Source organism: Acidovorax sp. GW835-FHT14G06, from assembly GCF_058793595.1.
Genome location: NZ_JBXAGA010000019.1, coordinates 1 through 45,539, shown reverse-complemented (window position 1 = coordinate 45,539; position 45,539 = coordinate 1). Strand labels below are relative to the sequence as shown.

Annotated in this window: 51 protein-coding genes and 7 pseudogenes; 20 read left to right on the top strand and 38 right to left on the bottom strand. The window is 64.6% G+C overall.

Annotated elements, in window-relative coordinates:
• Nucleotides 1-371 precede the first annotated feature (371 nt).
• The 16 genes from AC1Q64_RS23450 to AC1Q64_RS23375 form a co-directional block, all read right to left on the bottom strand.
• Nucleotides 372-656, bottom strand: coding sequence for a hypothetical protein (locus AC1Q64_RS23450; RefSeq protein ID WP_492252967.1), 285 nt, complete (start codon nucleotides 654-656; stop codon nucleotides 372-374).
• A gap of 57 nt (nucleotides 657-713) precedes the next feature.
• The gene (locus AC1Q64_RS23445) at nucleotides 714-1,163 is read right to left on the bottom strand and encodes a 2-keto-4-pentenoate hydratase (RefSeq protein ID WP_492252966.1); all 450 of its coding nucleotides are present in this window, start codon (nucleotides 1,161-1,163) and stop codon (nucleotides 714-716) included.
• An 11-nt stretch (nucleotides 1,164-1,174) separates the two neighbouring features.
• Nucleotides 1,175-1,960 carry a 1,6-dihydroxycyclohexa-2,4-diene-1-carboxylate dehydrogenase gene (locus AC1Q64_RS23440; RefSeq protein WP_492252968.1) on the bottom strand — a complete coding sequence of 262 codons (786 nt, stop codon included), beginning with the start codon at nucleotides 1,958-1,960 and terminating at the stop codon, nucleotides 1,175-1,177.
• Nucleotides 1,961-1,971: 11 nt separating this feature from the next.
• Nucleotides 1,972-2,163 carry a 2-hydroxymuconate tautomerase gene (gene thmT / locus AC1Q64_RS23435; protein ID WP_008328882.1) on the bottom strand — a complete coding sequence of 64 codons (192 nt, stop codon included), beginning with the start codon at nucleotides 2,161-2,163 and terminating at the stop codon, nucleotides 1,972-1,974.
• Nucleotides 2,164-2,181: 18 nt separating this feature from the next.
• Nucleotides 2,182-3,159, bottom strand: coding sequence for a Bug family tripartite tricarboxylate transporter substrate binding protein (locus AC1Q64_RS23430; protein ID WP_492252965.1), 978 nt, complete (start codon nucleotides 3,157-3,159; stop codon nucleotides 2,182-2,184).
• Nucleotides 3,160-3,171: 12 nt separating this feature from the next.
• Entirely contained in the window at nucleotides 3,172-4,212 is a 1,041-nt protein-coding gene (gene dmpG, locus AC1Q64_RS23425; protein WP_060984465.1) for a 4-hydroxy-2-oxovalerate aldolase, read from the bottom strand.
• Nucleotides 4,213-4,225: 13 nt separating this feature from the next.
• Complete coding sequence (locus tag AC1Q64_RS23420) at nucleotides 4,226-5,140, bottom strand: acetaldehyde dehydrogenase (acetylating) (protein ID WP_108499296.1); 915 nt, start codon at nucleotides 5,138-5,140, stop codon at nucleotides 4,226-4,228.
• A gap of 32 nt (nucleotides 5,141-5,172) precedes the next feature.
• The gene (locus AC1Q64_RS23415; protein WP_060984467.1) at nucleotides 5,173-5,976 is read right to left on the bottom strand and encodes an SDR family NAD(P)-dependent oxidoreductase; all 804 of its coding nucleotides are present in this window, start codon (nucleotides 5,974-5,976) and stop codon (nucleotides 5,173-5,175) included.
• Nucleotides 5,973-6,566 carry an antibiotic biosynthesis monooxygenase gene (locus AC1Q64_RS23410; protein ID WP_060984468.1) on the bottom strand — a complete coding sequence of 198 codons (594 nt, stop codon included), beginning with the start codon at nucleotides 6,564-6,566 and terminating at the stop codon, nucleotides 5,973-5,975. The genes AC1Q64_RS23415 and AC1Q64_RS23410 overlap by 4 nt, the downstream gene beginning before the upstream one ends.
• 25 nt (nucleotides 6,567-6,591) lie before the next feature.
• Nucleotides 6,592-7,380 carry a 2-oxo-3-hexenedioate decarboxylase gene (gene dmpH / locus AC1Q64_RS23405; protein WP_492252964.1) on the bottom strand — a complete coding sequence of 263 codons (789 nt, stop codon included), beginning with the start codon at nucleotides 7,378-7,380 and terminating at the stop codon, nucleotides 6,592-6,594.
• Nucleotides 7,381-7,399: 19 nt separating this feature from the next.
• A complete protein-coding gene (gene dmpE, locus AC1Q64_RS23400) occupies nucleotides 7,400-8,185 on the bottom strand; it encodes a 2-oxopent-4-enoate hydratase (RefSeq protein WP_108499293.1) in 786 nt (261 codons plus the stop codon).
• A gap of 23 nt (nucleotides 8,186-8,208) precedes the next feature.
• Nucleotides 8,209-9,075 carry an alpha/beta fold hydrolase gene (locus AC1Q64_RS23395; protein ID WP_108499292.1) on the bottom strand — a complete coding sequence of 289 codons (867 nt, stop codon included), beginning with the start codon at nucleotides 9,073-9,075 and terminating at the stop codon, nucleotides 8,209-8,211.
• Nucleotides 9,076-9,183: 108 nt separating this feature from the next.
• Nucleotides 9,184-10,638, bottom strand: coding sequence for a 2-hydroxymuconic semialdehyde dehydrogenase (locus AC1Q64_RS23390; protein ID WP_404303416.1), 1,455 nt, complete (start codon nucleotides 10,636-10,638; stop codon nucleotides 9,184-9,186).
• 22 nt (nucleotides 10,639-10,660) lie between these two features.
• Entirely contained in the window at nucleotides 10,661-11,092 is a 432-nt protein-coding gene (locus AC1Q64_RS23385) for a GlcG/HbpS family heme-binding protein (protein ID WP_066786844.1), read from the bottom strand.
• A 144-nt stretch (nucleotides 11,093-11,236) separates the two neighbouring features.
• Nucleotides 11,237-12,181 (bottom strand): catechol 2,3-dioxygenase, encoded by a 945-nt coding sequence (locus AC1Q64_RS23380; RefSeq protein ID WP_492252963.1) that lies wholly within the window; start codon nucleotides 12,179-12,181, stop codon nucleotides 11,237-11,239.
• A gap of 21 nt (nucleotides 12,182-12,202) precedes the next feature.
• Nucleotides 12,203-12,574: a 2Fe-2S iron-sulfur cluster binding domain-containing protein gene (locus tag AC1Q64_RS23375; protein WP_404303419.1), complete on the bottom strand. Its 372-nt coding sequence runs from the start codon at nucleotides 12,572-12,574 to the stop codon at nucleotides 12,203-12,205.
• Nucleotides 12,575-12,700: 126 nt separating this feature from the next.
• Between AC1Q64_RS23375 and AC1Q64_RS23370 the strand changes: the two genes are divergently transcribed.
• Nucleotides 12,701-13,621, top strand: coding sequence for a LysR family transcriptional regulator (locus AC1Q64_RS23370; protein ID WP_066786854.1), 921 nt, complete (start codon nucleotides 12,701-12,703; stop codon nucleotides 13,619-13,621).
• Here AC1Q64_RS23370 and AC1Q64_RS23365 read toward each other — a convergent pair.
• The 6 genes from AC1Q64_RS23365 to AC1Q64_RS23340 are packed head-to-tail and all read right to left on the bottom strand — an operon-like array spanning nucleotide 13,608 to nucleotide 18,136.
• On the bottom strand, nucleotides 13,608-14,669 hold the full coding sequence (locus AC1Q64_RS23365) for an NADH:ubiquinone reductase (Na(+)-transporting) subunit F (protein ID WP_108499289.1): 1,062 nt from the start codon (nucleotides 14,667-14,669) through the stop codon (nucleotides 13,608-13,610). The genes AC1Q64_RS23370 and AC1Q64_RS23365 overlap by 14 nt on opposite strands.
• A gap of 7 nt (nucleotides 14,670-14,676) precedes the next feature.
• Nucleotides 14,677-15,033, bottom strand: coding sequence for a phenol hydroxylase subunit P4 (locus tag AC1Q64_RS23360; protein WP_108499288.1), 357 nt, complete (start codon nucleotides 15,031-15,033; stop codon nucleotides 14,677-14,679).
• Nucleotides 15,030-16,574 carry an aromatic/alkene/methane monooxygenase hydroxylase/oxygenase subunit alpha gene (locus AC1Q64_RS23355; protein WP_108499287.1) on the bottom strand — a complete coding sequence of 515 codons (1,545 nt, stop codon included), beginning with the start codon at nucleotides 16,572-16,574 and terminating at the stop codon, nucleotides 15,030-15,032. The genes AC1Q64_RS23360 and AC1Q64_RS23355 overlap by 4 nt, the downstream gene beginning before the upstream one ends.
• 24 nt (nucleotides 16,575-16,598) lie before the next feature.
• Entirely contained in the window at nucleotides 16,599-16,868 is a 270-nt protein-coding gene (locus AC1Q64_RS23350) for an MmoB/DmpM family protein (RefSeq protein WP_008344278.1), read from the bottom strand.
• 25 nt (nucleotides 16,869-16,893) lie between these two features.
• Nucleotides 16,894-17,889, bottom strand: coding sequence for an aromatic/alkene monooxygenase hydroxylase subunit beta (locus AC1Q64_RS23345; protein WP_492252962.1), 996 nt, complete (start codon nucleotides 17,887-17,889; stop codon nucleotides 16,894-16,896).
• 46 nt (nucleotides 17,890-17,935) lie between these two features.
• A complete protein-coding gene (locus tag AC1Q64_RS23340) occupies nucleotides 17,936-18,136 on the bottom strand; it encodes a phenol hydroxylase subunit (RefSeq protein WP_108499285.1) in 201 nt (66 codons plus the stop codon).
• A gap of 342 nt (nucleotides 18,137-18,478) precedes the next feature.
• Between AC1Q64_RS23340 and AC1Q64_RS23335 the strand changes: the two genes are divergently transcribed.
• The 3 genes from AC1Q64_RS23335 (at nucleotide 18,479) to AC1Q64_RS23325 (ending at nucleotide 21,683) form a co-directional block, all read left to right on the top strand.
• Nucleotides 18,479-20,158, top strand: a complete 1,680-nt coding sequence (locus tag AC1Q64_RS23335) for a sigma 54-interacting transcriptional regulator (RefSeq protein WP_492252961.1) — start codon at nucleotides 18,479-18,481, stop codon at nucleotides 20,156-20,158.
• A gap of 8 nt (nucleotides 20,159-20,166) precedes the next feature.
• A complete protein-coding gene (locus AC1Q64_RS23330) occupies nucleotides 20,167-20,913 on the top strand; it encodes a GntR family transcriptional regulator (protein ID WP_108498391.1) in 747 nt (248 codons plus the stop codon).
• Between the two features lie 77 nt (nucleotides 20,914-20,990).
• On the top strand, nucleotides 20,991-21,683 hold the full coding sequence (locus AC1Q64_RS23325; protein ID WP_146191314.1) for a hypothetical protein: 693 nt from the start codon (nucleotides 20,991-20,993) through the stop codon (nucleotides 21,681-21,683).
• 14 nt (nucleotides 21,684-21,697) lie between these two features.
• Here AC1Q64_RS23325 and AC1Q64_RS23320 read toward each other — a convergent pair whose 3' ends face one another.
• From AC1Q64_RS23320 to AC1Q64_RS23310, 3 genes are read right to left on the bottom strand one after another with little or no spacing between them, the layout of a single operon-like run.
• Entirely contained in the window at nucleotides 21,698-22,318 is a 621-nt protein-coding gene (locus tag AC1Q64_RS23320) for a MarC family protein (RefSeq protein ID WP_108498389.1), read from the bottom strand.
• 4 nt (nucleotides 22,319-22,322) lie between these two features.
• Nucleotides 22,323-22,808, bottom strand: coding sequence for a MaoC family dehydratase (locus AC1Q64_RS23315; protein WP_108498388.1), 486 nt, complete (start codon nucleotides 22,806-22,808; stop codon nucleotides 22,323-22,325).
• A gap of 4 nt (nucleotides 22,809-22,812) precedes the next feature.
• Entirely contained in the window at nucleotides 22,813-23,559 is a 747-nt protein-coding gene (locus tag AC1Q64_RS23310) for an SDR family oxidoreductase (RefSeq protein ID WP_404303422.1), read from the bottom strand.
• A gap of 123 nt (nucleotides 23,560-23,682) precedes the next feature.
• Here AC1Q64_RS23310 and AC1Q64_RS23305 point away from each other — a divergent pair, with 123 nt between their 5' ends.
• The 4 genes and pseudogenes from AC1Q64_RS23305 to AC1Q64_RS23290 all read left to right on the top strand — a co-directional run bounded on the left by AC1Q64_RS23305 (nucleotide 23,683) and on the right by AC1Q64_RS23290 (nucleotide 26,429).
• A complete protein-coding gene (locus tag AC1Q64_RS23305; RefSeq protein ID WP_108498386.1) occupies nucleotides 23,683-24,366 on the top strand; it encodes a dienelactone hydrolase family protein in 684 nt (227 codons plus the stop codon).
• A 5-nt stretch (nucleotides 24,367-24,371) separates the two neighbouring features.
• Nucleotides 24,372-25,282, top strand: a pseudogene (locus AC1Q64_RS23300) (amidohydrolase family protein).
• Nucleotides 25,279-25,608 (top strand): annotated as a pseudogene (locus tag AC1Q64_RS23295) (glutathione S-transferase family protein); the annotation flags it as partial. The pseudogenes AC1Q64_RS23300 and AC1Q64_RS23295, both read left to right, overlap by 4 nt.
• Nucleotides 25,609-25,662: 54 nt before the next feature.
• Nucleotides 25,663-26,429: pseudogene (locus tag AC1Q64_RS23290) on the top strand (IS5 family transposase).
• Nucleotides 26,430-26,937: 508 nt separating this feature from the next.
• Here AC1Q64_RS23290 and AC1Q64_RS23285 read toward each other — a convergent pair.
• The 5 genes from AC1Q64_RS23285 to AC1Q64_RS23265 form a co-directional block, all read right to left on the bottom strand.
• On the bottom strand, nucleotides 26,938-27,186 hold the full coding sequence (locus AC1Q64_RS23285; RefSeq protein ID WP_108499587.1) for an ADP-ribosylglycohydrolase family protein: 249 nt from the start codon (nucleotides 27,184-27,186) through the stop codon (nucleotides 26,938-26,940).
• Nucleotides 27,187-27,452: 266 nt separating this feature from the next.
• Nucleotides 27,453-27,764 (bottom strand): hypothetical protein, encoded by a 312-nt coding sequence (locus AC1Q64_RS23280; RefSeq protein ID WP_492252960.1) that lies wholly within the window; start codon nucleotides 27,762-27,764, stop codon nucleotides 27,453-27,455.
• A gap of 94 nt (nucleotides 27,765-27,858) precedes the next feature.
• Complete coding sequence (locus AC1Q64_RS23275; RefSeq protein ID WP_492252959.1) at nucleotides 27,859-27,993, bottom strand: hypothetical protein; 135 nt, start codon at nucleotides 27,991-27,993, stop codon at nucleotides 27,859-27,861.
• Between the two features lie 22 nt (nucleotides 27,994-28,015).
• Nucleotides 28,016-28,237, bottom strand: coding sequence for a hypothetical protein (locus AC1Q64_RS23270; RefSeq protein ID WP_492252958.1), 222 nt, complete (start codon nucleotides 28,235-28,237; stop codon nucleotides 28,016-28,018).
• A gap of 127 nt (nucleotides 28,238-28,364) precedes the next feature.
• A complete protein-coding gene (locus tag AC1Q64_RS23265) occupies nucleotides 28,365-29,429 on the bottom strand; it encodes a hypothetical protein (RefSeq protein ID WP_492252957.1) in 1,065 nt (354 codons plus the stop codon).
• Between the two features lie 82 nt (nucleotides 29,430-29,511).
• Between AC1Q64_RS23265 and AC1Q64_RS23260 the strand changes: the two genes are divergently transcribed.
• Nucleotides 29,512-29,817 (top strand): helix-turn-helix domain-containing protein, encoded by a 306-nt coding sequence (locus tag AC1Q64_RS23260; protein ID WP_492252956.1) that lies wholly within the window; start codon nucleotides 29,512-29,514, stop codon nucleotides 29,815-29,817.
• A gap of 32 nt (nucleotides 29,818-29,849) precedes the next feature.
• On the opposite strand, the gene AC1Q64_RS23255 is transcribed toward AC1Q64_RS23260, so the two are convergent.
• Nucleotides 29,850-30,662 (bottom strand): hypothetical protein, encoded by an 813-nt coding sequence (locus tag AC1Q64_RS23255; protein WP_492252955.1) that lies wholly within the window; start codon nucleotides 30,660-30,662, stop codon nucleotides 29,850-29,852.
• A gap of 680 nt (nucleotides 30,663-31,342) precedes the next feature.
• On the opposite strand from AC1Q64_RS23255, the gene AC1Q64_RS23250 reads away from it, so the two are divergent.
• Nucleotides 31,343-31,618: an H-NS histone family protein gene (locus tag AC1Q64_RS23250; RefSeq protein WP_492252954.1), complete on the top strand. Its 276-nt coding sequence runs from the start codon at nucleotides 31,343-31,345 to the stop codon at nucleotides 31,616-31,618.
• Between the two features lie 755 nt (nucleotides 31,619-32,373).
• Here AC1Q64_RS23250 and AC1Q64_RS23245 read toward each other — a convergent pair.
• Nucleotides 32,374-32,898 carry a recombination directionality factor gene (locus tag AC1Q64_RS23245; RefSeq protein ID WP_492252953.1) on the bottom strand — a complete coding sequence of 175 codons (525 nt, stop codon included), beginning with the start codon at nucleotides 32,896-32,898 and terminating at the stop codon, nucleotides 32,374-32,376.
• A gap of 16 nt (nucleotides 32,899-32,914) precedes the next feature.
• A pseudogene (locus AC1Q64_RS23240) lies at nucleotides 32,915-33,061 on the bottom strand (XdhC family protein); the annotation flags it as partial.
• Between the two features lie 22 nt (nucleotides 33,062-33,083).
• Between AC1Q64_RS23240 and AC1Q64_RS23235 the strand changes: the two are divergent.
• The 10 genes and pseudogenes from AC1Q64_RS23235 to AC1Q64_RS23190 all read left to right on the top strand — a co-directional run.
• Nucleotides 33,084-33,296: pseudogene (locus tag AC1Q64_RS23235) on the top strand (zinc-binding dehydrogenase); the annotation flags it as partial.
• Between the two features lie 321 nt (nucleotides 33,297-33,617).
• Nucleotides 33,618-35,567, top strand: coding sequence for a sigma-54-dependent Fis family transcriptional regulator (locus tag AC1Q64_RS23230; RefSeq protein ID WP_050813863.1), 1,950 nt, complete (start codon nucleotides 33,618-33,620; stop codon nucleotides 35,565-35,567).
• 417 nt (nucleotides 35,568-35,984) lie between these two features.
• The gene (locus AC1Q64_RS23225; protein WP_034397995.1) at nucleotides 35,985-36,971 is read left to right on the top strand and encodes a thiamine pyrophosphate-dependent dehydrogenase E1 component subunit alpha; all 987 of its coding nucleotides are present in this window, start codon (nucleotides 35,985-35,987) and stop codon (nucleotides 36,969-36,971) included.
• 11 nt (nucleotides 36,972-36,982) lie between these two features.
• Nucleotides 36,983-38,002, top strand: a complete 1,020-nt coding sequence (locus AC1Q64_RS23220) for an alpha-ketoacid dehydrogenase subunit beta (RefSeq protein WP_008905565.1) — start codon at nucleotides 36,983-36,985, stop codon at nucleotides 38,000-38,002.
• A 55-nt stretch (nucleotides 38,003-38,057) separates the two neighbouring features.
• The gene (locus AC1Q64_RS23215) at nucleotides 38,058-38,288 is read left to right on the top strand and encodes a biotin/lipoyl-containing protein (protein WP_008905564.1); all 231 of its coding nucleotides are present in this window, start codon (nucleotides 38,058-38,060) and stop codon (nucleotides 38,286-38,288) included.
• Complete coding sequence (locus AC1Q64_RS23210; RefSeq protein ID WP_008905563.1) at nucleotides 38,285-38,965, top strand: 2-oxo acid dehydrogenase subunit E2; 681 nt, start codon at nucleotides 38,285-38,287, stop codon at nucleotides 38,963-38,965. The genes AC1Q64_RS23215 and AC1Q64_RS23210 overlap by 4 nt, the downstream gene beginning before the upstream one ends.
• Nucleotides 38,962-39,690 (top strand): lipoyl protein ligase domain-containing protein, encoded by a 729-nt coding sequence (locus AC1Q64_RS23205; RefSeq protein ID WP_146191316.1) that lies wholly within the window; start codon nucleotides 38,962-38,964, stop codon nucleotides 39,688-39,690. Before AC1Q64_RS23210 ends, AC1Q64_RS23205 begins: the two co-directional genes overlap by 4 nt.
• Before the next feature lie 106 nt (nucleotides 39,691-39,796).
• The gene (locus tag AC1Q64_RS23200) at nucleotides 39,797-40,021 is read left to right on the top strand and encodes a hypothetical protein (protein WP_008905561.1); all 225 of its coding nucleotides are present in this window, start codon (nucleotides 39,797-39,799) and stop codon (nucleotides 40,019-40,021) included.
• A 134-nt stretch (nucleotides 40,022-40,155) separates the two neighbouring features.
• Nucleotides 40,156-40,893 (top strand): alpha/beta fold hydrolase, encoded by a 738-nt coding sequence (locus AC1Q64_RS23195; RefSeq protein ID WP_008905560.1) that lies wholly within the window; start codon nucleotides 40,156-40,158, stop codon nucleotides 40,891-40,893.
• 49 nt (nucleotides 40,894-40,942) lie between these two features.
• Nucleotides 40,943-41,074: pseudogene (locus tag AC1Q64_RS23190) on the top strand (hypothetical protein); the annotation flags it as partial.
• A gap of 177 nt (nucleotides 41,075-41,251) precedes the next feature.
• Here AC1Q64_RS23190 and AC1Q64_RS23185 read toward each other — a convergent pair.
• From AC1Q64_RS23185 to AC1Q64_RS23165, 5 genes and pseudogenes are all read right to left on the bottom strand, one after another.
• A pseudogene (locus AC1Q64_RS23185) lies at nucleotides 41,252-41,574 on the bottom strand (carboxymuconolactone decarboxylase family protein); the annotation flags it as partial.
• Between the two features lie 18 nt (nucleotides 41,575-41,592).
• Nucleotides 41,593-42,150: a peroxidase-related enzyme gene (locus AC1Q64_RS23180; protein WP_492252952.1), complete on the bottom strand. Its 558-nt coding sequence runs from the start codon at nucleotides 42,148-42,150 to the stop codon at nucleotides 41,593-41,595.
• A 72-nt stretch (nucleotides 42,151-42,222) separates the two neighbouring features.
• Nucleotides 42,223-43,206: an acrylyl-CoA reductase (NADPH) gene (acuI, locus tag AC1Q64_RS23175; protein ID WP_008905557.1), complete on the bottom strand. Its 984-nt coding sequence runs from the start codon at nucleotides 43,204-43,206 to the stop codon at nucleotides 42,223-42,225.
• Nucleotides 43,207-43,255: 49 nt separating this feature from the next.
• Nucleotides 43,256-43,891 (bottom strand): acrylate utilization transcriptional regulator AcuR, encoded by a 636-nt coding sequence (gene acuR, locus AC1Q64_RS23170; RefSeq protein ID WP_034397988.1) that lies wholly within the window; start codon nucleotides 43,889-43,891, stop codon nucleotides 43,256-43,258.
• A 354-nt stretch (nucleotides 43,892-44,245) separates the two neighbouring features.
• The gene (locus tag AC1Q64_RS23165) at nucleotides 44,246-45,325 is read right to left on the bottom strand and encodes an IS630 family transposase (RefSeq protein WP_492252951.1); all 1,080 of its coding nucleotides are present in this window, start codon (nucleotides 45,323-45,325) and stop codon (nucleotides 44,246-44,248) included.
• Nucleotides 45,326-45,539: the final 214 nt, after the last annotated feature.

The window sequence follows — 45,539 nt, the reverse complement described above, 5'->3', positions numbered from 1 at the left end:
TCACAGGGCCAGTTCTGATCTTCGGGGCCGACCTTTGTCCAGAAGAATTCTGAGAACACTTCATCAGACAGTTTCATCGCCATTAACGCGATCCTGCTCGTTTCCGACACTGAGCCTCCCAAAATACGGCTTCTTAACACTGTTCATAGATTATGGATGCAGCCGTGCTTTTGGTGGCCAGCGGTCACGGGAGGTCGTAGTTGTGTTCCTTGGTAAGTGCTAGCGCCCTTGCGCGGACGACTGCTTGAGGTCAGCCAGCGTGAGTTCGTTCACGTCAAGCCACCGTCTGCAACCGCTGCACTGGCGTCTTTGATGGAGCCGTTCGTTGAACGGGTTGATGTGCAGGCGATCCGCACCTATCAGGTGTCGTTTCACAGACGCCGCACAGTCACATCTACCGACCAAGCGTCCCCAAACGAAAACACCCCCGTCAACCTCCCCCCCACCTCCAGCTCACAAGCCTTTGTCAGCCCACCCGTGATCACCAGATCACCCGCCTCCAGCCGCTGACCAAACACGGCCAGCTCCCGCGCCAGCCGCGCCACCGCGTCCAGCGGGTGGCCGTCGGCGTCGGCGCCCACGCCCTGGCCCAGCGTGTGGTGGCTGCCGTCGTGCAGGCGCACCGCAACGGTGCCCGCCGCCATCATGTCGGTCACCGGCAGGCGCGGCCCGACGACGACCTGGCCGGCGGACGAGTTGTCGGCGGTGTTCTGTTAGAGGTTGAAGCGGTAGCCGGTCCAGGTGGAGTGCACGACCTCGAGGCAGGCGTAGGCGCCCTCCACGGCGGCGGCCACGGTGTGGCGGTCGGCGGGCGCGTGCCGCGCGTCGAGGGCGGTTTGGAGGCGCAGCCCGATCTCGGGTTCGACCCGCGGCTGCACCAGGCGCTCGTGCACCGCGTCCCCCGAGTTCAGCAGCATCCGGTCGGTCAGCGGCCCGATGTTGGGCCGGGCTATGCCCATCTGGCGGCGCATCACTTCCGACGTGTAACCCAGCTTCCACCCGACAACGCGCTCGCCGGCGGCCAGGCGCAGGCCGAGCAGCGCGCGCTGGATGGCGTAGGCGGTGGCGAGGTCGGGCGAGCCGACGGTGGCGTCGGCGTCCAGCGTGCGCCCGGCCTGGCGGGCGGCCCAGATCGCTTCGGCAAGTTGGGCCACCGTCTTCATCCCAGCCGCCCTCAGCCGATGGCACCGCCGCCCACGAACAGCACCTGACCGGTGATGTACGAGGCCTCGGGCGCGCCCAGGAAGCCGATGGCCGCGGCGATCTCTTCTGGTGTGCCCAGGCGGTTCATCGGCGTGTCGCGCAGCGACTGGGTGTAGATGGCTTTCATCCAGCCGGTCTCGGCCTCGCTCAGCGGCTGCGGGTTGCGCGGCACGATGCGCTGGCCGTTGTCGATGGCACCGGGTGAGACGCAGTTGACGCGCACGCCGAATTCGGCGAGTTCCATCGCCATGGCCACCGTCATCGCGTGCACGCCGCCCTTGGCCGCGGCGTTGGGCACGCGGTAGATGCCGCGGGTGGCGATGGAGCCGACGTTGACGATGGCGCTATCGCCCTGGCGCTTCATCAGCGCCGCCATTTCGCGGCAGCACCACAGCGTGGGCCAGAGCGAGCGGTTGATCTCGCGCTGCATCTCGTCGGGCGTGTATTCCCAGAACCGCTTGGCCCAGATGGTGCCGCCCACGTTGTGCACCGACACGTCGATGCGGCCGTGGGCCTGCAGGGCCGCCTGCACCACGGCCTGAGCGGCTTCGTGCTGCTCCAGGTCGGCGGCCACCAGCAGGCCCTCGCCGCCTGCAGCGGTGATCTGGTCGCGCACCGCCTCGCAGGGGCCGGCGGCGCGGTCCACCAGCACCACGCGCGCGCCCTCGGCCGCCATGCGCAGCGCGCAGGCCCGGCCGATGCCCTGCGCGGCGCCGGTCACGACGACCACGCGCCCCTGGTAGCGCTGGGCGGCGATTCCGGTCCTGGTCAGCGGCCGAGGTCTTTGGCGCTGACGCCCGCGATGCCCCAGTTCTCCTTGGGCATTTCGTGGATCCAGACGCGGATGGTTTCCTTCTTCGCGTCGATGGCCTCGTGCAGCGCCTGGGTGACCTTCTCGATCACGGCCTTCTTCTGCTCGGGCGTGCGGCCTTCGAGGATGTAGATCTGTGCGAACGGCATGGTGGTGGTCTCTCGGGGTCAGTTGGCTTTGATGTCCAGCTTGCGGATCAGGGAACCCCAGCGGTTGTTCTCGGCCTTGATGAAGGCGCCGAACTCCTGGGGCGTGGTGACGCGCAGGTTGCCGGAGATGTTGTCGAACGCGGCCTGGGCCTCGGCGATCTTGGCGCCCTTGGCCCAGGCGTCGTGCAGCTTCTGCACGACGGCGGCCGGGGTGGCGGCGGGGGCGACCAGGCCGAACCAGGTCTCCACCGCGAAGCCGGGGTAACCGGACTCGGCCACGGTCGGCACGTCCGGCAGGGCCTTGGCGCGCGTGGGCGAGGTGACGGCCAGCGCCTTGAGCTTGCCGCTGCGGATGTGCTGCAAGGTGGTGGCCAGCGAGCTTTCCATGCTCATGATCACCGTGCCCGAGAGCAGGTCCGGCACGATCTGGCTGGAGCCCTTGTAGGGGATGTTGGTGAGTTCGATGTCGGCCACCGACTGCAGCAGCTCGGCCGCCAGGTGGTTGCTGGTGCCGATGCCGGACGTGCCGTAGCCGAGCTTGCCCGGGTTGGCCTTGGCGTAGGCGACCAAGCCCTTGAGGTCGGCGAACGGTGCGCTCGGGTGCACGACGATCACGCAGGGCGTGGTGCCCACCAGCGAGATCGGGGCGAAGTCCTTTTCCACCTGGAACGGCAGCTTGTCGTAGAGGTAGGGCGCGATGGCCAGGCTGCTGATGGCCGACAGTCCGATGGTGTAGCCGTCCGGCGCGGCCTTGGCCACCGCGTCGGTGCCGATATTGCCGCCGGCGCCGGCCTTGTTCTCGACCACGAAGGACTGGCCCAGCGCGTCGCCCATGGCCTTGGCGGCGGTGCGGCCCATGATGTCGGTGGGTCCACCCGGCGGGAAGGGCACGATGAGCTTGACGGGACGGGCGGGGTAGGCGTCCTGCGACCAACCAGCGGCGGGTGCCAGGGCCAGGCCGGCCCCCACGGAGGCGATGAAATCTCTGCGTTGCATAGGGTGCGTTCCTCAGGCCGCTTTTTTCTGTTGGCGGGCATCGCGCTCGCGGGCCATGGTCATGGCGGTGTCTTCGATCATGTCTTCCTGGCCACCGACCATCTTCTTGCGGCCCAGTTCGACCAGGATGTCGCGCGCCGACAGGCCGTACTTGACGGCGGCGCGTTTGGCGAACAGCAGGAAGCTGCCGTACACGCCGGCATAGCCCAGCGTGAGCGCGTCGCGGTCGATGCGGATCGGGAAGTCCATGATGGGCGTGACCAGGTCTTCGGCCACGTCCTGGATCTTCCAGACGTCCACACCGGTCTGCACGTCCATGCGGTCGAGCACGGCGACCAGCACTTCCATCGGCGTGTTGCCTGCGCCCGCGCCCAGGCCGGCGGCGGCAGCGTCGATGCGGGTGGCGCCACATTCAATGGCGGCGACCGAGTTGGCCACGCCCATGGCCAGGTTGTGGTGGCCGTGGAAGCCCAGCTCGGTCTCGGGCTTGAGCGCGTCGCGCACGGCCTGCAGGCGGGCCTTCACGTCGGCGGGCAGCATGTAGCCGGCCGAGTCGGTGATGTAGATGCAGTTGGCGCCGTAGCCCTCCATCAGCTTGGCCTGTTTCACCAGGCCTTCGGGGCTGTTCATGTGGGCCATCATCAGGAAGCCCACGGTGTCCATGTCGAGCTTTCGGGCGTAGGTGATGTGCTGTTCGCTCACGTCGGCTTCGGTGCAGTGCGTGGCCACGCGGATGGTGTGCACGCCCAGGCCGTGCGCCATCTTCAGGTGGTCGACGGTGCCGATGCCGGGCAGCAGCAGGGCCGAGACCTTGGCCTGCTTCATCAGCGGGATCACGGTGCCCAGGTACTCCTCGTCGGAGTGGGCCGGGAAGCCGTAGTTGACGCTGGAGCCTCCCAGGCCGTCGCCGTGGGTGACCTCGATCAGCGGCACGCCGGCGGCGTCGAGGCCGCAGGCGATGCTCTTCATCTGGTCGAGCGTCATCAGGTGGCGCTTGGGGTGCATCCCGTCGCGCAGGGTCATGTCGTGCAGGGTGATTTTTTGCTGGCTCATGGGGTGCTCCGGATCAAGCGGCGATGGGTTCGAGCACGAGCTCGCCCTTCAGGATTTCTTCGGCAAACATCTCGGCGGTGCGCGCGGCGGCGGCGGTCATGATGTCCAGGTTGCCGGCGTACTTGGGCAGGTAGTCGCCCAGGCCCTCGACCTCCATGAAGACGGAGACGCGGTTGCCGTCGAAGACGGGGCCGTTGACCAGCTTGTAGCCCGGCACGTACTTCTGCACTTCCTTGATCATGTCGTGCACCGACTTCGTGATCGCGGCCTCGTCGGGCGTGCCTTCGACCAGGCAGTGCACCGTGTCGCGCATGATCAGCGGCGGCTCGGCCGGGTTGATCACGATGATGGCCTTGCCCTTCTTGGCGCCGCCCACCTTCTCGACCGCGCCGGCCGTGGTGCGGGTGAACTCGTCGATGTTCTTGCGCGTGCCGGGACCGACCGATTTGCTGGACACGGTGGCGACGATCTCGCCGTAGCTCACCGGCTGCACGCGGCTGACCGCGTAGACCATGGGGATGGTGGCCTGGCCGCCGCAGGTGACCATGTTCACATTCATCTCGCGCTGGCCGACGTGCTGCTTGAGGTTGACCGGCGGCACGCAGTAGGGGCCGATGGCGGCGGGCGTGAGGTCGATCATCATCGCGCCCTGTTCGTTGACCTTGCGCGAGTTCTCGGCGTGCACGTAGGCGCTGGTGGCGTCGAACACGATCTGCACGCCGTCGGCCTTCATGTGCGGAATCAGGCCGTCCACACCCTCGGCGGTGGTCTTGATGCCCATCTCCTTGGCGCGCTTGAGGCCGTCGGAGTTGGGATCGATGCCCACCATCCACACGGGTTCGAGCACGGGGCTGCGCTGCAGCTTGGCCAGCAGGTCGGTGCCGATGTTGCCGGGCCCGATGAGGGCGCACTTGATTTTTTTGGTCATGGGTTGACTCCTGGGGGAAGAAGAAAAAAGGTTCAGGTGAGCGTGCGCACCACGCCACCGTCCACCCGCAGCGCGGCGCCGGTGGTGGCGCTGGCCTGCGGGCTGCAGACGTAGGCCACCATGGCCGCCACCTCGTCGGGGCGGATGAAGCGGCGCAGCAGCGAGGTGGGCCGCGCTTCCCGGAAGAAGCGGGCCGCGGCTTCGTCGAAGCTCAGGCCCTGCTGTGTGGCGAGCGTGTCGAAGAAAGCGCGTGCCCCTTCGGTCAGCGTGGGGCCGGGCAGCACGCTGTTGACCGTGACGGCGGTGCCGGCGCAGCACTCGGCCAGGCCTCGCGCCACGGACAGCTGGGCCGACTTGCTCATGCCGTAGTGCACCATTTCGGCCGGCGGACAGATGCCCGACTCGCTGGAGATGAAGACGATGCGGCCGCGGTTGCGCTCCAGCATGCCCGGCAAGGCGGCGCGTGAAAGTCGCACGCCGCTCATCACGTTGACCTCGAACAGGTGCTGCCAGTCGGCGTCGGCGATCTGCTCGAAGGGCTTGGGCTCGAAGATGCCGAGGTTGTTGACCAGGATGTCCACATCGGCCAGCCGGGTCGCCACCTGCTCGCAGCCGGCGGCGGTGCCCAGGTCGGCGGCGATGCCGGACACCTCGGCCTGCGGGTGCTGTTGGCGCAGGGTCTGCAGTGCGCGCTGCACCGACGCCTCGCCGCGGCCGTTGAGCACCACATGGGCGCCGTCGGCCAGCAGGGCCTGGGCGATGGCCAGGCCGATGCCGGCGGTCGAGCCCGAGACGAAGGCGGTCTGCCCCGCCAGGGGGCGTGGTGCCGGGCTCATGGGCGCCCTCCTGCGGGCGGACGGGCGTGCAGCCAGCCTGCCAGCCAGCGGGTCAGGCGCGGCGCCACCACCCAGGTCATGAGGACCACCACCAGCACGGTGATGACCATGGTGCGCGGCACCAGCGGCCAGTCGGCCAGCAGCGGCGCCACGGTGAGGAACAGCAGCAGCACGGTCGGGAAGATGCCCAGCCAGGTCACGATCGCCACCTTCCAGCGCGGCGGCGGCGCCTTGGTGGTGCTGCCCGCCGGCGCGAACCAGTAGTCCAGCCCGCTGACCCGGCGCATCTCCTGCGCACCTACGGTGTGGGGTGCGACTTGCGCGAGCCAGCGGGCCCGCTCGGGCGAGTCCTGCCAGGCGGCCAGGTGCGCCTCGTTGTCGAAGGCGAAGACCACGTGGTAGAGCAGGGGCTCGTCGCCGCCGCCGGCCTCGCCGGGGCGCACCAGCTGGCCGCCCAGGTGGCCGGGGAAGTGGGTCGCCGCCTCGATCATGCCGGCCATGGCCGCCTCGAAGCCGGCCACGCCTTGGGGTGCGACCCGGCGCGTGACCAGCACGGTCACGGCGCGCGACGGGGTGGCGGGTGCGTTCATGGGTGCAGGCGGCTCAGGGCGGCGCTCAGACGAATCGCATGCCGACCGTGCCCAGGTCCTGGAAGCGCACGTTCACGCTGTCGCCGGCCTGCACCGCAATGGCTTCGGTCACGCCGCCGGTCATGATGAAGCTGCCCGCCGGGATCTCCTGACCGCGCGCGCCCAGGTGGTTGGCCAGGGCGGCGATGGCGGCGGCCGGGTGGCCCATCACGGCGGCGCCGGCGGCCATGGCCACGATCTGGCCGTTCTTCTCCAGCACCACGCCCAGCGTGCGCAGGTCCAGCTCTTCCACCCGGCGGGCACGGCAGCCGATCACGAAGCGCGAGGCCGAGGTGTTGTCGGCGATCACGCTCTTGAGGTCGAACTTGAAGTCGCGGTAGCGGCTGTCGATGATCTCCACGCCGGGGATCACGAAGTCGATCGCGGCCATCACGGCGCCGACATGGCAGCCCGGGCCCTTGAGCGGCGCCTTGGTGACGACGCAGATCTCGGCCTCGACCTTGGGGTGGATGAGTTCGGAGGTCTTGATGTCGCTGCCTTCGGCGCAGGCCATGTAGTCGCTGACGAAGCCGAAGACCGGTGTGTCCACGCCCATCTGCTTCATCTTGGCGTAGGAGGTCAGGCCGCACTTGAGGCCCACCGTCTTGTGGCCGCGTCCTTCCTTGCGCGCGCGGATCAGGTCCTGGATCGCGTAGGCGTCGTCCCAGTCCATGTCCGGGTGGTCGTCGGTGATCTTGGTGACGTCGTGCGCCTTCAGCTCGGCGTTTTCCAGGTGCTCGGCCAGTTGGGCGAGGGTGTTCTTGTCGAGTTTCATGTGGTTGTTTCCTTCCCGCTCAGGCGACGAAACGCACAGACGTGCCGCCCAGGCCGCCGACGCTGCAATACAGGCTGTCGCCCGCGACCACCGGCACCAGCGGCGACTGCGAGCCCGAGAGGATGATGTCGCCGGCCTTCAGGCCGATGCCCAGGCGGCCGAGCGTGTTGGCCAGCCAGGCCACCGCGTTGACCGGCGAGCCCTGCACCGATGCGCCGCAGGACGTGCTGATGATTTCGCCGTTCTTCTCCAGCACCATGCCGGCCAGCGCGAGGTCGAGGTCGCGCGGGCTCTTGCGCAGGCCGCCGAGCGTGAGCACGCCGCAGGAGGCGTTGTCGGCCACGGTGTCCTGGATCTTGATCTTCCAGTCCTTGATGCGCGAGTCGACGATCTCGAAGCACGGCATCACGCAGTCGGTGGCGCGCAGCACGTCGGCCGCGGTGACGCCGGGGCCTTCGAGGTCGCGCGCCAGGATGAAGGCGACCTCGGCCTCGGCCTTGGGCGCGATCATGGTGCCCACCGGGATGGGCTGGCCTTCGTTGTAGACCATGCCCGAGAGCAGGTGGCCGAAGTCGGGCTGGTTGACCTTGAGCATGTCCATCACGACCTTGCTGGTCACGCCGATTTTCTTGCCCACCACGCGCTCGCCCGCGTCCAGGCGGCGTTGGATCATGCGCAGCTGGATCTGGTAGGCGTCCTCGATGGTGATGTCCGCTTCGCGGTCGGTCAGCGGAGCGACGGGTTGGCGGTCGAGCAGCGACTGGTAGAGCTCGTCGCCGTACTGCTGGATCTTGGAGTTGTCCATGGTGTTCTGTGTGGGAAAAGAGGTCAGGCGGACGCGGCGCTCTGCGCGTCGGCTTCGGCGAGGAAGTTCGACACCAGCTGGACGAAGCGCGCGGCGTGTTCGATCTGTGTCCAGTGGCCGCAGTGGCCGAACACGTGCAGCTGGCTGTTGGGAATCCACTGGCTCAGCGTCAGCGAGGTCTGCAGCGGAATCACCTGGTCCTCGCGGCCGTGCACGATGAGCGTCTCGTGCGGCAGCGCGCGAATCGCGGCCTCGGGGCTGGCCATGGCGTCGACCCAGCGCTGGCGCGGGGCGGGGAACATGGCCGAAAACGATTCCTGGAAGCCGGGGCGGACGCTGGCCTGGTAGCGCAGTTCGGCCAGCTCGTCGGTGATCAGGCCCCGGTTGTGTGCGAACACGTCCATGATGCGCTTCATGTTGTCCAGCGAAGCCTCGTAGCCCCAGACCGCGTCCAGGCCCGGCGTGATCGGGAAGGGCACGCCGACCGAGCCCATGAGCACCAGACGGCGCACGCGCTGCGGCGCGCGGATCGCCAGCGCCAGCGAGAGCGCACCGCCAAAGCTGTTGCCGACCACGTCGGCTTTCTCGACGCCCATCGCGTCCATGACATCCAGCGCCTGCTGGACCCAGGTGTCCATGTTGTAGGTGATGCCCGCCGGGCGGTCGGTGTAGCCGAAACCGACCATGTCGGGCGCGATCACGCGGCGGTCCTTTGCGATGACGGGCATCGCGAGGCGCCAGTTGGCCCAGGCACTCACGCCGGGGCCGGAGCCGTGGATGAACAGCACCGGAGGCTGTCCCGGCTTGGAGCTGCCGAGGTCGTGCACGTTGGTGTTGAAGCTGCCTGTGCGAACGCTCAGCGCAATTTCAGGGTTGTGTGGGGCATTCATGTGTCTTGTCCTTGAGGTCTTTGCGTTGAAGGTGCGGCGAGTGGGCCGGGGCGACTGGTGCAGTGAAGTAAAGGAGGAGGCGGGCGCGCAGCGGCGCAGGGGGGGAGATCACAGCTTCACCATCACGTTGCGGAGCTCGGTATAGAACTCCAGGGAGTGCACGCCGCCTTCGCGGCCGATGCCCGAGGCCTTGCTGCCGCCGAAGGCGGTGCGCAGGTCGCGCAGGAACCAGCTGTTGATCCAGCACAGGCCGACTTCGATGGCCGCGGCCATGCGGTGGGCCTTGCCCAGATCCTGCGTCCACACGGTGGTGGCCAGGCCGTAGTCGGTGGCGTTGGCCAGGGCAATCGCTTCCTCTTCGGTGTCGAAGGGCGCGATGTGGCAGCAGGGGCCGAAGATTTCTTCGCGGATCACGCTGGCGCTTTCGGGCAGGCCGGTCCAGATGGTCGGTTGGACGAAGTGGCCGTTGGCGTACTCGCCCGTCATGGCCGGTTCGCCGCCGCCGGTGATCACGGTCGCACCCTCGGCTTTGGCTTTGGCGTAGTAGCCCATGACCTTCTGCTTGTGCTCCGCCGAGATCAGCGGGCCGATGCCCACGCCCGGCATGTCGGGGCCGCCGATCTTCAGGCCTTCGGCCTTGGCTTTCAGTGCCGCGACGAACTTGTCGAAGATCGGGCGCTGCACGTACACGCGCTCGGTGCCCAGGCAGACCTGGCCGCAGTTCTCGAAGGCGCTGCGGGTGATGCCGGCGATGGCCTTGTCGAAGTCGGCGTCGGCGAAAACGATGCCGGCGTTCTTGCCGCCGAGTTCGAACGACACCGGGCGCACACCCTTGGCGGCGGCGGCCATGATGGCTTCACCCGTGCGGGTCTCGCCGGTGAAGGTGATGCCGTTGACACCCGGGTGCTTGGTGATGAATTCGCCGGCCGAGCCGGGGCCGAAGCCGTGCAGCACCTGGTACACGCCCTTGGGCACGCCGACCGCGTTCATCACCTCGCCCAGCAGGGTCGCGGTGGCGGGGGTTTCCTCCGAGGGTTTGACGATGACGGTGTTGCCGCAGGCCAGGGCCGGGCCGACCTTCCAGGTCATCAGCAGCAGCGGCAGGTTCCAGGGGCAGATCACGCCGACCACGCCCAGGGGCGTGCGCAGACCGTAGCTGATGGCCGTGCCGCCGTCGGGCGTGGTCATCTGGAAGCTCTCGGTCGGAACGTTCTTGACGATGTCCGCGAAGATCTTGAAGTTGGCCGCGCCGCGCGGGATGTCGATGTGCGAGGCCAGCGAACGCGGCTTGCCGGTGTCGGCCAGTTCGGCCGCCAGGAAGTCGTCGAAGCGGCGGTTGATCTCGTCGGCCACCGCGTGCAGCAGCTCGGCGCGCTTGACCACGCTCATCGTGCCCCACTCGCCCTTGAGCGCGGCACGGCCCGCGGCCACGGCGGCGTCGACCTCGGCCTGGCCGGCCTCGTGCACCTGGCCGACCACTTCATTGGTGGCCGGGTTGCGGTTGTCGAAGGTCTTGGCGGTGGCGACGAATTCGCCGTTGATGAAGTTCAGGAACTGTTTCATGGTGCGTGAGTGAGATGAAAAATCAGTCGAGGCCCAGGGCTTTCAGGCCGGCGCGGGCGCAGGCCTCGTCCTGCTCGGCCGAGCCGCCGGAAACACCTATACCGCCAATGCGCTGGCCGTCGGTCACGACCGGCAGGCCGCCGCCGAACAGCACCAGGCGCTGGCGCTGGTTCAGGCCAATGCGCAGCAGCTCGTCGTCACCGATGACGCCGCCCCATTGCGAGGTGGGAAAGCCGAAGCTCGCGGCGGTGTAGGCCTTGTCGATCGCGATGTCGATCGAATGCAGGAAGGCATTGGGCATGCGCAGAAAAGCGGCCAGCGTGCCCGAGGCATCGGTCACGGCCACATTGATGCGAATGCCCAATGCCTCCGCGTGCGCCACCGCCGCCTGGCAGGCCATCGAAGCCGCCGACGCGGTGATGACGGAAGAGGGAACAGAGAGAGCGGATGTCATAAGAAGAAGCGGCGAGAGAAAGGTGACTCCGGTTCGAGGGGCACCGAGGAACCGGCTCCGCCGGGCCTCAGGTGCCGTCCCCCCTCCAAGCGCCGAAGGCGCGCCAGAGAGGGGGGAAGCCGCGTCAGCGGCGCAGGGGGTAGATCACGTGTACACCTCGGTGAAAGACGGCACCAGATTGCCCGTGTGATAGAAAATCCCGCTGCCTATCTGGTCTTCGGTCCAGGTTGTCACCGGCCGGTCGCGCTGGGCCAGGTAGCCCAGGCCGGCGAAGGTCTCATTGCGGTTGCCGCTGGGATCGAAGAAGTAGATGGTTTCGCCGCGCGTGATGCCGTGGCGGGTGGGGGCCACGTCGATGCGCGTCTTGGTCTTGGCCATCACGTCGGCGGACTTGAGCACGTCGTGCCACGAGTCCAGGAAGAAGGCGATGTGGTGCAGGCCGCTGCGCGGGCCGCCCACGAAGGCGATGTCGTGCGGCGTGGTGGTGCGGGCCATCCAGGTGGCCGCCTGCATGTTGCCTTCGGGTCCGACCAGCACCTGCTCGGTCAGGAAGAAGTCCAGTGCCTCGGTCATGAAGCGGGTGTTGTCGGCCACGGTGTTGATGCCGGCCTCGGGATTCATCTCGCACATCAGCAGGCAGTGGTCCAGCCAGTGAGCGCCTGCGCCCTTGAGGCCGTCGGGCCAAGGGTCGGGGTTGGTGCTGCCCACGTCGGTGCCGACAAACTCCTTGCTGGCATAGAGGCGCATTTCGTGCCCGCTGGGCAGCTTGAACTGCAGCATGCGGCCGGTCGAGGGCAGGGTGCCTTCGTCGAGCATGATGGTCTTCACGCCCCAGGCCTCGATCTTCTGCTGAAGCGCTTCAAGGTCGGCTTCCTTTTCGACCTTGTAGGCCAGGTGGTTCATGCCGGCCTGGTCCGATGGGGTCAGGATGACCGAGTACTTGTCCCACTCGTCCCAGCACTTGAGGTAGACGTTGCCCGCCTTGTCCTTCATGGTGGTCTTCATGCCCAGCACGTTCTCGTAGTGCCGGACGGCCGCGTCGATGTCCATCACTTTCAGGCTGGCGTGCCCGATGCGCATCACACCCATGTTTTGTCTCCTTGTGGTTGGTTACTGCTGCTGAATTGAAGGGCCGGCAGTCGCAGACTCTGCGCGCCCCTTGGAAAACGGTTTTCTCAACTTGCCGGCCACTTCGACGTTCACCGGCGTCTGGGGCGCCACGCGGCAGGCCAGCGTGTAGCCATGGTTCTCTTCGTCGAGCGTCACGTGTGCACGGCTGATCGGCCCCAGGGCCTTGATCTGTCCCTCGACGATGCGGACCTTGCAGACCCCGCAGCCGCCGTTGACGCAACCCACCGGGATGCCCTTGCGGCCGAGCCGGACCATGCCCGTCAGCAGGCTTTCGTTGCCGGCACAGAGATAGGTCTCGTCCGTCTGGGCGACGTGCACGGCGAACTTGGGGCGGGAATCAAACAGGGACATGTCTCAGTTCTTCTTCAACGCAGCAGCTTCAGCTGCCAAAGATAGGGCGGAGCGGTCATACCGTCCAATACCGAATTTTTGCGACCCTATACTGGTGAGGTATTGCGAACCGAACCAGGAGGCCCCATGGATCTCAAAGACATGCGCCAGTTTCTGGCGGTCGCCGAAGAGCGCAACTTCACCCGCGCGGCCGAGCGCCTGCACATGGCGCAGCCGCCGCTGTCGCGCCAGATCAAGGCGCTGGAAGACGAGATGGGTGCGCCGCTGTTCCTGCGCACGCCGGCCGGTGTGGAGCTGACCGAGGCGGGCCAGGCGCTGCTGGACGAGGTGCCCAACCTGCTGCACCTGGCGCAGCGCGCGGCCGAGCGCACGCGGCGCGCGGCGCAGGGGCTGACCGGACAGCTCGACGTGGGCATCTACGGCTCGGGCGTGCTGGACGTCATTCCCCGTGTGCTCGCGAAGTTCCACGCGCAGCGGCCCGAGGTGCGCATCGCGCTGCACAACCTCACCAAGTCCGAGCAGCTGCAGGCGCTGCGCGAACGGCGCATCAGCGTGGGCTTCAACCGACTGGTCCCGCCCGAGCCGGACCTGGTGGTCGAGTCGGTGCTGCGCGAGCCGCTGCTGGTGGCGATGCACGAAGCGCACCCGCTGGCGCAGCGCAGGCAGGTCGGGATGGCCGACCTCGACGGGCTGCCCATGATCCTCTACCCCAACGAGGCCATCCACGGGCTGGCGCAGGAAGTGGCCGAGGCCTTCCGCCAGGAAGGCGTGCGGCTGGCGGTCGAGCAGGACGTCGAGGACGTGGTGACGGCCGTGGCCCTGGTGGCCAGTGGCTTCGGGCTGACCATCGCCACCCGGTCGGCCGCCAGCCTGCGCCTGCCGGGCGTGGTGTTCGTGCCCTTGCGCAGCCGCCACCTCAAGGACCTGGAGTTGAGCTGCCTCTACCGGCGCGGCGATCCGTCGCCGGTGCTGGCCATGTTCCTGGAGGTGGTGCGTGCGCATGGGAAGAGCGAAACGAAGGGCGGCAACGGCCTCAGACCTGCCTGAACAGCGGGCTGCGGGCAGCCTGCGCGTCGGCCGCCGAGAGGAACTTCTCGGTGTAGATGTCGCGCTCGAACAGGCGGCCCTGCATCAGGGTGGAGATGCAGGCCTCGATCATGGGCGGCGGCCCGCACAGGTAGGCCTTCTGGCCCGCAAAGCTGCCGCCGAAATGCGCCTTGGCCGCTTCGTGCACGAAGCCGCGGAAGCCGTCCCAGTCCGAGCCCTCGGGCTCGTGCGAGAGCGCCGGCACGTACGTGAAGTTGGCGTGCTGTTCGGCGAGCGCGCGGAACTCGGCGTCGTAGTACAGCTCCTCGTGCGAACGCTGTCCGTAGACCAGGGTGATGGGCAGCGTGCAGCCGCGCGAGAGCAGGTCCACGATCATCGAGCGCGGGCTTGACAGCCCCGAGCCGCCGGCCATGAACAGCATCGGCTGGCGCGCCGACTCGCGCACGAAGAAACGGCCGTAGGGGCCGGCCACGCGCAGGCGGTCGCCGGCCTTGAGCTGCTCGTGCAGCCAGGTGGTGCCGGCGCCGCCGGGCAGCTTGCGCACGTTGAGCTCGATGCCCTTCGTGGCGGCCACGTCGGCGGGGTGATTGGCGATCGAGAAGGCGCGGCTGCCCACACCCGGGATCTCCACCTGCACGTACTGCCCCGCCTGGAAGTCGATGGCCTTGTCCAGCTGCAGGTGGATCGCTTTGATGGTGGGCGTGAGGTCCTCGACGCGGCTGACCGTGGCCGCGAAGTCGCGCACCGGGATCACGCGCGCATCGGGTTCCTCGTCGATGTCGGCCTCGATGGTGGTGTCGGCCTGCAGCGTGGCGCAGCAGGCCAGGGTCTTGCCGTCGTCGCGCTCGAAGTCCATCAGCGCGAACGGGTTGGCCGCGCCGTGGTCCACCTCGCCATCGCAGACCTGCACCTTGCAGGTGCCGCAGAGGCCGTGGCCGCAGGCGTGCGGCAGGTAGAGACCCTGCCGCAGCACCGCGTCCAGCACCGTCTGGCCTTCTTCGACCTCGATGGTCGCGCCCAGCGGCTCGATCGTCAGTTGGTAGCTCATGGCCGGATCAGCTGAACGAACCTTTGATCCCTGTGAGCCCAGGGGTTCTGAAGCGGATCGCGTCCTTGTGCACCAGGCCGTTCTCGGCCAGCGACTTGGCCGGGTCGGGCGTCCAGGGCTGGCCGTTCTTCTTCCACTCGACCTGGGCCCAGTCGATCTTGGCGAAGTCCGGGTGGTAGCCGTAGATGCCGGGCAGCACCGCGGCCGACAGCGCGCCGAACGGGGTGTCCGGCGGCAGCGGCAGGCAGACGGGGGCGCAGAACATCAGGTGGTCTTCCCAGCCGATGTAGAGCAGCGGGGCGGGGAAGTTCTCGCGCACATCCCTGGGCGTGAACTCGTAGGGGGCGATGGCGACGACGCTCATTTCGTGTCTCCTTTCCACATCGCAAAGTTCTTCTGGTCTTCCGAACCTTCGAAGTCGAAGTTATCGCGGCCGACTTCCATCTCGTAGTACTTGAGCACGGCCATCAGCGGGTCGAAGCCCTCGGCGGTCGGGTCGGTGCCTTCGGGGAAGCAGTGGCCCTGGTAGATCTGGTGCACCGGCAGCCAGCTCTGCACGTACTTCTCGGGCTCGTGGTCGAAGATGCTCTTGCAGTGGTCGCTGCAGAAGTGGTACTTGTAGGCCTTGTAGTCGCTGTCGCGGTAGCAGATCTTGCTGGGGTCACCCTCTTCGGTGAACAGCATCGGGATCTGGCAGGTGGTGCACAGCATCGGCAGCGTCATGTTGTAGAAGCGCTTGCCTTCGGCGGCCTGGTCGCGCCAGAACTCCCAGCGCGGGCGGTAGTACTTGTCGAAGGTCTCGGGGTACTTCTCGCTCAGCCAGGCCAGTTCGTCTTCCTTGGGCACCCAGGTGTGGAACGGGGCGGCGCCGTTGTAGTTGTAGAAGGTGGCCCAGGCCTGGTGGCTGATGTGGTCCTTGCCTTCGCAGGCCTGCTTCCAGCCGGCCGGCTCGCGGATGCCGTAGCGCGCCAGGTCCTTGAACAGGGCGCCGCCGTTTTCTTCGGCGTACATCTCCCAGGCTTCCTTCCAGCTCATCACGCGCTTGGGCAGCATGTAGTCCTGCATCATCGCGACCAGGGTCAGCAGGCGGTAGCCGCGCCAGAACCACTTGTCGATCCAGCGCTGCACGATGGGCACGTTGTCCGGGTCCTGCTCCAGCAGGAACTTGATGCACTCGATGCCCAGCGTCATGTGGCGGCTCTCGTCGCTCTGCGCGCTGAAGCCGAAGGTCACGGTGGACATGTCGCCGTTGTGCGCCGCGCCGCTCATGAAGGGCACGAACAGCAGGTTGGTCAGCACGTACTCGAAGCTGAAGCTGACGGCTGTGAGGAACTCGAACGGACCACCGGTGCAGGCGTCTTCGAAGAAGGACTTCGGCACCGACAGGTACCACACGCGGTCGTACCAGTGGTTCGAGTGGTGAATGCCGTTGAAGTACTTGTTGTAGTGGCTGATCGCGTGCGTCTCGGTCTGGTAGTGGCGCAGCTCGTCGATGGACTGCATCTGCGCCGCGACGCGGGCGCCTTCGCCGGTGAACTGGCGGCCCACATGGGCGAAGCCGCGGTGCGCGTAGTACTCCAGCGGCGTCACGCCCTGGATGAACAGCTTGAGCGCGTTGACGTAGCGCGCGTCGGTCACGCCGAGCTGGCCGTTGTTCTGCGCGAAGGCCTCGATGACGGCGTAGAGCTTCTTCTCCTTCTCGCCCTGGTACTTCCAGTACGCGTCCATCGTCAGGCGGAACGGGTCCTGCCACTTGTCCCAGTCGTGGATCTTGATGCCCTCGTACTTGTCGTACGGGAACACCTTGTCCATCGGCTGGTAGCTGGTCTCCCAGCCCAGGCCGCGGGTCATGGCGGCGTAGCGTTCTTTCAGGCCGAGCTTCTTGCTGGCAACACGGGTGTCCATGCGTTGTCTCCTTCTGCGTTGTGTTCAGTGCTTCCAGCTCAGCGTGAGCTGGTCGTCGTCCTCGTCGATGTAGCCCGAGAGGGTGACGAGGTTGACGTGGATGGCTTGCAGGTCGTAGGGCCGCCCGGTGAGGCCCTCGATGGTTTCGCGGCGGATGGTCAGGCTGCCGGGCGCGTTGATCTTGACCAGGCCGGTCGGGTGGGTCAGCACCGCGTTCGGGTTGTCGGCCACGATGGCGTCGATCACCGGACGGGACTCTTCGTTGTGTTGGAAGGCGATGAATACGTCGGACATGTTGTGGTCTCCTGTTCAGGCCTGGTCAGGCGGTGACGCCGGTCTTGGCCAGGCGCGCCTGCAGCTGCACGCGGGCGTCGCTCAACACGGTTTCTCCGGTCTCGCCCAGGGCCAGGCGGGCGATGGGCGAGAGGGCGGCCTGGGCGCGGTCCATCCAGTGGCCGGCCCAGCCGCGCAGCAGGGCTTTGTTGGCGTCCGATTCGGCGCCCGCGGCCTTGATGACGGCGTCGATCCAGCGCGCGGTTTCGTCGTGCCACTCGGGCATGAAGCTGGTCAGCATTGCGACCGCGGTGCCGCCCTGCAGGGCGACGTGGTCGTCCACGAAGCCACCGTAGATCAGCGGGTACAGCAGGCCGTCGAGCGCGAAGTTCTGCGCCACGAACAGCTCGAACGGGTCGCTGACCACGAAGCTGTCCTCGACCAGCCGGCGCAGGCCCTGCCACTCGGGGGCGTCCAGCCAGGCCTGCTTGCCGTCTTCCATGGACTGCGGCTCGCCCAGCACCAGGCCCAGGCGGGTCAGGTACTGCGCCACACCCAGGTTGTCCATCGCGTGGAACATGGCCGGCGCGGTGAAGGCGGTGCCGTAGCCGTAGGCGCAGATGGACGCGTTGTTCATGTTGGCACCCCAGGCCGCGTGGCGCAGCGGCATCAGCACGCTCAGGGCCTTCTCGCGCACGGCGTCGGGCATCATGCCGACCATGCCGCGCTGCTCGACGAACTGGAAGTTGGCCTCCATCGCGTCCTGCTGCTTGGCGCGGGCCATGGTCCAGGTGGCGTAATAGAACTGGCGCGGGTCCTTGAGCACGTACCAGTCGGCCAGCACGATCTTGCTGCGGCTGGCGTCGAAGAGTTCGTGGCCCGGGTCCCAGGTCGGCCGGTAGTGGAAGTTGACCATCGGCTGGGCGCCGAAAGTGGCCTCCTGGTAGCGGCTGGCGGTTTTGTCGCCGCCGATGTATTTCGCCACGTGGGCGTAGGTCTGGCGCAGCGGCGTGATCTCCCGCGCCTGCAGGTCGATGTTCATCGGTGCTTGTCTCCGTTGGAATGGTTGTTGAACGGCTCTCGGGAACTCAGGTGTCCAGACGCTGCACCCGGTTGTTGGCGCAGAAGGCCTCGAAGGCCGAGGCCGGCAGCATCAGCTCCACCGCCAGCTCCGGCCAGCCGATCGAGAACTCGAAGGCGACCAGGCCGTCGGCACGGCGTTCGATCACCCGCACGAAGCGCAGCGAGGTGTCGACGGCGGGCAGGGAGGTGTCGGTGGTCTGGGGCATGGTGCTTGGGGCGGTCGGTGCGTTGTCGGACGCGTCCCCTTTCGCAGGTGGCGTGCCAGTCTGCCGGGGTTGGGTCGAAAATCTCGATATTTCAGGGAAATCCCTGAGAAAAATGTCGGTGTGCAGCGCAGCATCTGGATCGCCAGACACCCTTCGATAGTCTGTTTCTTGGACTGTTGCGGCGCAGCACGTGAGAAAAATCTCGATTTGATGAGGTGCTTTTTGCTGCGAGTGATCAAATGATCAATTTCAGGCACTGCTTCGCCGGTTTGTCGATTTGGGGGTGCTTGGCGGAAAATATCGAGATTCCAGTCGCGGCAGAGCGACCCACCGGAGACACCTTTGGACCCCCACCTGACCTACCCGCCCGACAACGACCTGCGCCGGCTGCTGCGCTTCGAGCCGCACAGCGGCGCCATCTGGCTGGGCGAGCGGCGCATGGTGCTGCTGCACACCGCGGCGCTGACGGCGCTGCGCCACGACCTCATCACCTCGGTCGGCAAGGAACACGCGCGGCGCCTGCTCACGCGCATGGGCTATGCCTGCGGCCTGCACGATGCGGGCTTCGCGGCCAAGACGCGCGGCAAGAAGACGCTGGAAGACATGTTCCTGGTCGGGCCGCAGCTGCACATGCTCGAGGGTGCGGCCCGGGTCACGCCGGTGCGGCTGGAGATGGACGCCGCGGCCGGCCGCTTCGAGGGCGTGTTCCGCTGGGACGATTCGTGGGAGGCACACGCGCACCGCCTTCACTATGGCGTGGTCGACGAGCCGGCCTGCTGGACCCTGCTGGGCTACGCCAGCGGCTACAGCAGCGCCTTCATGGGCCGGCTGATCCTGTTCAAGGAAATCAAGTGTTCGGCCTGCGGCGACGACCACTGCCTGATAGAGGGCCGCCCGATCGACGACTGGCCCGACGGCGATGCGCACCGCCAGTACTTCGAGGACGACTCGCTGCTGGAGAAGATGGCCGCGCTGAACCAGCAGGTCGAGGCGTTGAAGAACACGCTGGAGCCTGCCGAGTCGGGTGGCATGCTGGTCGGCTCCTCGCCGGGCTTCCAGCACGCGCACGACCTGATGCGCCGCGCCGCGGCGACGCAGGTGACGGTGCTGCTGACCGGCGAGACCGGCGTGGGCAAGGAGCGCTTCGCGCGCGCGCTGCACGAACACTCCGAGCGCGCCGCCGGGCCGTTCGTGGCGGTCAACTGCGCGGCGCTGCCGGCCGAGCTGATCGAGGCCGAGCTGTTCGGCGTCGAGAAGGGCGCCTTCACCGGCGCGCATGCGGCGCGGGCCGGCCGCTTCGAGCGGGCCGAAGGCGGCACGCTGTTCCTCGACGAGGTGGGCGACATGCCGCTGCCGGCGCAGGCCAAGCTGCTGCGCGTGCTGCAGGAGGGCGAGATCGAGCGCCTGGGCAGCGAGAGCGCGCGCAAGGTCAACGTGCGCCTCGTGACGGCGACCAACGTCAACCTCGAAGCCGCGGTCGAACGCGGGCAGTTCCGGCGCGACCTGTTCTACCGCCTCAACGTCTACCCGATCTGCATCCCGCCGCTGCGCGAACGCAGCAGCGACATCGAGCCGCTGGCTCGGCACCTGCTGGCGCGCTTCACCGCGCTGCACCAGAAGCGCCTGGGCGGCTTCAGCGACCGTGCGCTGCAGACGCTGGCTCGCCACCGCTGGCCCGGCAACGTGCGCGAGCTGGAGAACCTGGTCGAGCGCGGCGTGATCCTGGCGGCGCAGGGCGGCGTGATCGAGGCCGAGCACCTGTTCCCCAACCAGTCCGAGCCGACGCAGGACGGCATCGACCCGCAGGGCCGGCTGGCGCGCCGTGCGCCCGAGGACGAGCTGCGCCTGTGCGCGCAGGTGCTCGATGCCGGCGTGCCGATCGAGACCCTGGAGGCGCAGGTGCTGGCCCTGGCGGTCGAGCGCAGCCGCGGCAATCTGGCCGGCGCCGCCCGCCTGCTGGGTCTGAGCCGCGCGCAGCTGGCCTACCGGCTCAAGCGCGCCCAGAACCCCGAACCCGACTGAGCACGTTCATGTTGCACACACTGCTCCAACCCGTCCACGCTGCCGGCCCTGCGCCGCGCAGCGACGAACCCGAACCCCGCACGCTCACCGAACGCGCCTACCGGGCGCTGCGTCACGACATCGTGTGCGGCGATCTGCAGCCGGGCCAGCGCCTGCGCGTCGAGCACCTCAAGGACCACTACGGCGTGGGCGCCGGCACGCTGCGGGAGGCGTTGGCGCTGCTCGTGTCCGACGCGCTGGTCACGGTCGAAGGCCAGCGCGGCTACCGCGTCAGCGCGGTCTCGCTGGACGATCTGCGCGACCTGACCGACACCCGCGTGCGGCTGGAAACCGAAGCGCTGCGCCAGTCGATCCGGCTCGGCGACGCGGGCTGGGAGCGCTCGGTGCGCGGGGCCTTTGCACAGCTCAGCGTGGCCGAGGAGGGCGGCGCCGGCCGCGACCCGGACCAGTGGGAGCGCGCCAACCGCCACTTCCACGAAACCCTGATCGCGGGCCACAGCTCACCCTGGACGCGGCATCTGCTGGACATCCTCTACCGCCACGGCGAGCGCTACCGCCACATCGCCATCCGCATCGGCGCCACGCCGGGCTTCGACCGCGATGTGCACGCCGAGCACCAGGGCATCTTTCTGGCGGCGATGGCGCGGCAGGAGGCGCGCGCCGCGCTGGCGCTGGAAGCCCACATCCGCCTGACCTGCGACATCCTGACGCGGCACGCAGACGCGGCGGCAGGGGGCGGATTTAAGCTGTCTTAATACGGGTAGGGGTACCATGGTCTTCCCCTTGTCCACCTGCAACGGCCATGAAGTACCCACACCTCCGAGTCCTGTCCGTGCTTGTCCTTGCCGCGGGCGCCTGCGCCTGGCCCGCCTGGGCGGCCGACCCTGTCACCGATGCCCTGCAGAAGGCCTACGTGCCCTACCGTGCTGCCCTGTTCAAGACCAACGCCGGCCAGGCCGGCGAGTCCGCCGAAGCGCTTAAGCAGGCACAACAGGCCTGGGCCCAGGTGACCCAGCTGGTGAAGTCCCAGCCCACCGTGCCTTATGCCAACGATGCGCTGATGGCCAAGACGCTGACGGGCGTCGACGGGTACTACGCGGTGGCCGCGCAACAGGTGGCCGCTGGCAAACTGACCGACGCACACGCCACGCTGGAGTCGGTGCGCGACCTGCTCAGTGAACTGCGGCGACAGAACCAGGTGATCGTCTACAGCGACCACATGAACGCCTACCACGCCCAGATGGAGCATCTGCTGGACGAGGGGCCGAAGTGGCTCCAGGCGGACGGCGGTTTGCCGAAGCTGGCCGCGCAGGCCGGCGTGCTGAACTACCTGGCGGGCCTGCTCGCCAGCGAAGCCACTGCGGCGGCGCAGTCATCGCCAGAGTTCAAGGAACTGCTGGGCGCGGTGACTCGGTCGGTGGAGGCGCTGAACGCGGCGGTGGCGGCGGGCGACAGGGCCTTGATCGAGAAGGCCATCGGCCAGGTCAAGGCGCCCTACAGCAAGCTGTTCATCAAGTTCGGCTGAACCGGGGTCGCTGCTCAGGCGCCCAGCGCCGGGAACAGCTTGACCAGACCGGCGGCCATCACCTCCACCGCGAGCGCGGCCAGGATCAGGCCCATCAGCCGGGTCATCACGTTGATGCCGGTCTGGCCCAGGAAGCGCGCGATGGGCCGGGCCGCGGCGAAGCACACGGCGGTGGCCAGCGCGATCACCACGCCGTAGCCCACCAGGGCGGCGTGCTGGAAGAAGGTCTTGGCCTGGTCGGCGTAGATCACCACCGTGGACATGGTGGCCGGGCCGGTGAGCAGCGGGATGGTCAGCGGCACCACCGCGATCGAGGCCTTGGTGCCCGCGTCGTCCACCTCGCCCTTGGTGGCCTTGGCCTCGGCCGGCTGGGCGTTCAGCATGGACAGGGCCGAGGTCAGCAGCAGCATGCCGCCACCCACCTGGAAGCTCGCCAGCGAGATGCTGAAGAACTCCAGCACCTGCAGGCCCATGATGGCGCAGGTGGCGATGACCACGAAGGCGCTGAATGACGAGATCAGGATGGTGCGCTTGCGCTGCGCCGCACTGAAGCCCTGCGTGTAGTGGATGAAGAAGGGCACGATGGCCAGCGGGTTGACCAGGGCCAGCAGGGTGATCAGGGGCTTGAAGTCCATGCCGCTATTGTGCGGGCTCCCGTCTTCTGAACATGCCGTAGCCCTCCATGTGCAGCACTTTCTCGCCCTGCTGGTTGAACATCTCCCAGATCGTGCGCACCAGGCCGACGTCGGGGCGTTTGCTCATCGGCCGCTTCTCGGTGATGGTGTGCTGCAGCCGCAGCACGTCGCCGGGGTAGACCGGCTTGGTCCACTTCAGGCTCTCCAGGCCGGGCGAGCCGAGGCTGGAGGTCTCGTGCAGGAAGTTGGTCACCATCAGCCGCATGGCCATGGCGCAGGTGTGCCAGCCGCTGGAGCTGAGCGCCCCGAACACCGAGGCCCGGCCGCCTTCTTCACTGAGGTGGAAGGGCTGCGGGTCGAACTGGCTGGCGAAGGCGATGATCTCTTCCTTCGTCGGCGAGATGCTGCCCAGGTCGCGCGTCTGGCCGATCTCCAGGTCTTCCCACCAGATCTTGATGTGCGGGCTGTTCTCGGGTGTGGTCGCGGTCATGGTTCTAGCGTCCTCCAGAGACGTCGATCAGGGACATGGTGGTGTAGCTTGCAGCATCCGACAGCAGCCAGACGATGGCCTGCGCCACCTCGTCGGCCGTGCCGCCGCGCTGCATGGGCACCTGGTGCTTGAGCAGGTTCACCCGGTCGGGGATGCCTCCCGAGGCGTGGATCTCGGTCTCGATGAGGCCCGGTCGCACCGCGTTGACGCGGATGCCGTCGCCCGCTACTTCCTTGGCCAGTCCGATGGTGAAGGCGTCGATCGCGCCCTTGGCCGCCGCGTAGTCCACGTACTGTCCGGGCGCACCCAGCCGCGCCGCGGCGCTGGACAGGTTGACGATGGACCCGCCGTCGCCGCCGTGGCGCGTGCTCATGCGCCGCACCGCCTCGCGAGCGCAGAGAAAACTGCCGAACACGTTGATGTCGAACATGCGCTTCCAGCGCGCCGCGCTCATCTCGTCGACGCGGGCCGTCACGTCGACCACACCGGCGTTGTTCACCAGCCCGGTGAGCCGGCCCAGCTTGGCGTCCACCTTCTCGAACATGCGCAGCACCTGCGCCTCGTCGGCCACGTCGGCCTGCACGGTGATGGCGGTCCCGCCGCTGGCGCGGATGCTGCGCACCACCTCGTCGGCCGCCAGCGAATTCGCGGTGTAGTTCACCGCCACCGCCCAGCCCTGGCGCGCCGCGAGCAGCGCGGTGGCCGCCCCGATGCCGCGGCTGCCACCGGTGACCAGCAAAACCTTGTTCATGTCTGTGCCTCCTGCAAACGGCCCGAAACAGCGGTACAACCGCATCTACCGGAACATAACGCAGCGCCGGGGGCCTCGCCTGTCGCCGACCGGACCCACAACAACCCATCGTTCGGAGACTTCATGGGAACCTTTGCCCAGCTCACCGCCGCCGACGGCTTCACCTTCCCCGCCTACGTGGCCCAACCCGCCGTCCAGTCCAAGGGCGGCCTGGTCGTGCTGCAGGAAATTTTCGGCGTCAACAGCCACATCCAGGCCGTGGCCGACGGTTACGCCGCCGACGGCTATTTCGTCGTCGCGCCGTCCACCTTCCACCACGTCAAGGCCGGCGTCGAGCTGGGCTACACCGAGGCCGACATGGGCGCCGGTTTCGAGCTCAAGACGGCGGTGGAAGCCCTGCCCGCGCCCGGCGTGCTGGCCGACATCCAGGCCGCCATCCGCCACGCCGCGCAGGGTGGCAAAGTGGGCATCGTGGGCTACTGCTGGGGTGGCCTGCTCACCTGGCGCAGCGCCTGCGAACTGGTGGGCCTGAGCGCTGCCGTTCCCTACTACGGCGGCGGCATGACCACCCCGGCCGAGGTGTCGCGCCAGCCCCAGGTGCCGGTGCTGGCCCACTTTGCCGAAGAAGACAAATGGATCCCGCTGGACAGCGTGCAGGCCTTCCGCCAGGCCCATCCGGAGGTGATGGTGCACACCTACCCGGCCCACCACGGTTTCAACTGCGACCAGCGGGCCAGCTGGAACGCCGACGCCGCCCGCCTGGCGCGCGAGCGCAGCCTGGCCTTTCTGGCGCAACACCTGGGCTGACGGCCATGTCACCCGCCGTGCGGCTGCTGGGACTGCTGGCGGCCGCCACCGCCACGGCGGTTCAGGCGCAGACGCCTTACGCCGGCCCGCTGTTCGACGCCCACCTGCACTACAACGACGAAGCCTGCGTGCACGCCACGCCCGAGCCCGCCTGCCCGCACCCGCTGGAGGACGTGCTCGCGCGCATGCAGCGCAACGGTGTGCGCGCCATCGTCGCCAATTCGCGCCCCAACGACGGCACCCGGGCGCTGGCCCAGGCACGTGCGCAGACCCAGGCCGCCGGCGTGATGGTGGTGCCCTTCGTGCGCCTCTACTGCGACCGGGCGGGCTACCACAACTGGTTCCGCGACCCCGGCATCGCCGAGCTGGTGCAGACCGAGCTGGCGCGCGGCACCCCGAGCGGCCCCTACCGCGGCCTGGGTGAACTCACCTCTACGACAGTGCGAACGCCAACGGGCCGGTGGCGCAGGCGCTGATGGCGCTCGCCGAACAGAAGGATCTGGCCGTTCTGGCGCACGTGGACGACGTGGCCATCGATCTGCTGATGGCGAACGCGCCGTCCAAAGGCCGCAAGCTCAAGCTGGTCTGGGCGCACACCGGCATCGGTGGAACACCCATCGAACGGGTGGACCAGTTGCTGGCGCGCTACCCGCAGCTCATGGGCGAACTCTCCTACCGCCCGGGGCTGACCTGCGATGGCGGCCAGCTCTGCCCCGAATGGCGCGCCCTGCTGCTCAAGTACCCCGACCGCTTCCTCATCGGCTCCGACACCTGGGTCAACCAGCGCTGGCTGTACTACGACGACCTCATGCAGGGCTATCGCGCGTGGCTGGGCGGCCTGCCGGCCGACGTGGCGCGCCGCATCGCGTGGAACGATGGCGCCCGACTCTTTGGGCTGACCCCCGCGAACCGATGATCCAGCTGCACCACTACCCCAGCACCGCCAGCATGGCGCCGCACATCCTGCTCGAAGAGCTGGGCGAGCCCTTCGAGCTGGTGCTGGTGGACCGCATGCGCGACCAGCAGAAGTCGCCCGACTTCCTGCGCCTGAACCCCAACGGACTGATCCCGGTGTTGATCGATGGCGACCTCGTGCTCTACGAAACCGCGGCCATCTGCCTGCACCTGTGCGACACGCGCCCGCAGGCGGGTCTGGCGCCCGCGCTGGGCACGCACGAGCGCGCCCATTTCTACAAATGGATGGCGTGGCTGACCAACACCCTGCAAGCCACGCTGATCGTCTAGGGCGTGTTAACACTAATTGCGATGGAAGTCACCGAATGTGAAACTGCAGGCATGGAGATCACACCCGAGCAATTCAAACGCATCGAACACTGCTTGCCCGTGCAGCGCGGCAACGTCAGCCTGAGCAATCTGCAGGTGGTCAACGCCATGTTGTATGTTGCCGAACACGGCTGCAAGTGGCGCGGACTGCCCAAGCGGTTCGGTAACTGGCACACGATCTACACGCGCATGCGGCGCTGGACCAAGGCGGGTGTGCTGGACAAAATGTTCGAGGAGCTGCAGCGCGAGCAGCTGGTGCGCGTGAAGATCGAGGCGGTTTCGCTGGACTCCACGAGCATCAAGGTGCACCCCGATGGAACCGGTGCTCTAAAAAAAACGGCCCACAGGCCATTGGCAAGTCCCGAGGCGGATGGAACACCAAGATTCATATGGTTGCCGCGGATGCTCGAACGGCCGTGACGTTCTGCCTGTCGCCTTGACAGGCCCACGATGCGCCCGAGGGCAGACGCCTGCTGCAAAGCCTGGGGCCTGCGAGCCGTCCAATTCACTTGCTCATGGATCGCGCCTATGAAGGCAACGAGACTCGCCAGCTTGCCCTTGATCTGGGATTTATCCCGGTCGTGCCTCCGCTGAGGACCCGGATCGAGCCTTGGGAATACGACCGGGCGATGTACAAGCGCCGCAACGAGGTCGAGAGACTGTTTCGGCGCTTGAAGGGTTACCGTCGCATCTTCTCGCGGTTCGAAAAGCTCGATTCGATGTTCCTGGGCTTTCTCAGCTTCGTGCTGGTGGCCGACGGCCTTCGTAATTTGTGTTAACAGGCCCTAACCAGCATTGGCCTTACCTGTCACACGCTGGAAGACATTCGCGCGACAAGGGCCGCAGATAGGGCAATCGTGGATCACATTTGGAGCAGCTCTGATCTGATCTCATGCGAACCTCTTCATATCTGGTGCGACCGCAATGAGCCTGGCAGACTCTCGGATCACAACGGGGTTGCCCTGCGACTTGTCGTAAACAGTTGATTGCATTGTTACGTGCCTCTAGCAGTAGCAACCTGTCCAAAGAAGTCCGTCAACAAGACGGTGTAAGCACTGCGATGAGACGTATTGAGCCAGTCACTCTGCGCAGGTGTCGACGTTGAAGCGGACTTGCTGGTTGGAGTGCGATCGAACGACTGCCGTCGGCGGCGCAGCACTTGTTCGAGGTCAAGGGCTCTGAATGACCGCTGTTGGCGCTCACCGCCGTCCAGTCATCTTCCGCGCATGTCTCACATCAGCTTTTAGGCAGCCGCCAGCAAGTCAGCCGATTTGAACCAACTCGTGGTCAATGTACTTCTTCATTCAGAAGTCCCTGGGTAAGTTCCAAGGCGTCCTGGGTGCTCAGCCAGGCTGGGCGCGGACGACCTTTTTTCGTGTCGCATCTGAGCACTGCATCGATCATGTTTGGGGGAATACCTGTGATCCCGATCCGCGCACCTACAAGTCCTCCGACTATGCAAGCATTCGTATCTGTGTCCCCTCCATACCCGAGGACACTTTGCAGTGCGTCGATGTACGGAGTGCCGAGCCGCATGTAATGAAAAGCGCGAATGTCGGGTGGGGTAACCAGCGGGGGGGCGCGTCATCTACTTCAATGCCGGTAACCATCTGAGGTAGGAGTCTGTGTCCCGTAGGTCCCATGTAACGTCTCTGCCGATCCGAACAACCTCATCGTCTTTTCAAGACCTCATTCGTAGGGTAAGGATTGAATGACGTCCAAGTGTGACGAAAAAAAGAAGCCCTTGAACCAGGGACCAGGCCACAGCCCAGTCCCTTTCTCCCCAGAGCCCTCAGGCTCCCTTACCGCATCTCACTGCCCGGCCTGGCAGTACACATCGCCAAGGCTTTCACAAAGTCCATCTGCAGTGTCTGCATCGGAATCGCCCGGTCATTCATGAATTCCTGAAGATTTTTCAAGTCATACCGTTTGCCCACTTCGCGCGTAGCGCACTGGCAGTCCTTGTCACTCACCCCGCCTTCCTTGCAGCCCTTCATCAGGATGCGCTCTCCTTGTGATCCGGAGCACCCGGCGAGCGCCACCACAAGCCCCACCAAAGCGAGGTTGTAGGCCGTCCGCATGAGCCTTCCCATTCTTGCCTGACCTGCAGGCATCGTCACTGATCTCATAACCCCTCCTTGAGTAAAAAAGCAGCGCACCCGGCTTCCCAAGCGCGCTCGTCGTTTTGCCTGCCCGTTCAAAGCCCCCTCACCGTTTTCCACTGTTGGCCATCCCAATCAGCAGCCAGAGCACGATCACTCCCAGACCGAACCAGAAGCCCAGCGTGGCGAAGAACAGGTAGACCATCAAACACCCCAGAATCAGCTGGGCCAGAAACGCCATGGCGCTTGCTCCTTCCTGGTTCTCAACTGGCCATCACAAACGCCACCATGGCCACGATCAGCAAGCCCCCGATGAACTTGCCTAGACCCGGCAAGACCACCACTGGCCACACCAGCCCCTGACCCAGGTGGTACGCAAAACTCCTGTAGGGCTCATCCCCCCAGTTGTTCGCATAAACCGCATACAGCAGCCCGATCAAGAAATACCCCACCAACACCCAGCGAACCCAAGCAACACGCTTCATCGATATCCCCCCTTCAATCAATCAGCAAAAGATCGACGGCTCATGCATGCCAATAGCGATGCAAACTCCGTCAATGAAGACGCGCGATGAAAGTCTTGACGACCCACACCACGCTGGCATTGCCCACTCAGGGCTTCATGGGATAGCGATTCCACGCCTCACGAAGAGCGAACTCATAGGCTGGGGTCAGATCTTCCCCATCCTTTTCCGCTTGGTTAAACACCAAACGCGCAGTGACCGGTACCTCGATCGTTTTGTCGGTCAGCACCAAGTCGATGCGCGACCCAAGATAGATGGGCTCCTTGCCTTGCATCACCCATTGCGACATTTCCCGGACGCCTTTGACATTCGCCCAATGGCGCTCCAAGGCAGCCAGATCTGCTTGGGCGTCATTGCGCTTCTTGATAGCCGCTTGTTCTCGCTCTACCTTGTTGTTCTCAGCACGTGCTACCTGTTGCTCAGCTCTCGACTGCGTCATCTCAATCTGCGTTTTGAGATTCTGGATGGCGCTCTCTTGGTCTGAGATCTGGGTCTGCGCAACTCGGATCAACACATTCTTGTCAATCTCCAAGTCCCGAGGCTCGTTGTATTGGATCGCCTTCGCGCAGCCCCTTTGAAAACTCTGGATGAAGCCAGAGATCGCCCGGTTGAATGAATTGGCATTCACCTCACGGCATGAAGCCAATGTGAGCCCCTGAATTCGAGAAATGTCCTGCTGAAGCGCTGCGATGAGCGCTTGCCGATTGGCCAATTCCCCCATCTGCTCCTCTGCAGTCTCTTTGGCCAGTTGGGTCTGTTGCTTATCCATCTCCGCAAAAGCTGCATCATGCTGCGAAGCACCCATCAGACTCTTTTGTGCTGATTCGACGGCGCTGGTGTGCAAACTCTGCAGATAGGCCGTACCAGCCGCAGACTCGCAGGTGTACTCGACGACACTGCGATCCCTGGTGTCCTTGAAACTCTTCCACTCCACACTGGAGCAAGCCTTGCGCTTGTCCAGCAACTGCTCCACCGTGAATTGTGACCACCCAGTGATCCTGCTCGCCTTGACCACGGACACATCGCCCGCAAAGCACCCGACAGCATGACCGCGCACGCCACGCCCAAAGCCCTTGTAGAAAAACGCATGACTCCCACTCCTTGTTAGATAAAAGAAAGAAACCCGAAAGAAATCAAAATCCTGAAACTCCACTCACGGCTCCAAACTCCGAGAGAGGGTCAAAGGAGATGCAAACTCCGTAGATGCAAAGAAGGCAAAACCGCATCCTCCCGCGGTGTCTGCCAAACCCACGCCCCCGACCCATCTGCCCGACCCGGGCAACGTGCGCGAAGTCCTCGCGTACTGGATTCGGCTACTGCGTGTAGAAAAGGGTTGGTCCCAAGAGCGCCTGGCCCACGAGTGCGAACTCGACCGCACCTACGTCTCGGCGGTAGAGCGCTGCCGCTGGAACATCGCCCTGGCCAACATCGAGCGCCTGGCACAGGCCCTGGGGGTAGAGCCCTGGACCCTGCTCAAACCCCCAGAGCAGGCGATCAAGCCCGCCCGCAAAGCAGCCAGAAAACCCCCCGCCAAAGCGTGAGCCTGCAGTCGTACGCAAAGGTACCAGTCCCTTCATTGCGAAGGCACCGGCTTGCCGTCCCGCGTGAGCGACCCCTGCTGGTACACAAACTCCACCAGCTTCTGAGCCGCCTTGCGCTGCTCTTCCTCGGGTTCAAACGGCCCTGCAAAGTCCAACATCCGGATGGACAGTCGGGGCGCCTGGTTCCGCTTCTCCTCGACCACAGCAAACACCAAGTCGGAGCAAGACCCAAACTTCGGAGACACTTGCACCCCCTGAGTCGATACCACCAGCACCTGGAACAGGGCGGGGCAGGAGGTCCCCGATCCGCTTTGCAGCAACAGCACATCTTCTCCACCCACCGGGGCTTGGCGCACGATGCTCACGGATTCCTCCTGAGGCGGTAGAACGGTTTGCCCGTTCAAAACAACGGAGGAATCCCTCTCCTGCACAGCCACCACCCCAAACCGGGTCTTGACCTGCATCTCAGGCTCTTCCAGTGCCGACTCCACGCGGGTAGGGCCCGCATCAATGATCCCCAACCAAGCCGACGGTGACACACTAAACCCCAGTTCCGTCAACACCTTCGTGGCCGGTGCCTGGCTATCCAGTGGCCTGGCCCGTACCCCTTCCACCAGACATGGCATGTTCTGCACGCACTGCGACAAAAGCCGCTGTCCCAGAGCACTCTTTGGATCGAACACAAACGCCACCAGATCCCCCGTCTCCGGGCTGACCTCGAACACCGCCCCCTGTTCCCCCCGGCGATCCAAGACCCCACCGATCTCCAGGAACCCCGAGACCGTTTGCACCGGCAACTCAGGCGCCTGCACCTCGGCCTCCTTGCGCTGGCAACCGGCCAGCAAGCCCGCCGCACCACCACCGCCAACGCCGCCAACGACACCAACACCCGGCTGCGCGCAAGTCGCATCCTTGTTCTCACGGACTGCATAGAACTCCCTCTCTATTGGTAAATGATATGTGATGCAAATGCATCAATTGAACGCCAACCAAAGACCATCGGTTGACCGATTGCTGAACGGGCAGGGATGGGGAAGTGGCTGCGAGATCTTTGCCGCAGCTCAGCCGCTACCGTGTGAGATGTTCCATATGGAGCGAGAACATCCCTGCCCGTGACCAGCTTGACCCAGCAGCTGTGCTGCCACTTCCACATCTTGTTACGATCAGCCAGGAAACCCCTCCCGCCTGATTGAATTAATTGCGCTCTGCCATCCCGTTGAACTCGACCACTGTCTCCAATCGCTGCGGCTACTGCGGTGCCACCAGCTACCACAGGGTGCTCGCACGCGATGACGCCGGAGTCATGCGCTACACCGAAGCCCTGCGGTGCACAGGTTGCGGCCGCGAATACGCCAACCTGCAGGTCTGGCGCAATAGCGGGACACAAGAATCCACGACTCCCCCCGTTGAAGCTGCCAATTGAGCGTGCCTCGGCCTTGGTTCGCGTAGAGTGCTCCCTGTGCCTAAAACGGTCCTCCTCGGGCCAAATCACAACACCCCAGCACTCACTGCACAACGCACCCGCATGACCAGCTACGCCGAACTCCTCGCCCAGAAAAAACTCCTCGACGAACAAATCGCCAACGCCAAGAAGGCCGAGTCCGAACAGGCCCTCCAAACCGTTTTGCAACTCGTTCAGGAATTCGGCTTCACCGCCCAGCAAGTCTTCCCCTGGAAGCCCCAGCCCAAGAAGGTTGCCGCCAAGTACCGGGATCCCGCCACTGGTGCCACCTGGTCTGGCCGGGGCAAACCGCCCCAGTGGATTGCGGGCAAGGACCGCACGCCCTTTGTGATTGCCTGATCGGTACGGAATGGGAGCCAGCCAGTGCGGATGCACTGTCTGAGCTCCCGCCGGATCACTGGGCGCCTCGGCCCTTGCCGGGAGACACTGAGATCGCCGAGAGGACGAACCCGCAGTCCAGGTTGCCCTCCAACGTACGCGCCGACCACACGCTACGACACTCCGCCACCCGCATGGCTGCCTCGTGGAACGGGTAGGCGCCAGGGACCAAACACTGGTTGTGCCCCAATCCCCATCCGGGATGCACCTGGGTGTCCAGGACCAAGAGGCCAGAAGCCTCAGTGCACACTGCGTTGCCTGATCCGTCCCCCACAGGTCTCCAAGGCCCCTCCACCCCGACCACCAGCATCCATTGAGGCGGCGGGGAGGGCGGGCGAGGAGCTCCCCGCACCTCCCTGGCAATCGACTGCCACAGCAGCAGCACCAGGCCACCCCGGTGAACCGCGTCGTGGCACAGCGCCAGCCAGTCTGAAGGCGCTTGCTCCCAGACCAGCTGAGCATGAAACCCGGGCAAGAGCCGCTGCGCATGGCGCAGCAAGCCTGCCGTACTGGTCGCAGCTGGTACTGCCACCCGCTGGCCGGTGAGCAAGGCCACCGCCTGCTGTAGGACCACCGCCCCCGTGCGATGGGGCGGCGCTCGATGCCTCACCAGAATCCCCGGCAGCACCTTGGCGCCTGGTTCTGAATCCAGCCCACTGCGATAGCAGGGCACCGTCTCCATCACCAGTCCCATGGCATAGCGCCGAACCAGCCCCTCAGGCAACCGCATGGGAAGCCCCCGGATCACCCGTTGCGGTGGCACGCACGCCTAGTGCCTCCTGCTTGCGATGCAACTTGCCGCGCAGGGAGATCGGCGCAGGTGCTTGCCCTGTTCCACCCTCTCTATCTCCATCCGCATCGGAATCCGGATAGAACTCCTCGACGACCTCCACCCCTTCCTCTTCCGACTCCTCGAACTCCCCCAGCGCCAAACCCTGCCGCGCCGCTTCATCCAGCGCCGCCTGATCCAGCCCCAGCGCAGCCTGCTGCTCGCGTTCCTTCCGTGCCAGTGCGACGATCTGGGCCAAGCTGCTTCCCGCTCTGAGCGTCAGATCCACGTAGTAGATAGGCGTGCGGTGTGACAGCGTCGTGGACTTGCCCCGCAGCCGAAGCTCCAGGGGCAACCCGGCCAGCAAGCCCCCGGACACCGCAAACAGATACCGCAGCCGGGTCGACAGTGTCCGAATGCTGTTGAACCCCGTCGTCCGGAACACAAAGCTGCCCAGTTCATCGCCATTCATACCCTCTTTACCCGCCTCGGTACTCCTCGCGCGGGTCGCACACGGTGACGGCAAAGCCACTGAACACGGCCATGGTGGCCAGGTACTCGGTGAGCTGGCCGGCGCCGATCAGCAGCATGCGGTATTCGGGGCCGAAGGTGTTAGCCAGCACATTACCGTCGTCGATCAGGGGTGCCTGAGCCCTCGAGCTGATGTTCACGCGCTCGATGTTCGGCACGCCGGACATGGCGCGCCAGGGGCAGATGCTGACCGAGGTGGCGGCGCTGGTTGACGCCGGGCGCATCCGCTCGACGGCCACCGAGACCGCCGGCAGGATCGATGCCGCGACCTTGCGCCGGGTGCACGCGCAGATCGAAAGCGGAACGGCGCGCGGCAAGATCGTGCTCGAAGGGTTCTGAAGGGCCGCAACGAATACGATTGACAGGTCGGCCTCGGACTGCCGCCAGAACCGGATGATCTGCTCTTCTTCATGTTCGTCTTTCTCCTGGTGGTTGACGGACTTCACTAACCTCCGCTTGGTACGGTTGGTGAAGGTCAGGTCAAATCCCGATATGGTCATTTTTTCGAGCTTCGGACCTATCATTGAGCGTGCAAAGGCCAACGGTGTCGCGGTGAGGCTGCGGCAGAGCTTGTAGGTCTCGCCACATTGCGACAGACACGACCGCCTGGATAAACCCGCCTTGATGCGGGTGCCAGCATAAAGAAGCCAGGAGACAAACATGGCATTCAGCAGCCACTGGAGTGCACCCGGTCATGAGGCCACCTCGGACATATCCTGGCGTGCAGACGACGTGATCGAGCGCTCAAGGCAGCGGTCGATGGGCGTTCACAGGCTCGACCCGGGACGCAGTGACCCGCCGCGCGTCCTCACCGCGACTGCCCTGCAAGACCATCGCTTGCCGATGGAAGACCTGCTGGATGTTGCGCGCAGCGGCATGGAGTCGTTGTTCCTGCAGATACGTGACGCCGGGTATGTGATACTGCTCACGGATGCCCACGGCGTCGCCGTCGACTTCATCAGCAACCCATTGCTGGACCGCGAGCTGCGACAGGCCGGCCTGTACCTCGGCAGTTGCTGGTCAGAGGAGACGGAGGGGACATGCGCCGTGGCGCTGGCGAACCTGGAGCAACGGTCCATCACGGTTCATCATGAAGAACATTTTCGTGTGCCCTACCGAACCCTGAGCTGCAGCGCCGCGCCCCTGTTGGGCGTCGATGGCCAGGTGCAGGCGGTGTTGGATGCATCCGCCCTGTACTCGCCGGACGACAAGCGCAGTCAGCACCTGGTGTTGCAGATGGTCAAGTCGACCGCTCGTTTGATCGAGAACGCCCAGTTTCTCAAGCAATTCGACCGGAACCTGGTGCTGCGTCTGGCCGGACGGCGCGATTTTCTAGAAGTGGCGACAGAGGGCTTGCTCGCGCTGGACGAGGAAGGCCGGATCGTTGCGGCCAACCAGGCCTTTCTGCAATCCGTGGGGCGCACGCCGGCGATGCTGACCGGCGCCCATGTCGAAGACGTTTTCAACGCGCGGATGGAGCGACTGCTTGGCGCTTCACTGGCCCACCCGGAGCCGCTGGCGTTGCGTTTGCTGCACTCGGGCGAGCGGTGTTTTGCCCTGGCGCGCGGGCCACGCAAGCTCACACCAGTGACCGAACGCCAACGACCGATGCTGCATACCCCGGATGACAAGGCGCTGCGTGAACTTGCTGGGAACGATGCCAGCATGACGCGCAATGCCCAGCAGGCCCTCCGTGTGGTAGACAAGGGCCTGGCGATCTTGCTGCAGGGTGAATCGGGCACCGGCAAAGAGGCCTTTGCCAAAGCGATCCACGAGGCGAGCACGCGGCGATCCAAAGCCTTTGTCGCAGTGAATTGCGCTGCCATCCCGGACACCTTGATCGAAAGCGAACTCTTTGGCTACAAAGAGGGCGCATTCACCGGCGCACGCAGCAAGGGGGCCAGGGGCAAGGTTCAGCAGGCCCACGGCGGCACGCTGTTTCTGGACGAAATCGGGGACATGCCTTTGGCGATGCAGACCCGCTTGCTGCGCGTACTGGCCGAAAGGGAAGTCACGCCGCTGGGTTCAGAAACTTCGGTGCCCGTGGACATACAGATAGTTTGCGCCACGCACAGGGACCTCAACGAGCTGGTCGCCAACGGACTTTTCCGCCTGGACCTGTTTTACCGCCTCAATGGCGTCACGCTGGCGTTGCCCAGTTTGCATGAGCGCACAGACAAGGAAGGCTTGATCCGCCAGCTGCTGCAGGAGGAAGGCCGGTCGCTCTATGCCCGTGCGGGCACGGCCTCCCCCCATGCGTTGGCCGCGCTGCAGACCTACCACTGGCCAGGCAACATCCGCCAACTGAAGAACATACTGCGCGCCGCCCTGGCTTTGAGCGGTGGCGAGGCCATCGAACTGGAACACCTCCCGCTCGACATCCAGGGTGCCATGCGTGCCAGCTTGCCCCCACCCCGCATGCTGTCGATTGGCTTACCAGCATCACCTGTCGATGCCGCCGCTGGTTCGGAGCGGGATGATTTGGTGCAGGTTCTGAGAGCGCACCACTGGAACATCACCCATGCGGCGCGCAGCCTGGGCATATGCCGAGCGACTGTCTACCGTCGCATGCAAAAGTTGGGCATCGTCAGCCCCAATCAGCAGGCCTGAATCAGAAGGCGCCGGCACTTTCCGCTTTTGGCGTGATTGGCCGCGAGAGGTCCAGCCCTGGCTTTCCTAGTTGGCGGCGGGGTTGCAGATATACGCAGGTGCGACACCTGTCGCTCGTTCGCTTGCTGGTGCGACACCTGTAGCACACAGGTGTCGCTGCCATGGGCATTCAGCAGGCCGACACACCGCCCTCAAAGCCTTTGGAACGCCCTCAAACCGGCTTTTAGTGCGGTCTCTTTAAGGGTATTCCCGCGATTCTTCTACAGATCCGACTTATGGCATGGCCTTTGCAAAAAAGTACCTGCGAGACGCGCCACCAGGGGGTGACCACTTTGCTTGCGAAGCGGTCCGACGTCGACGAGTTGGCGGCGCACCTGCGTCGTTCGTGTATCTGAGCATTTTATAGGAGACAAACCAATGACACCAAACCGCGAGAAACAGCATTGGATGTATCGCAACATGGTCACGAGCCGCAAGTTCGAAGAGACCATTGCGAAAATCTATTTCGAGGGCAAGTTGCCCGTGTTCAGCATGGCCGACGGCCCGATTCCCGGTGAGATGCACCTGTCCGACGGGCAAGAACCTGTGGCGGTGGGCGTCTGTGCGCATCTCGAAGCAAGCGACATCGTCACCGCCACGCACCGTCCGCACCACCAGGCCATTGCCAAGGGGGTGGACCTCGACAAGATGGCTGCCGAGATCTTCGGGAAGGCGACCGGCCTTTCAGGCGGGCGTGGCGGGCACATGCACCTCTTTGATCCGAAGGTGAACTTTGCCTGCTCGGGGATCATTGCCCAGGGCATGGGCCCAGCCGTCGGTGCCGCCCTTAGCCGCAAGATGCAGAAAAAGCCCGGCGTTGCCGTGGCTTTCGTTGGCGAGGGTGCCGTGAACCAGGGCGGCTGGCATGAAGCGATGAACCTCGCCGCGACCTGGAAGCTGCCTTTCATTTGCGTCATCGAAGACAACGCCTGGGGGATTTCGGTGTCCAAGGAGGCTTCGACCGCGATCTCCAACAACGCAGACCGTGCGGCCGCTTACGGCATACCTGGCAAGCGCATCGCAGGCAACGACCCTTACGCGATCTATGAGGCCGCTGGTGAAGCGATTGCCCGCGCCCGCGCTGGTGAAGGCCCGTCCCTGCTGGAGATCGAAACGTATCGGCTCGCTGGCCACTTCATGGGTGATGCCGAAGGCTACCGCCCCAAGGGCGAGAAGGACGCGCTGTTCGCGAAGGACCCGATTCCGAAGATGCGCGCCAAGATGATCGCCGATGGCGTGGCCACCGGCGCAGAGCTCGACGCGATAGAGGCACAGGCCGCTGCCCGCGTTGAACAAGCCATCAAATTTGCCCGCGAAAGTGCGGATCCGGCGCCAGAAACCGCGCTGACTTCCGTGTTCGCTTAAGGAGACAGAGCATGAGCGTAGCCAACGAAAGAAAACTGACCATTGCTCGCGCCATGGCCGAGGCCGTGCAACAGGAAATGCAGATCGACCCCACCGTCTTTGTGATGGGTGAGGACATCGGCGCCCTCGGCGGCGTTTACGGCAACACACGCGGTTTGCTGGAGGAATTTGGCCCTGAGCGCATTCGCGACACGCCGATTTCCGAGACCGCCTTCATCGGCGCCGCTGTCGGGGCTGCCCAAGACGGGATGCGCCCGGTTGTCGAACTGATGTTCGTCGATTTCTTCGGCGTCTGCTTTGACGCGATCTACAACCTGATGGCCAAGAACATCTACTTTTCGGGTGGCAACTTCAAGGTGCCGATGGTGCTGATGACGTCGACCGGTGGCGGTTACTCCGACGGCGGGCAGCACTCGCAATGTCTGTATGGCACCTTTGCGCACCTGCCCGGCATGAAGGTGGTTTGCCCGTCGAATGCCTATGACGCCAAGGGGCTGATGACCGCCGCCATGCGCGATGACAGCCCTGTCGTCTACATGTACCACAAGGGCCTGCAAGGCATGGGATGGCTTGCCACAGAAGCGGGCGCAACGGTGCACACCCCAGTGGAAAGCTACACGGTCGAAATCGGCAAAGCCAAGGTCGTGCGCTCAGGAAAAGACGTCACCATCGTCAGCGTCGGGATGGGCGTGCACAACGCTCTGAAAGCAGCCGAGAAGCTGGAGAGCCAAGGCGTCAGCGCTGAGGTGGTCGATCTGGTCAGCCTGGTCCCGCTGGATCGCGACACGATCCGCGCCAGCGTCGCCAAGACGGGTCGCCTCATCGTCGTGGACGAGGACTACATGTCTTACGGCGTCTCCGGCGAGATCATCGCCAGCGTGACGGAACATGACATCTCGGCCCTCAAGGCCGCGCCCAAGCGGGTGGCGTATCCAGATGTGCCGATCCCCTACGCAAGGGTCATGGAGCAGTTCTGCCTGCCCAACCCCGACAAGATCGTTGCCGCGTTCAACAGCATGAAAGCGGCCTGACCGTGCGTCTCGGGGCCGCCTTCACAGGCGGTCCCACCCAACACAGGAAAGCTCCATGACAGACATCATCATCCCCACCAACCTCTGGGAAGAAGACGTAGAAACCGTCATCACCACTTGGTTGGTCAACGACGGGGCCACCGTTGAAAAAGGCGCGTTGATCGCCGAAATCATGACTGCGAAGGTGCAATACGAAATCCACGCGCCCGCGTCGGGCACCGTAGCTATCAAAGAGAAGGCCGACGCGGTGGTTTCCAAAGGCGCTGTCATCGGAACAATTGCATGACCGACGGCGTGCGCACCGTAGCACTGAAAGGCGTGCGCGGCATGATCGCGGACGCCATGGTCAAGAGCCTGGCCACCGCGGCGCAGCTGACCCATCACGGCAGTGCGGACGCTACTGCTTTGCTGGCGGAAAAGGCGCGGCTGGCGGAAGAGGGGACCAAGGCCTCGGTGGAGGATCTGCTGATGCTGGCCGTGATCCGCGCGCTCAAGAAGCATCCCGATGCGAATGGCCGCACCAAGGACCGCGAGGTTCATCTGCACGAAGCGATTGACCTGTCTGTTGCCATCGCACTGCCGGGCAACTTATTGGTGGCCCCGGCGATTTCTGGTGCGGGTGATATGGATGTGAGCGCGTTGCGGAGTGCGCGACAGGACTTGGCGGCGCGGGCCAAGATCAACAAGCTCACCGTGACCGAGATGACGGGCGGCACCTTCACGATCACCAACCTCGGCCTGACGCGGGTGGAGCACTTCACTCCAATCCTGAACGCCGGACAGATCTGCATCTTAGGTATTGGCTGCATGACGGATCGCCCGGTACGGGCACCTGATGGCGGCATAGAGCTTCGCCCTTTTGTCGGCCTCTCGCTCACCTTTGACCACCGTGCGCTGGATGGCGCGCCGGCGGGCGATCTGCTGACCACGATCTGTGAAGAAGTCGAAGGAATGTCCGGGTGACGACGCCTTTGCGCCGATTTGGGTCTGTGTCCGAAGGCTTGACCTTTGAAGCAGGCCTCTTTTCAGCGCAGGGCCCGCAGGTGGGCCTGTGGACAGCAGATGCCAATGCACTCGTGTGCCCGCGCGCCTATGAAACACGCAATGGATTCGCGCAGGCCGCCAGCCTATCGAGCACGCGAGGCTGGCCCGTTCATGTGCGCCCGACCGGAGGTGGCACCGTTCCGCAAGGCCGGGGCATGGCCAACCTGGCGCTCAGCTTTGATGCGCCGGAGGGCTTCACCATCGAAGACGGCTACCGCTTGCTCACCCGGATATTCAGGGCCGGGCTGCGCGTAGAAACACTGGATATTGGGAACACCCCCGGCAGCTTCTGCGACGGCGACTGGAACCTTTCGATAAATGGTAGAAAACTGGTCGGCACCGCGCAACGGTGGCGGCCAACGCACCACGGGAGCCCGCGCGTTCTGGCCCATGCAATGGTCCTTGTGTCAGGGGATATCGCGTCAGGCGCGGACAGCGTTTCCGCCTTTCATCGCGACCTCGGTCTGAGCCCGGTCAAGGCCGACGTCCACACCAGCCTCTGCAGTGCAACACATCACACCGATTTACCCGCCGAAAACCTGTTGGCCGCAGCGCGGGGTGAACTGGCCCATCTTTCAAACCCAATGAACTTTTCAACAAAGGAAACAAACCATGTCCACCGACACCATCCACATCCATCTTGAGGTCAAAGTGCCCGAAACCAAGCGCGCTGGTTTCATGACCTTGATGAACGAACTGGTCGAGAGAACGCGCAAATAGCCCGGAACGCTCGTCTATGAGTGGTACGAGGTGGGCGATACCAGCACCTGGCACATCCTCGAGCGTTACGCCGATGCCGAAAACGGTGATCTGCACGTCAAGGGCTTCGCAGAGGGCTATGCGGGCCGCTTCTTCGAGTTGGTGACCAGTTGCACCGGCATCGTGTCGGACAACGCGACGCCCTATATCAAGGGCGTTCTGGCGGGCATCTCTCCACTCTACATTGCGCAAAAAGGCGGCTTCAACCGCTTCTGAGCTGCCCGCACATCTCTTGCTCAGACCGGGCGTAAGATGATGCTTGGTGTGTGGGCCGTCTCGGACATGTTGCAGCGCGCGCCAAGCTCAATCAGTATGCTCGGGGCCAACACGGAAAGCACGAGGACCGACGCATGCTGAACACTGTCACTTATGGGGACGCGCCGGGACCGCCATTGCTGATCGCGCACGGGCTGTTTGGATCAGCGCGCAATTGGGGGGTGCTGGCCAAACGCCTGTCCGAAGCACGGCGGGTGGTCGTCGTGGACATGCGCAATCACGGGTTTTCGGAATGGGCGGCAACCCACAGTTATGAAGATATGGCCGCCGATCTGGCGGCTGTGCTGGACGCACCTGCCGATGTGCTGGGGCATTCCATGGGCGGCAAGGCGGCAATGGTGCTCGCGCTGCAAGCCCCCGACAAAGTGCGCAAGCTGATCGTCGCGGATATCGCCCCGGTGACCTATCGGCATACGCAGATGGGCCCGATTGCGGCGATGCGGCGCGTCGATCTGACCAGCGTGACAACGCGGGCCGAGGCCAAGGCGCAACTGGGTGATCTGGACCCCGGCATCGATGATTTCCTGCTGCAAAACCTTGATCTGAAAGACAAGCGCTGGCGGCTGAACCTGGACGTTCTGGCTGCCGAGATGGACAAGATCATCGGCTTCCCCGATCTGTCCGGATCCTTTGACGGGCCGACCCTGTTCCTGTCTGGCGAGGTGTCGACCTATGTTTCAACAGATCACCGCGGCACGATCAAAGCCTTGTTTCCAAAGGCTCAATTCGCGTGCATTCCTGGAGCGAGCCATTGGCTGCACGCCGAGAAACCGCGCGAGTTTGTGGCCACCGTCTCGACTTTTTTGGGTTGAGGCACACCCGAATTGAGGAACGCTGGCCGCCCCTGAGGACCCATTGCGCATGACTGCAGCTGTACCCGCCACACCCGCGCCGACGCCTTCGCCTCAGCTTACAGTTCCCGACGTGGCCATCAACGTGCGGGACGTATTCGGTTTCGACACCGACATGAAGGTGATGGGTTTCGCCCAGGCCGACGAACATGTTCCCGATCTCGATCCCGACTACATCTTCGACCGGGACACCACGCTGGCAATTCTCGCGAGCTTTGTGCACAACCGCCGCGTGATGATTCAGGGATACCACGGCACAGGCAAGTCGACCCACATCGAACATGTCATCTCGCCGCTTCACCGAACTGATCGTAGCGTAGGCCTCGAGTGTGCGCATCGCATAGCTGTACGCCGCGCCCGCATTGAGCGCGATCGCGGTGCCCATGGCGCGTCGGTGAGCTCCGCCTCGGTCACGCCCGCCCTGCGCGCGGCTTGCGCATGGACGGCAATGCAACTGTCGCAGCGCGTGGTGACCGCGACGGCGAGCGCGATCAGCTCCTTGGTCTTCGCGTCGAGCGCGCCGTTGCCGTTCTGACCTGCGCTGAGCGCCTGAAAGCCCGCGACCATCCGTGGATTGGCCTTGTGAAGCGCCGCGCCTGCACGGCGGCCGACAAGAAGATAGTCCTTCCAGTTCTTGAACATCGTTGGGCCCCTTGGTGATCAGCCGCGCCCCAGCGCGTAGAACTCGTCGTTGGGCCGCATGCTGGTTACGTTGGCCAGCCGGTTGGACATGCCAAAGAATGCGGAAATGGCTGCGATGTCCCAGATGTCGTCTTCGGTGAAGCCGTGGCTCTTGAGCATGTTGAAGTCAGCTTCACCCACCAGTTGTGCGCTTTGGGAAACTTTCATGCCGAAATCCAGCATGGCCTTCTGACGCGTTGTCAGGTCTGCCTTGCGGTAGTTGGTGGCGACCTGATCGGCGATCAGCGGATTCTTGGCACGAATGCGGAGGATGGCGCCGTGCGCGATCACGCAGTACTGGCACTGATTGGCGGCGCTGGTGGCCACCACGATCATCTCGCGCTCGGCCTTGGTCAGGTTGCCAGGCTTTTCCATCAAGGCATCGTGGTACGCGAAGAAGGCGCGGAATTCGTCGGGGCGGTGCGCCAACGTCAAGAAGACATTGGGGATGAAGCCGGACTTTTCCTGCACGGACTCGATGCGCATGCGAATGTCCTCGGGCATGTCCTTGAGTGCAGGAACGGGAAAGCGACTCACGGTGGCTTGCGTATCTTAGTTCATGGTTTTCTCTTGATTGATGAATCGAAGCTGGCGGGGGAAATCGTGATTTCAGCGGTTCACATCGACAACGATGCGACCACGCACTTCGCCGCTTAGGAGCTGGTTGGCCAACGGGATCGCCTCTGCCAAGCCGACTTCGCGGCTGATATCGCCAAGCTTGGCTACATCAAGATCCGTGACCAGGCGTTGCCACGCGACGAGTCGGTCTGCACGCGGACACATCACGCTGTCGATGCCCGCGAGGGTCACGCCGCGCAAAATGAAAGGCACAACGGTGGCGGGGAAGTCCATGCCTGCGGCCAGGCCGCAGGCAGTCACAACGCCCCCGTACTTGGTTGTGGCGCAGACATTGGCCAGCACATGGCTGCCCACGACATCCACGGCACCAGCCCATCGCTCCTTACCCAGAGGCTTGCCGGGGGAAGCAAATTGAGCGCGTTCGATCACCTCGCTGGCACCCAAGCGCTTGAGGTAGTCCGCGTCTTTCGTCCTGCCGGTAGCGGCCACGACCGTGTAGCCCAGCTTGGCCAAGATCGCGACGGCCACGCTGCCAACGCCGCCAGCCGCGCCCGTGACCAAGATTTCGCCATCCGACGGCTTGACGCCGTGGCGCTCAAGCGCGAGCACGCACAGCATCGCGGTGTAGCCTGCGGTACCAATGGCCATCGCCTGCTGCGGCGTGAACCCCGAAGGAAGAGGAATGAGCCAGTCGCCCTTGAGGCGAGCCTTTTGGGCCAGGCCACCCCAATGCACTTCGCCTACCCCCCAACCGTTGAGCAGCACGGTGTCGCCCGCACGGTAAGCGGGGTTGGCGCTCTCCTCAACAACGCCCACGAGGTCAATGCCCGGGACCATGGGGAAACTTCGCACCACCGGACCCTTGCCAGTGATGGCCAGGCCGTCCTTGTAGTTCAGCGTCGAGTGGCTGACCCGCACGCTCACATCACCTGCGGGCAACTGCGCCTCGTCCATCTGCGCAACCGCTGCGCGATAACCCGATTCCTCCTTCGTGATCAAGATGCCGTTGAACAATTTGCTCTCCTTGGAAAATAGACCGATCGTCTAGTGGTTGACAAAAAAATCACTTCGACCGGAAGCCGGCGAAGAAGAACTGCGTGAACACATCCAGCGGCGCGGCGCGGCGTTCGAGCTTGGCGCGCAAGACTGCGCCTTCCCAGCCGATCCAGAAGAACTCGGCCACTTGCTGCGCATTCACTTCACTCGTGAGTTCGCCCACCTGCTGGGCTTCAACCAGGCACAGTGCGAAACGTCGCTGCCAATCCTCGAAGGTGTGCTGCAGCCGCGCCCGAAAGCTCTCAGGCAATGCGCCCATTTCTTGGCCGAGATTGCCGATCAGACAACCCCGGCGATAGCCAAAGCGCGCCATGGACGACTTGGCGTCATCGATGAAAGCGTGCAGGCGGGCAAGGGGTGTGAGCGTCCGGTTCAGGAGGTGACGGTCAAGCTTGGCCGCGAAGAATTCGCCATAGCGATCGATCAGGCCCAGGCCAAAAGCTTCCTTGCTGTCGAAGTAGTGATAGAAGGAGCCCTTGGGAACACCCACCCTGCTGAGGATTTCCTCGATGCCCGTCGCCGAGAAGCCCTTTTCGGTGAGAACTTCCAGGCCGGCGCGCATAAGCAGCTCGCGCGCATCTGTTAGGCCGTCGCGCTGTCTCGGAGGCCGGCCACGGCGGCGGATGGGGTCTTGCACCTGCATCGAACAATATTAGACCGATTGTCTCTAAAAATGCAAGTGGCAACCGAAGTCAGTGGTTTTCAGCCACCGACAGCATCGCGCCCATCGAATACGTCCACTCTGTCGCGGGGCAACGCTTCAACAAGTCGGCATGCCAACGGGCCTTGTTGCCCAAGCTCGATGGACGCAGTGTAGGTTCTCAGAGTAGATGCAAAAATTCTCATCACTTGCAAAAACTCTGACGCCTTTCACCAGCATCTTTCGACTGGAAATATCAGCGGGGCTGAGTTTTTCTGTTGGATTCCACCGATCTCTGACCCGCGGGGGGTGCGGACGAAAACTTGGACTACTAGTGTGGTGTCTCAAAAGTAAGCATCAAATAATGGTACTCGCTGCCCGCGCCACAGATGCCAAGATGGTGTCCGCACTTTTATGCCACACGAACGGCTTGGGATCCTCGTTGTGACGATCAATGTATTCCCGTATGGATTGCTCCAGCTGAGCAACGCTGGTGTGGGCGCTGCGCTTGATCCACTGCTCGCTGATCTGGCTAAAGAAACGCTCGACCAGATTGAGCCAGGACGCTGAGGTGGGCGTGAAGTGAACGTGGTAGCGAGGATGGGCTGCTAGCCAGGCCCGCACTGCCTGCGTCTTGTGCGTGCCGTAGTTGTCCATGATCAGGTGGATGTCTTGTTCGCCAGGCACCGCTGCATCGATGGCTTTGAGGAACTGCAGGAATTCCACACTGCGGTGACGGCGCTTGAGCTGTCCTATGACTTTGCCAGTGGCCACATCCAGCGCTGCAAACAGCGACGTTGTGCCATGGCGCTTGTAATCGTGCGTGCGCGTGCTGGGTTTGCCAAACGCCAGTGGTAACCCTGGTTGGGTGCGATCCAGAGCCTGGATCTGGCTCTTCTCGTCCACGCACAGCACCAAGGCGCGATCGGGTGGTGCCATATACAGCCCCACCACATCCCGTACCTTGTCCACGAAATGGGGATCCGTCGATAGCTTGAAGGTTTCTTGCAGGTGCGGCTTCAGCCCAAAGGCATGCCAGATGCGCTGCACCGTCGCGGGCGATACGCCAGCGTGCCGACTCATCTGGCGCACGCTCCAGTGCGTGGCGTTGTCAGGCTTGCTCTGGCGAACCTTGTCCACAATGAGCTGAACCTGCTCGTCGCCCACACTGCGCGGGCGGCCAGCGCGCGGGGCATCGGTCAAACCCGCCAGACGATACGCCTGGTAGCGCCGCCGCCACTTGGAGACAGTTTGCACCGTCGTGCCCAAGCGTTGGGCAATCATGGTGCCCGACTCCCCATCTGCGCAGCCCAGCACGATTCGCATGCGCAGCTTCTCGTCCTCGGGCGCTTTGCGTACGCGCAGTCGCGCATGCAGCTCTGCGCGCTCGGCATCGGTGATCTGCAGCTTCGTGGCGGGGCGTCCAGGGTGGGCCATCAGCGTAGTCTCCTATACGCAAGCTGCTTCGACCAACACCGGTCAAAATAGTTATATCTATTTTTGAGACACCACACTAGCGGGCTGAAGATCATCTCTTCATGTTGATTTCCACGCAGAAGTGACCCACTAACCCCGGGGATGCGGACAAAAACTTGGACTACCAGGAGGTAGTTCATGTATTCCTACGAAGATCGAATCCGAGCTGTTGAGC

What these genes read in the sequence shown, in the direction of transcription:
- AC1Q64_RS23375 (WP_404303419.1), bottom strand. Translation starts at nt 12,574, where the DNA reads ATGTCCCTGTTTGATTCCCGCCCCAAGTTCGCCGTGCACGTCGCCCAG.
- AC1Q64_RS23420 (WP_108499296.1), bottom strand. Translation starts at nt 5,140, where the DNA reads ATGACCAAAAAAATCAAGTGCGCCCTCATCGGGCCCGGCAACATCGGC.
- acuR (WP_034397988.1), bottom strand. Translation starts at nt 43,891, where the DNA reads ATGCAGGTGCAAGACCCCATCCGCCGCCGTGGCCGGCCTCCGAGACAG.
- AC1Q64_RS23285 (WP_108499587.1), bottom strand. Translation starts at nt 27,186, where the DNA reads ATGCGGCTCGGCACTCCGTACATCGACGCACTGCAAAGTGTCCTCGGG.
- AC1Q64_RS23340 (WP_108499285.1), bottom strand. Translation starts at nt 18,136, where the DNA reads ATGCCCCAGACCACCGACACCTCCCTGCCCGCCGTCGACACCTCGCTG.
- AC1Q64_RS23210 (WP_008905563.1), top strand. Translation starts at nt 38,285, where the DNA reads ATGACCGACGGCGTGCGCACCGTAGCACTGAAAGGCGTGCGCGGCATG.
- AC1Q64_RS23370 (WP_066786854.1), top strand. Translation starts at nt 12,701, where the DNA reads ATGGATCTCAAAGACATGCGCCAGTTTCTGGCGGTCGCCGAAGAGCGC.
- AC1Q64_RS23315 (WP_108498388.1), bottom strand. Translation starts at nt 22,808, where the DNA reads ATGACCGCGACCACACCCGAGAACAGCCCGCACATCAAGATCTGGTGG.
- AC1Q64_RS23330 (WP_108498391.1), top strand. Translation starts at nt 20,167, where the DNA reads ATGTTGCACACACTGCTCCAACCCGTCCACGCTGCCGGCCCTGCGCCG.
- AC1Q64_RS23320 (WP_108498389.1), bottom strand. Translation starts at nt 22,318, where the DNA reads ATGGACTTCAAGCCCCTGATCACCCTGCTGGCCCTGGTCAACCCGCTG.
- AC1Q64_RS23395 (WP_108499292.1), bottom strand. Translation starts at nt 9,075, where the DNA reads ATGAATGCCCCACACAACCCTGAAATTGCGCTGAGCGTTCGCACAGGC.
- AC1Q64_RS23270 (WP_492252958.1), bottom strand. Translation starts at nt 28,237, where the DNA reads ATGAAGCGTGTTGCTTGGGTTCGCTGGGTGTTGGTGGGGTATTTCTTG.
- AC1Q64_RS23350 (WP_008344278.1), bottom strand. Translation starts at nt 16,868, where the DNA reads ATGTCCGACGTATTCATCGCCTTCCAACACAACGAAGAGTCCCGTCCG.
- AC1Q64_RS23195 (WP_008905560.1), top strand. Translation starts at nt 40,156, where the DNA reads ATGCTGAACACTGTCACTTATGGGGACGCGCCGGGACCGCCATTGCTG.
- AC1Q64_RS23415 (WP_060984467.1), bottom strand. Translation starts at nt 5,976, where the DNA reads ATGAGCCCGGCACCACGCCCCCTGGCGGGGCAGACCGCCTTCGTCTCG.
- AC1Q64_RS23355 (WP_108499287.1), bottom strand. Translation starts at nt 16,574, where the DNA reads ATGGACACCCGTGTTGCCAGCAAGAAGCTCGGCCTGAAAGAACGCTAC.
- AC1Q64_RS23430 (WP_492252965.1), bottom strand. Translation starts at nt 3,159, where the DNA reads ATGCAACGCAGAGATTTCATCGCCTCCGTGGGGGCCGGCCTGGCCCTG.
- AC1Q64_RS23385 (WP_066786844.1), bottom strand. Translation starts at nt 11,092, where the DNA reads ATGACATCCGCTCTCTCTGTTCCCTCTTCCGTCATCACCGCGTCGGCG.
- dmpH (WP_492252964.1), bottom strand. Translation starts at nt 7,380, where the DNA reads ATGAAACTCGACAAGAACACCCTCGCCCAACTGGCCGAGCACCTGGAA.
- AC1Q64_RS23345 (WP_492252962.1), bottom strand. Translation starts at nt 17,889, where the DNA reads ATGAACATCGACCTGCAGGCGCGGGAGATCACGCCGCTGCGCCAGACC.
- AC1Q64_RS23410 (WP_060984468.1), bottom strand. Translation starts at nt 6,566, where the DNA reads ATGAACGCACCCGCCACCCCGTCGCGCGCCGTGACCGTGCTGGTCACG.
- AC1Q64_RS23310 (WP_404303422.1), bottom strand. Translation starts at nt 23,559, where the DNA reads ATGAACAAGGTTTTGCTGGTCACCGGTGGCAGCCGCGGCATCGGGGCG.
- AC1Q64_RS23305 (WP_108498386.1), top strand. Translation starts at nt 23,683, where the DNA reads ATGGGAACCTTTGCCCAGCTCACCGCCGCCGACGGCTTCACCTTCCCC.
- AC1Q64_RS23165 (WP_492252951.1), bottom strand. Translation starts at nt 45,325, where the DNA reads ATGGCCCACCCTGGACGCCCCGCCACGAAGCTGCAGATCACCGATGCC.
- AC1Q64_RS23280 (WP_492252960.1), bottom strand. Translation starts at nt 27,764, where the DNA reads ATGCCTGCAGGTCAGGCAAGAATGGGAAGGCTCATGCGGACGGCCTAC.
- AC1Q64_RS23220 (WP_008905565.1), top strand. Translation starts at nt 36,983, where the DNA reads ATGAGCGTAGCCAACGAAAGAAAACTGACCATTGCTCGCGCCATGGCC.
- AC1Q64_RS23215 (WP_008905564.1), top strand. Translation starts at nt 38,058, where the DNA reads ATGACAGACATCATCATCCCCACCAACCTCTGGGAAGAAGACGTAGAA.
- AC1Q64_RS23275 (WP_492252959.1), bottom strand. Translation starts at nt 27,993, where the DNA reads ATGGCGTTTCTGGCCCAGCTGATTCTGGGGTGTTTGATGGTCTACCTG.
- dmpG (WP_060984465.1), bottom strand. Translation starts at nt 4,212, where the DNA reads ATGAGCCAGCAAAAAATCACCCTGCACGACATGACCCTGCGCGACGGG.
- dmpE (WP_108499293.1), bottom strand. Translation starts at nt 8,185, where the DNA reads ATGGACAACTCCAAGATCCAGCAGTACGGCGACGAGCTCTACCAGTCG.
- AC1Q64_RS23365 (WP_108499289.1), bottom strand. Translation starts at nt 14,669, where the DNA reads ATGAGCTACCAACTGACGATCGAGCCGCTGGGCGCGACCATCGAGGTC.
- AC1Q64_RS23360 (WP_108499288.1), bottom strand. Translation starts at nt 15,033, where the DNA reads ATGAGCGTCGTCGCCATCGCCCCCTACGAGTTCACGCCCAGGGATGTG.
- AC1Q64_RS23245 (WP_492252953.1), bottom strand. Translation starts at nt 32,898, where the DNA reads ATGAATGGCGATGAACTGGGCAGCTTTGTGTTCCGGACGACGGGGTTC.
- AC1Q64_RS23230 (WP_050813863.1), top strand. Translation starts at nt 33,618, where the DNA reads ATGGCATTCAGCAGCCACTGGAGTGCACCCGGTCATGAGGCCACCTCG.
- thmT (WP_008328882.1), bottom strand. Translation starts at nt 2,163, where the DNA reads ATGCCGTTCGCACAGATCTACATCCTCGAAGGCCGCACGCCCGAGCAG.
- AC1Q64_RS23225 (WP_034397995.1), top strand. Translation starts at nt 35,985, where the DNA reads ATGACACCAAACCGCGAGAAACAGCATTGGATGTATCGCAACATGGTC.
- AC1Q64_RS23250 (WP_492252954.1), top strand. Translation starts at nt 31,343, where the DNA reads ATGACCAGCTACGCCGAACTCCTCGCCCAGAAAAAACTCCTCGACGAA.
- AC1Q64_RS23390 (WP_404303416.1), bottom strand. Translation starts at nt 10,638, where the DNA reads ATGAAACAGTTCCTGAACTTCATCAACGGCGAATTCGTCGCCACCGCC.
- AC1Q64_RS23445 (WP_492252966.1), bottom strand. Translation starts at nt 1,163, where the DNA reads ATGAAGACGGTGGCCCAACTTGCCGAAGCGATCTGGGCCGCCCGCCAG.
- AC1Q64_RS23380 (WP_492252963.1), bottom strand. Translation starts at nt 12,181, where the DNA reads ATGGGTGTGATGCGCATCGGGCACGCCAGCCTGAAAGTGATGGACATC.